General features: G+C 71.6%; 39 protein-coding genes. 13 read left to right on the forward strand and 26 right to left on the reverse strand.

The features are described 5' to 3' along the window. The 4 genes from M4J07_RS21850 to M4J07_RS21865 all read right to left on the reverse strand — a co-directional run. On the reverse strand, positions 1-113 hold a 113-nt coding region (locus M4J07_RS21850; protein WP_255974542.1), incomplete at its 3' end, for a TFIIB-type zinc ribbon-containing protein. A 69-nt stretch (positions 114-182) separates the two neighbouring features. Next, positions 183-1133, reverse strand: coding sequence for a phosphotransferase family protein (locus M4J07_RS21855; protein ID WP_255974472.1), 951 nt, complete (start codon positions 1131-1133; stop codon positions 183-185). 196 nt (positions 1134-1329) lie between these two features. Next, positions 1330-1536 carry a hypothetical protein gene (locus M4J07_RS21860; RefSeq protein WP_255974474.1) on the reverse strand — a complete coding sequence of 69 codons (207 nt, stop codon included), beginning with the start codon at positions 1534-1536 and terminating at the stop codon, positions 1330-1332. A gap of 206 nt (positions 1537-1742) precedes the next feature. After that, positions 1743-2015, reverse strand: a complete 273-nt coding sequence (locus M4J07_RS21865) for a hypothetical protein (protein WP_255974475.1) — start codon at positions 2013-2015, stop codon at positions 1743-1745. Positions 2016-2214: 199 nt separating this feature from the next. Here M4J07_RS21865 and M4J07_RS21870 point away from each other — a divergent pair, with 199 nt between their 5' ends. Further along, positions 2215-3495: a serine/threonine-protein kinase gene (locus tag M4J07_RS21870; protein ID WP_255974544.1), complete on the forward strand. Its 1281-nt coding sequence runs from the start codon at positions 2215-2217 to the stop codon at positions 3493-3495. A gap of 3 nt (positions 3496-3498) precedes the next feature. On the opposite strand, the gene M4J07_RS21875 is transcribed toward M4J07_RS21870, so the two are convergent. From M4J07_RS21875 to M4J07_RS21920, 10 genes are all read right to left on the reverse strand, one after another. Next, the gene (locus tag M4J07_RS21875; RefSeq protein WP_255974477.1) at positions 3499-4326 is read right to left on the reverse strand and encodes a TrmH family RNA methyltransferase; all 828 of its coding nucleotides are present in this window, start codon (positions 4324-4326) and stop codon (positions 3499-3501) included. A gap of 54 nt (positions 4327-4380) precedes the next feature. Further along, entirely contained in the window at positions 4381-5616 is a 1236-nt protein-coding gene (gene cobA, locus M4J07_RS21880; RefSeq protein WP_255974479.1) for a uroporphyrinogen-III C-methyltransferase, read from the reverse strand. 260 nt (positions 5617-5876) lie between these two features. Beyond that, positions 5877-9107: a nicotinate-nucleotide--dimethylbenzimidazole phosphoribosyltransferase gene (gene cobT / locus M4J07_RS21885; RefSeq protein WP_255974481.1), complete on the reverse strand. Its 3231-nt coding sequence runs from the start codon at positions 9105-9107 to the stop codon at positions 5877-5879. A 354-nt stretch (positions 9108-9461) separates the two neighbouring features. Continuing rightward, positions 9462-10676, reverse strand: coding sequence for a precorrin-6y C5,15-methyltransferase (decarboxylating) subunit CbiE (gene cbiE / locus M4J07_RS21890; RefSeq protein WP_255974483.1), 1215 nt, complete (start codon positions 10674-10676; stop codon positions 9462-9464). A gap of 137 nt (positions 10677-10813) precedes the next feature. Beyond that, positions 10814-11452 (reverse strand): GNAT family N-acetyltransferase, encoded by a 639-nt coding sequence (locus tag M4J07_RS21895; RefSeq protein WP_255974485.1) that lies wholly within the window; start codon positions 11450-11452, stop codon positions 10814-10816. Between the two features lie 150 nt (positions 11453-11602). Then, positions 11603-12421 (reverse strand): MetQ/NlpA family ABC transporter substrate-binding protein, encoded by an 819-nt coding sequence (locus tag M4J07_RS21900; protein WP_255974487.1) that lies wholly within the window; start codon positions 12419-12421, stop codon positions 11603-11605. A gap of 17 nt (positions 12422-12438) precedes the next feature. Further along, positions 12439-13269, reverse strand: a complete 831-nt coding sequence (locus M4J07_RS21905; protein WP_255974489.1) for a MetQ/NlpA family ABC transporter substrate-binding protein — start codon at positions 13267-13269, stop codon at positions 12439-12441. 68 nt (positions 13270-13337) lie between these two features. After that, positions 13338-14090, reverse strand: coding sequence for a methionine ABC transporter permease (locus M4J07_RS21910; protein WP_255974491.1), 753 nt, complete (start codon positions 14088-14090; stop codon positions 13338-13340). Then, positions 14087-15133, reverse strand: a complete 1047-nt coding sequence (locus M4J07_RS21915; RefSeq protein WP_255974493.1) for a methionine ABC transporter ATP-binding protein — start codon at positions 15131-15133, stop codon at positions 14087-14089. Before M4J07_RS21915 ends, M4J07_RS21910 begins: the two co-directional genes overlap by 4 nt. Before the next feature lie 434 nt (positions 15134-15567). Next, positions 15568-16218: an HAD family hydrolase gene (locus tag M4J07_RS21920; RefSeq protein ID WP_255974495.1), complete on the reverse strand. Its 651-nt coding sequence runs from the start codon at positions 16216-16218 to the stop codon at positions 15568-15570. A 71-nt stretch (positions 16219-16289) separates the two neighbouring features. On the opposite strand from M4J07_RS21920, the gene M4J07_RS21925 reads away from it, so the two are divergent. Together M4J07_RS21925 and M4J07_RS21930 are read left to right on the forward strand one after the other, a co-directional pair. Next, positions 16290-16649, forward strand: a complete 360-nt coding sequence (locus M4J07_RS21925) for a hypothetical protein (RefSeq protein ID WP_255974497.1) — start codon at positions 16290-16292, stop codon at positions 16647-16649. A gap of 103 nt (positions 16650-16752) precedes the next feature. Beyond that, on the forward strand, positions 16753-17139 hold the full coding sequence (locus tag M4J07_RS21930) for a hypothetical protein (RefSeq protein ID WP_255974546.1): 387 nt from the start codon (positions 16753-16755) through the stop codon (positions 17137-17139). 3 nt (positions 17140-17142) lie between these two features. Here M4J07_RS21930 and M4J07_RS21935 read toward each other — a convergent pair whose 3' ends face one another. The 3 genes from M4J07_RS21935 to M4J07_RS21945 form a co-directional block, all read right to left on the reverse strand. Next, positions 17143-17646, reverse strand: a complete 504-nt coding sequence (locus M4J07_RS21935) for a GNAT family N-acetyltransferase (protein ID WP_255974499.1) — start codon at positions 17644-17646, stop codon at positions 17143-17145. A gap of 39 nt (positions 17647-17685) precedes the next feature. Further along, positions 17686-18225 carry an RNA polymerase sigma factor gene (locus M4J07_RS21940; protein WP_255974501.1) on the reverse strand — a complete coding sequence of 180 codons (540 nt, stop codon included), beginning with the start codon at positions 18223-18225 and terminating at the stop codon, positions 17686-17688. Positions 18226-18299: 74 nt separating this feature from the next. Beyond that, complete coding sequence (locus M4J07_RS21945) at positions 18300-19493, reverse strand: glycerophosphodiester phosphodiesterase (RefSeq protein ID WP_255974503.1); 1194 nt, start codon at positions 19491-19493, stop codon at positions 18300-18302. Between the two features lie 188 nt (positions 19494-19681). On the opposite strand from M4J07_RS21945, the gene M4J07_RS21950 reads away from it, so the two are divergent. Next, complete coding sequence (locus M4J07_RS21950) at positions 19682-20443, forward strand: lysophospholipid acyltransferase family protein (protein WP_374215065.1); 762 nt, start codon at positions 19682-19684, stop codon at positions 20441-20443. Positions 20444-20536: 93 nt separating this feature from the next. Here M4J07_RS21950 and M4J07_RS21955 read toward each other — a convergent pair whose 3' ends face one another. Continuing rightward, positions 20537-22066 carry an MFS transporter gene (locus M4J07_RS21955; RefSeq protein WP_255974505.1) on the reverse strand — a complete coding sequence of 510 codons (1530 nt, stop codon included), beginning with the start codon at positions 22064-22066 and terminating at the stop codon, positions 20537-20539. Next, positions 22063-22614, reverse strand: coding sequence for a TetR/AcrR family transcriptional regulator (locus tag M4J07_RS21960; RefSeq protein WP_255974507.1), 552 nt, complete (start codon positions 22612-22614; stop codon positions 22063-22065). Before M4J07_RS21960 ends, M4J07_RS21955 begins: the two co-directional genes overlap by 4 nt. A 136-nt stretch (positions 22615-22750) precedes the next feature. Here M4J07_RS21960 and M4J07_RS21965 point away from each other — a divergent pair, with 136 nt between their 5' ends. Further along, positions 22751-23020, forward strand: coding sequence for a hypothetical protein (locus M4J07_RS21965; RefSeq protein WP_255974509.1), 270 nt, complete (start codon positions 22751-22753; stop codon positions 23018-23020). Between the two features lie 76 nt (positions 23021-23096). Here the strand turns inward: M4J07_RS21965 and argH are convergent, their stop codons facing one another. After that, a complete protein-coding gene (gene argH, locus M4J07_RS21970; protein WP_255974511.1) occupies positions 23097-24524 on the reverse strand; it encodes an argininosuccinate lyase in 1428 nt (475 codons plus the stop codon). Positions 24525-24669: 145 nt separating this feature from the next. Between argH and M4J07_RS21975 the strand changes: the two genes are divergently transcribed. The 6 genes from M4J07_RS21975 to M4J07_RS22000 all read left to right on the forward strand — a co-directional run bounded on the left by M4J07_RS21975 (position 24670) and on the right by M4J07_RS22000 (position 33052). Next, entirely contained in the window at positions 24670-25257 is a 588-nt protein-coding gene (locus M4J07_RS21975) for a pyridoxamine 5'-phosphate oxidase family protein (protein ID WP_255974513.1), read from the forward strand. 3 nt (positions 25258-25260) lie between these two features. Next, a complete protein-coding gene (locus M4J07_RS21980) occupies positions 25261-25974 on the forward strand; it encodes a L,D-transpeptidase family protein (RefSeq protein ID WP_255974515.1) in 714 nt (237 codons plus the stop codon). 73 nt (positions 25975-26047) lie between these two features. Continuing rightward, positions 26048-30988 (forward strand): caspase family protein, encoded by a 4941-nt coding sequence (locus tag M4J07_RS21985; protein ID WP_255974517.1) that lies wholly within the window; start codon positions 26048-26050, stop codon positions 30986-30988. Then, a complete protein-coding gene (locus tag M4J07_RS21990; protein ID WP_255974519.1) occupies positions 30981-31358 on the forward strand; it encodes a hypothetical protein in 378 nt (125 codons plus the stop codon). The genes M4J07_RS21985 and M4J07_RS21990 overlap by 8 nt, the downstream gene beginning before the upstream one ends. Beyond that, complete coding sequence (locus M4J07_RS21995; RefSeq protein WP_255974521.1) at positions 31355-31960, forward strand: hypothetical protein; 606 nt, start codon at positions 31355-31357, stop codon at positions 31958-31960. The genes M4J07_RS21990 and M4J07_RS21995 overlap by 4 nt, the downstream gene beginning before the upstream one ends. A gap of 99 nt (positions 31961-32059) precedes the next feature. Beyond that, positions 32060-33052, forward strand: a complete 993-nt coding sequence (locus tag M4J07_RS22000) for a bile acid:sodium symporter family protein (protein ID WP_255974523.1) — start codon at positions 32060-32062, stop codon at positions 33050-33052. A gap of 19 nt (positions 33053-33071) precedes the next feature. Here the strand turns inward: M4J07_RS22000 and M4J07_RS22005 are convergent, their stop codons facing one another. The 6 genes from M4J07_RS22005 to M4J07_RS22030 all read right to left on the reverse strand — a co-directional run bounded on the left by M4J07_RS22005 (position 33072) and on the right by M4J07_RS22030 (position 38490). Next, positions 33072-33635 (reverse strand): arginine repressor, encoded by a 564-nt coding sequence (locus tag M4J07_RS22005; RefSeq protein WP_255974525.1) that lies wholly within the window; start codon positions 33633-33635, stop codon positions 33072-33074. A 23-nt stretch (positions 33636-33658) separates the two neighbouring features. After that, entirely contained in the window at positions 33659-34861 is a 1203-nt protein-coding gene (locus M4J07_RS22010) for an acetylornithine transaminase (RefSeq protein WP_255974528.1), read from the reverse strand. Next, positions 34861-35790, reverse strand: coding sequence for an acetylglutamate kinase (gene argB, locus M4J07_RS22015; RefSeq protein ID WP_255974530.1), 930 nt, complete (start codon positions 35788-35790; stop codon positions 34861-34863). Before argB ends, M4J07_RS22010 begins: the two co-directional genes overlap by 1 nt. Next, positions 35787-36938, reverse strand: a complete 1152-nt coding sequence (argJ, locus tag M4J07_RS22020) for a bifunctional glutamate N-acetyltransferase/amino-acid acetyltransferase ArgJ (protein ID WP_255974532.1) — start codon at positions 36936-36938, stop codon at positions 35787-35789. Before argJ ends, argB begins: the two co-directional genes overlap by 4 nt. Beyond that, positions 36935-37963 carry an N-acetyl-gamma-glutamyl-phosphate reductase gene (gene argC, locus M4J07_RS22025; protein WP_255974534.1) on the reverse strand — a complete coding sequence of 343 codons (1029 nt, stop codon included), beginning with the start codon at positions 37961-37963 and terminating at the stop codon, positions 36935-36937. Before argC ends, argJ begins: the two co-directional genes overlap by 4 nt. Positions 37964-38100: 137 nt before the next feature. After that, positions 38101-38490 carry a MerR family transcriptional regulator gene (locus tag M4J07_RS22030; protein WP_255974536.1) on the reverse strand — a complete coding sequence of 130 codons (390 nt, stop codon included), beginning with the start codon at positions 38488-38490 and terminating at the stop codon, positions 38101-38103. Positions 38491-38680: 190 nt separating this feature from the next. Here M4J07_RS22030 and M4J07_RS22035 point away from each other — a divergent pair, with 190 nt between their 5' ends. Both M4J07_RS22035 and M4J07_RS22040 read left to right on the forward strand, forming a co-directional pair. Further along, positions 38681-40186, forward strand: a complete 1506-nt coding sequence (locus M4J07_RS22035) for a SulP family inorganic anion transporter (RefSeq protein WP_255974538.1) — start codon at positions 38681-38683, stop codon at positions 40184-40186. An 83-nt stretch (positions 40187-40269) separates the two neighbouring features. Further along, the coding region (locus M4J07_RS22040; protein WP_255974540.1) for a protein kinase domain-containing protein at positions 40270-41274 on the forward strand (1005 nt) is incomplete at its 3' end.

A 41274-nucleotide genomic window follows, 5' to 3' on the forward strand; every position in this document is an offset into this window, starting at 1 on the left:
GACTCCAGCTCGCCGTAGTCCAGGAATATCCCGCGACAACCGCTGCACTGCTCGATCTGGACGCCATTGCGGTTGTAGGTGTGCATCGGTGCGTGACACTTCGGACACTGCATGCTCGGCTCAACTCCCTGCCGTTCGGTGCTGCTTCGCCGGAACACTTCCCGGCTTCCGTCTCCCGCACCCTACTTGGCGTGGCCGTTCCCCAAGTCGGGTGGGACAAAAGCCATGCGGGCACACGCGTCGACCACCGCCTCCTCGACGTCGTCGAGCGGCCGGCCGGCCTCGGTGGCCTTCGCCACGGCGAGGGCGGCGGTCTGGACGGTCAGGGCGCGGGCCGGGACGTCCAGGGCGGGCCAGGGGTCGTCCACGCTCAGTTCCTTCGCACCGCCCGCGCGTTGGTAGGCGGTGAGGAAGCGGGTCCACTCGTCGGAGGACAGCAGGCCGCAGGCGAACCAGGCCGCCGGGCGGGCCAAGTCCCAGGCCGGGTCGCCGATTCCGAGGTCGTCGACGTCGATCAGGAGCCAGGTCCCGGAGTCGGCCGGGTGGCGGACCAGCTGGCCGAGGTGCAGGTCACCGTGGCAGAGGGCGTGCGCGTGCTCGTACGGGACCTCGCCACGGGCCCACGGCGGCAGGCTCCGCCAGGCGCGGCGGACGGGCGCCGCGGCCGGGTGGCCGGGGGCGCTCGCGTCGAGCCGGGCCAGGGCGCGGGCCGCCTTCTCCGGGCCCCGCATCGGGGGCAGGCCGGGCGGGAGCCGGTGCCCGGGTGTGGTGTGGAGGCGGGCCAGGAGGCCGGCCGCGGCCTCCCACGGGGCGTGCTCGGGGTGGTCGGGGTCGACGGGGGTGCCGTGCGGCCAGAACGTGACGAGCCGGTCCTGCACGGCCGTCGCCGTCGGACGCAGCGGCGGCAGGAGGACCCCGGCGAGGGCGGGCAGGGCGGCAACCGCGAGGCGGCGGTCGAGGTCCGCGCGGTCCGTGTCCGGGGCGTGCGCCTTGGCGACGGTGTCGCCGTGCCGGACGACGGTGCCGTCGGGCCGGTCGGCGAGGGTCGCGCCGCCGCAGACGCACGGAATGCCGGTCGGATGGGCCGCACCCCTGGCCTCGGCCCGGAGCGCGGGGAGCAAGGGCGTGGTCACAGTGTCCCCCGGTCGTGGTGCTCGGTCGGGCAGAGCCTACGGCCCCGGGGCCGCCGCCGTACCGGGGCAAAGCAATGCCGCGTGCAGCTCCCCAGCTGCACGCGGCATTTGTGCCGTCCGCCGCACCCCCGTCCCCACGGGGTTTCATGGCCGGATGTCCCCGCCCGGACCGCTCTTCCGGGCCTGGAGGCGCCGCTCAGCGCCCCAGCATCACGCCCACGGACGACGCTTGTGTGACCACCGCGTCCCAGCCGCCGAAGACGACGACGAGAAGGGCCGCGAGAGGGAGGACCATGGCCGTGGCCACCAGCGGGTGACGGCGGCCGGTGGTGGGGCCGCCGAACATGCCCGCCCTGCCGATCCGTGTGCGGAACGCTGTCGTCCGCGATGCCGTGTCCGCCATGGTCCTCTCCCGGTCGAAATCTTGAGTTCTTGCCTGTAGTGGCAGCGGCGGGTGCCTGACCTCGGGGGACGAGTGCTGCACCCGCCGCTTGACCTCAAATCTATGGGCGGCGGCTCCCCGGGTCGTCATGCCCTCGTACCGATTGCCGGGCCTCCCGGAGGATGAGCGCTCCCACCCCATGTACTCCCCTGGGTGGAGAAGAGGTCCTAGGTCTCGGGGTCTTCCCGGAGGGGACGGCTCTTCTCCGCCGCTTCCGAGGCCTCCTCCCGCGGAACCGGCTGCTCGACGAGGGCGAGGACCCGCGTCGCCATGAAGCGCGCGGTGCGCACCACGGACCCGCTGCGGGTGACTTCGCTCACTTCCACGACTCCCCTGCGGACCGCCGTCTCCACTCTGCGGCCCGCACGGCTCGCCACCACTTCGTACGTACGCGTCGTGTCCCCGGCGTCCACGACTATCTCGACCCGATCGCCCTTCATGGGCTCAATCCCCCTTCTGTGCCAGGCGGTTGGGTGTCCGGGCAGCGTCAAGCCGCCCTGCTCCCGCGCTCCCTGACCACCTTTCAAGTTTCCCACCGGGCACTGACAATCGAATCGGGCGTGAGGGCGCGGCCTCTGCGCGCACTCGGGCGCGGAAACGTAAGCTGTGGCTCGTCAGACGGACCGGGCAGCAGCGGGGATGGACATGGCGATGATGCGCCTGAGGCGCGAGGACCCGCGCGTCGTCGGCTCGTTCAGGCTTCACAGACGGCTCGGGGCCGGTGGGATGGGCGTCGTCTACCTCGGTTCCGACCGGCGTGGGCAGCGGGTCGCGCTCAAGGTGATCCGGCCGGACCTGGCGGAGGACCAGGAGTTCAGGTCGCGGTTCGCGCGCGAGGTGTCCGCCGCGCGGCGGATCCGCGGCGGCTGCACGGCGCGGCTCGTCGCGGCCGACCTGGAGGCGGACCGGCCCTGGTTCGCGACGCAGTACGTGCCCGGTCCCTCGCTGCACGACAAGGTCGCCGAGGAAGGGCCGCTGGCGGCCGCCGACGTGGCGGCCGTGGGCGCCGCGCTGTCGGAGGGCCTCGTCGCCGTCCACGAGGCCGGTGTCGTGCACCGGGACCTCAAGCCGTCGAACATCCTGCTGTCCCCGAAGGGGCCGCGGATCATCGACTTCGGCATCGCCTGGGCGACCGGGGCCTCGACGCTGACGCACGTGGGGACCGCCGTGGGCTCCCCCGGTTTCCTCGCGCCCGAGCAGGTGCGGGGCGCGGCCGTCACGCCCGCCACCGACGTGTTCGCCCTCGGCGCCACGCTCGCCTACTCGGCCATGGGCGACTCGCCCTTCGGGCACGGCAGTTCCGAGGTCATGCTCTACCGCGTGGTGCACGAGGAGGCGCAGCTGCACGGGGTGCCGGACGCGCTGGCCCCCCTGCTGCGCGCGTGTCTCGCGAAGGACCCGGAGGAGCGGCCCAGCACGCTCCAGCTGTCGCTGCGGCTCAAGGAGATCGCGGCCCGCGAGGCACAGGGCCTCGGTGAGGTGCGGCCGCCGGCGCCGCGCGTCGCCGAGCAGGACCGGCCGACGGGGCGGCTCGCCGATCCGCACGCCACGTACGAGCAGCAGCGCACCCAGCGCAGGACGCAGCCGGGGACTCCCGCGCCGCGGCCGAGCAACGGCAGGACCGGGGGCGGTTCGGCGCCGCGCTCCACGTCGTCGCGGTCCGGCAGCAGGCCCGCGCCGCGCAGTGGTGCCGGGCGTCCCGCTCCCCGGACGAACGGCACGGGCGCGGGCAAGAAGCTGCGGCCCGCGAATCCGCGGCTGCTGCGGCAGCGGCTGTTCGTGTTCGTGGTCGTGACGCTGCTCGTGGCGCTCGCCATCGCGGCGGCCCAGGGCTGCCAGGGCCCGTCGCGCGGGCTCGGCGGCGACAGCGGCGGACGGCAGACGGCTGCCGTCCGGGCGCTGCCGCTGCCGGAGAGCTGACCGTCAGAGTTCGGGGCGGCCGGTGGCCACGGCGTAGAACGCGACGGCGGCCGCCGCGCCCACGTTGAGCGAGTCGACGCCGTGGGCCATCGGGATGCGGACCCATTCGTCGGCGGCCATCAGTGCCTTGGTGGACAGGCCGTCGCCCTCCGCGCCGAGCATGAGCGCCACCCGGTCCATCCGGTGCGGGGCCACCTCGTCGAGGGACTTCGCCTGGTCGGCCGGGGTGAGCGCCAGGAGGTTGAAGCCCGCCTCGCGGACCGTCTCCAGGGACTTCGGCCAGGCGTCGAGACGTGCGTACGGAACCGAGAAGACCGCGCCCATGGAGACCTTCACGGAGCGGCGGTAGAGCGGGTCGGCGCAGTCGGGCGAGAGCAGCACCGCGTCCATGCCGAGGGCGGCCGCGGAGCGGAAGATCGCGCCGATGTTCGTGTGGTCGTTGACGGACTCCATGACGACCACGCGGCGTGCGGTGGTGAGGAGTTCGTCGGCGGTGGGCAGCGGCTTGCGCTGCATGGAGGCGAGGGCGCCGCGGTGCACGTGGTAGCCGGTGACCTTCTCCGCGAGGTCGGGGGCGACGGCGTACACCGGGGCGGGGACCTCGTCGATCACGTCGCGCATGACGTCGACCCACTTCGCCGAGAGCAGCATCGAGCGCATCTCGTACCCGGCCTGCTTGGCCCGGCGGATGACCTTCTCGCCCTCGGCGATGAACAGTCCCTCGGCCGGTTCGCGCTTGCGGCGCAGCTCCACGTCGGTCAGGCCCGTGTAGTCGCTCAGGCGGGGGTCGTCGGGGTCGTCGATGGTGATGAGACCTTGGGGATCAGCCACGGGTCGATACTGCCTTGTCCTGGGTGTGGTGCCAACGGCTCGGAACGAGTTGTGTTACCGCTGGTTACGTTCGGGTCCCTCGTGCACCACGCTGCCGATGACGATGACCGCCGGGGGCCTGACCCCTTCGGCGACCACCGTTTCGCCGACCGTGGCGAGGGTCGCGTCGACGCGGCGCTGGGCCGCCGTGGTGCCTTCCTGGACCAGTGCGACGGGGGTGGCCGGGTCCTTGCCGTGCTCGACCAGGGCCGCGGCGATCTTCCCGATCTTGTCGACGCCCATCAGGATCACCAGGGTGCCGGTGAGCTTCGCCATGGCCGACCAGTCGACCAGGGAGCGCTCGTCGTCCGGCGCCACGTGGCCGCTGACCACGGTGAACTCGTGGGCGACGCCGCGGTGCGTGACCGGGATGCCGGCGGCGCCCGGGACCGAGATCGAGCTGGAGATGCCGGGCACGACCGTGACCGGGATGCCTTCGGCGGCCAGGGCCTGGGCCTCCTCCATGCCGCGGCCGAAGACGAACGGGTCGCCGCCCTTGAGCCGGACGACGGCCTTGCCCTGCTTGGCGTGCTCGACGAGGGCCTGGTTGATGGCCTCCTGGACCATCTGGCGGCCGTACGGGATCTTCGCCGCGTCGATCACCTCGACGTGCGGCGGGAGTTCGTCGAGCAGGTCGCGCGGGCCGAGCCGGTCGGCGATGACGACGTCGGCCTCGGCGAGGAGGCGCCGGCCGCGGACCGTGATCAGGTCCGGGTCGCCGGGGCCGCCGCCGACCAGGGCGACGCCGGGCGTGCGGGTCCGCTCGGTGCTGACGGTGCCGTCCCGCAGGGCCTCGACGAGCGCGTCGCGGACGGCGGCGGTGCGGCGCGGGTCGCGGTCGGCGGCCTCGGTGGACAGGACCGCGAGCGTGACGCCCTCGGTGCGGCCGGTGGCCGGGGTCCACGCGGTGGCGGCCTCCGCGTCGTCGGAGCGGACGCACCAGGTGCGGTGGCGCTCCGCCTCGGCCGACGCCAGCTCGTTCGCCGCGCGGTCGGCCGTGGCGACCAGGACGTACCAGGCCTCGGCCAGGTCGCCCTCCTCGTAGCGGCGACGGGTCCAGCTGATCTCGCCCGCGTCCGCCATGGCCTCCACGGAGGGGGTGGCCGACGGGGAGATCAGGGTGATGTCCGCGCCCGCCGCGATCAGGGCGGGCAGCCTGCGCTGGGCGACCTGGCCGCCGCCGATGACGATCGTCTTGCGGCCGGTCAGTCGCAGGCCGACCGGGTATGCGGGGTGCTGAGCGGGGGGCATGTCGTACGGCTCCTGGGACGGCGGGGCTGGCTGGGCTGCGACGGTGGAGCCCTGTGACGTGCGGTTTCCTCTGGCGACAGCTTATGCCTGGCCGGCGGGGGCGGGTACGTGCGGCCGGTCACGGGGGCTGGTCACGGGTTCGCGCCGTGGCTCGGAGCCTCGTGTGCCGGGTGCGGGTGCGTCGTGGCTGGTCGCGCAGTTCCCCACGCCCCTGGGATGTACGGCCTGCGGCCGGCGTCCCAGGGGCGCGAAGGCATCGGCTACTTCTCCGTGACGCCTGCCGAGTCGAACGTCGCGACCTCGTGCATGGCACGCGCCGCGCTCTGCACGATCGGGAGCGCGAGGAGCGCGCCCGTGCCCTCGCCCAGGCGCAGGTCCAGGTCGACCAGCGGGCGCAGGCCCAGCTTGTTGAGCGCGGCGACGTGGCCGGGCTCGGCGCTGCGGTGGCCCGCGATGCAGGCGGCGAGGACCTCGGGGGCGATGGCGCGGGCGACCAGGGCCGCGGCCCCGGCGCTCACGCCGTCCAGGATCACCGGCGTGCGCAGCGAGGCGCCGCCGAGCAGCAGGCCGACCAGCGCCGCGTGCTCCAGGCCGCCGACCGCGGCGAGGACACCGATCGGGTCCGCCGGGTCGGGCTGGTGCACGTCGAGGGCGCGGCGCACGACCTCGATCTTGCGGGCGTGGGTCTCGTCGTTGATCCCGGTGCCGCGGCCGGTGACCTCGGCGGGGTCGACGTCGGTGTAGACCGAGATGAGGGCCGCCGACGCCGTGGTGTTGGCGATGCCCATCTCACCGGTCAGCAGCGCCTTGTTGCCCGCGGCGACCAAGTCGCGGGCCGTCTCGATGCCGACCTCGATGGCGGCCTTGACCTCTTCGCGGGTCAGGGCCGGGCCCGCCGTCATGTCGGCGGTGCCCGCCCGCACCTTGCGGGGCAGCAGACCGGGGGTGGCGGGGAGTTCGGAGGCGACGCCCACGTCGATGACGCAGACCTCGGCGCCGACCTGGTTCGCGAACGCGTTGCAGACCGCGCCGCCGCCCAGGAAGTTCGCCACCATCTGGCCGGTGACCTCCTGCGGCCACGGGGTCACGCCCTGGGCGTGCACGCCGTGGTCGCCCGCGAAGATCGCGACGGCCGCGGGCTCCGGGATCGGCGGCGGGCACATCCGGGACAGCCCGGACAGCTGTGCGGAGATGATCTCCAGCATGCCGAGCGCGCCCGCGGGCTTCGTCATCCGCTTCTGCCGCTCCCACGCCTCGCCGAGCGCCTTGGCGTCCAGCGGGCGGATGTTGGAGACGGTCTCGGCGAGCAGGTCGTGCGGGTCCTCGCCGGGCAGCGCGCGCCGGCCGTACGTCTCCTCGTGCACGACCCACGACAGAGGGCGGCGCTTGGACCAGCCGGCCTGCATCAGCTCGGGCTCGTCCGGGAACTCGTCGACGTAGCCGACGCACAGGTACGCGACCACTTCGAGGTGCTCGGGCAGGCCGAGCGTGCGGACCATCTCGCGCTCGTCGAAGAAGGAGACCCAGCCGACGCCGAGGCCCTCGGCGCGGGCCGCGAGCCACAGGTTCTCGACCGCGAGCGCGGAGGAGTACGGGGCCATCTGCGGCTGCGTGTGACGGCCGAGGGTGTGGCGGCCGCCGCGGGTCGGGTCGGCGGTGACCACGATGTTCACCGGGGTGTCGAGGATGGCCTCGATCTTCAGTTCCTTGAACTGCTTCGCGCGGCCCTTGGGGAGGGACTTGGCGTAGGCGTCCTTCTGGCGCATGGCCAGCTCGTGCATCGTGCGGCGGGTCTCCGCCGAGCGGATGACGACGAAGTCCCAGGGCTGGGAGTGGCCGACGGACGGCGCCGTGTGGGCGGCCTCCAGGACGCGGAGCAGGACCTCGTGCGGGATGGGATCGCTGCGGAAGCCGTTGCGGATGTCCCGGCGCTCGCGCATCACGCGCAGGACGGCCTCGCGCTCGGCGTCGTCGTAGCCGGGAGCGGCGGCGCCGACCGGCTCGGCGAGGGTCTCGGGCAGCTGCTCGGGACCGTCCTCCGGTTCGGCCTCGACGGCCTGGAGGGGTTCCGGCTGCTCCTGCACGGGGGCGACCTCGATGAGCTCCGGCTCCTCGGCCTCCGCCTCGGCCCCGAACTGCTCGGGCGCGGGGCCGGCGGCCGGGCCGCCGTCGCGCGGTGCGGGCACGGTCGCGGGGCCCTCGGCCGGCTCCTCGGCGACGGGCTGCTCAGCGGCCTCGGCCGGGAACTCCTGCGCGGGGGCCTCGGTCACGGGCCCGGCGGGCTGCTCGGCCACCGGAGCGGCGACGGGCTCGGGCTCGACCACGGCTTCCGGCTCCACGACGGCCACGGGCTCGGCGACGACGGGCTCCACGACGACCGGGCTCTCCGGCTCGGCGGCCGGGGCGACGGGCTGCTCGGCGAGCGGCTCGGCGGGCACGGCCGGCTCCTGCGGCTGCTCCTGGAACGGCTCCTGGAACGCCTCCTGAGGAGCCATCGCCACGGCCTCCTGCACCGGCACCTGCTGCTCGTGCTGCTCGGCGACGACGACCGGCTCGGCCTCGGGCGCCGGAACCGGCTCGGCCCCCTGGTCGGGCAGCGGAGGCACGACCATGGCCTGCGGCGGGGTCGGCGCGAGATGCGGCGTCGTGGGCACGGTGCCCTCGACGGGGACGAACTGGCCGAGGAGCTGCTGCTCGGGCGCGGCCACGGGGACCGACTGCTGCGGGTACTCCTGCGGCGGCAGGCCCTCGTGCACGGCGTACTGACCGGACTGACCGGACTGACCGGACAGGTCGGCCTGGCCGACGTACGCGGCGACCGGGGTCGGCTCGGCGACGGGCACGAACTCCGGCGCCGCCTCCGGCGCTTGGAAGTGCGGGGCCGGCTCGGCGTACTGCGCCGGGACGGCCTCAGGGACGACCGTTTCTGCGGGCGCCGGCGGCGGCATCTCGTATCCGCCCTGCTGCTGGGGCTCGGCGAGCTGCTGTGCCTCGGCCGGCTGCCACGGGGCGGCGCCCTGCGGCGGGATGTCGAGGTACTCGGGGCCCGTGGTGGGCGGGCCCGCCTGGCGGACCGGCATCGGGTTCGGCGGCGTCTGCTGCGCCGGGCCCCGGTCGGCGAGCGAGCGCACCGGGCTGCCGCCGGTCTCCGGCACGGCCGGGCCCATGTGCAGGGGGCGGCGGGCGGGGCCCTGGTTCGCGGCGGCCTGGCCGGGCATGTGCATTCCACCCATGTCGTGGTGTCCGCTGTCGCGGCCCGCCATCTCGTGCGGGCCCGGTTCGTGGCCGACGGGGGCCTGCGGCTGCTGCGCGGCCTGCGGCTGGCCCCAGGCGCCCTGGGAACCCGGCATGAGGAGCAGTTCGTCGTCCTCGGCGGTGGCGTCGGAGGGATCGAGGAAGGTGTACGCGCCCGGGGCGGGAACGCCCGGCTGGTCCACCGCTCCTGCGTTCTCCGGCAGCCCCTCGCCCGGAACCTGACCGGTGTCGGTCATGCCTACCCCTCGCCCATCGATGAGAACTTGCCGGCCGCCCCCGGCCGACGGCCGGGTAGGCAACCCCCTTGACCGGAGCGGTGCGTCGTCCGCCCGTCATGAAGAACGAGCACGCACGCCGCGCGGCACGAACCGCCCCGGACTACACGCATTGTCCCGGTCGGATCGCGGCCACGGAACGTAGATCGCCCATGGCCTTCTGTGGACTGCGCCACGTTGCGCGTCCTCCGGTCGGCGCCGTACCACAGGCGCTCCAAGAGTGGTGCGTTTCCCGGACATTGGCTGACGAACTGCCGGACGTCCCGGTGCGGTACAACGATCGGCCAGCCTACCGCGCGCGTTGGGCCGTCAGGGTCACGGGTGGCGGACGGGAAGCCGCCCGGAGAGCAGGAACCCCACGGTCCGCTCCTTCTCCGTCCAGACACGAGTGTCCAGTTCGACGGATTGCAGGAGGGCGCACTCGACGTCGTATCCGTGCTCCGTCAGGTCCCTGCCGATGAGTTCGGCGGCGTCGCGTGTCGCGGCGTGCGTGACGATGCGCGCGGGCCGCCGGTCGGCGACCGCGGAGACGACCGCGGCTCCCCCGCCGCCGACCCGGACGACGTCGGGCTCGGGCAGATCTTCGAGGACGTGCGGTGCGGTGCCGTGCACGATCTGCGCCTGGATCCCGAAGCGACGGGCGGTGGCGAGGGTGCGGGCGCAGGCGTCGGGGTCGCGGTCGACGGCGATGACGGCGGCGCCGAACCGTCCGGCCTCCGCCGTGAAGGCGCCGCTGCCGCAGCCGATGTCCCACACGAGGTCGCCGGTCCGCGGCCCCAGGCGCGCGAGTTGGGCCGCGCGCAGCTGCTCGGTCTCGCCCTCGCCGAAGGGGCCCGTGTACTCGGCGGCGGGCAGCGCCCAGCCGCGCGGGCCCGAGTCCGCGTCGCCGCCGGCGAGCCAGCCGCCGGTGCCGGGGGCGCCGGTGACCGGGCCGCCGATGACGATGACGACGTTCGGGTCGCGCCAGGTGTGGTCGGCGGCCTTGTCGGAGGTGACGACGGTGACCTGTTCGCGGTCCGTGCCGAGTTCCTCGCAGATGACGAAGGTGCGGTGGACCCCTTCGAGGAGCAGGCCCAGCTCGGCGGGGCCGGCGCCCGGGGAGGTGAGAACGGCGACCTTGGTGTGGGCCCGGCATACGTTCACCGCGCGCCTGAGGGTGCGGCGGTGTGCGACGACCACCTGTGCGTCGTCCCAGGGCATGCCCGCACGGGCGAAGGCCTGGGCGACCGAGGAGACAGCGGGGACGACCTCGACCTCCAGGCCGTACTCGGGTGCGCGCAGGGTCCGTACGACACCGAAGAAGCCCGGGTCGCCGTCCGCGAGGACGACGGCGGTGCCGCGGTGGCCGGCGATCCGGCGGGCGGCGAGGGAGACGCTGCCGAGCCGGATGCGCTCGGCGCGCTCCGACACCTCGGGCAGCGCCAGGTGGTGGCCGGCGCCGGCCACCAGGGTGGCCGCTTGGAGCGCGGAGCGGGCCGCCGCGGTCGGCGGAGAGCCGTCCCAGCCGATCACCGTGACCCGGTCGGCCATCGTCGTCAGTCTCCAGAGGTGTGCTCGGTGCGTACGCGGGACTCGGTCCGAGTCCTCAGGTCAGGGGAATGCCGCCGGTGTCGGGCCGGGCGGGGCACCGAGAGCGTACCTGCTGGGTCCGGGAACCGCCTGTGAGGTCAGTTCCAGTCCGAGAAGGCCGTGAAACCCCCGGCCTCGGCGAGCTGCTCGGTGACGCCGTCCAGGTCCTCGGGCAGCAGGCTCCAGACGATGAAGTCGGTGCGGACCTCCGCCAGGGTGCCGTCCTCGGTGCGCGTACGCGCTATGCAGGCGTTGCGCAGCACGCCCTCGCTGATGCAGCCGATCTTCTGGGCGACCTGCTGGGAGGCGGTGTTGTCCGCGGCCGTGCGCAGTTCGATGCGCTCGAAGCCGCGGTCGCGGAAGAGCCACTGGGCCATGGCGAGCGCGGCCTCGGACGCGTAGCCCTCGCCGCGGGCCCAGGGGGCGACGATGTACGACAGTTCGGTGGAGCGAACGTGCCAGTTCGTCTTGGTCAGTTGGACGATGCCGACCAGGCGCTGGGTGAGGAACTCGGTGACGGCGAGGTCGAGTCCGTGTCCGGCCGTGCGCTCCGTGGGGGCGTAGTCGGTGATCCAGCGGCGCGCGCCGTCCTCGGTGAAGGGCTGCGGCACCGACGTCCAGGCGGCGACCAGTTCGTCGTTCATCATCTCGGCCAGGGCGGGGACGTCGTCCTCGTCGAGCGGACGCAGCACCAAGCGCTCCGTGCTGATGGAGATCTCGGGGAAGGTGTTCGTCATGTGCCGCTCCGTAACCTTCGTGGCCGCCTGCGTCCCTCGTGTCGGCCGGGGGTGAGTGCCCAGCATGCAGCATGAAGGCACGTAACTGCACATGGGGGCCGCTCCTGTTGGCAGGAACGACCCCCATGACGAGGTGCGGGCACGGGTGCCTCAGGCAGGCAGGACCGAGCCCTTGTACGTGTCCTCGATGAACTTTTTCACCTCGGGCGACGTCAGCAGCTCGGCGAGCTTCTTCACCCGCGGGTCGTCCTCGTCGCCCTTCTTCACGGCGAGGACGTTGTTGTACGGGTTGCCCTTCACCGACTCCAGGAGAATGGCGTCCTTCCGGGGGCTGAGGCCCGCGTCGAGCGCGAAGTTGTTGTTGACGGCGGCGACGTCGACGTCGCCCAACGAGCGCGGCAGCTGGGCCGCTTCGAGCTCCTTGAACTTCAACTTCTTGGGGTTGTCGGCGACATCGCGCGGCGTCGCGTTCACCCCCGCGCCCTTCTTGAGCCCGATCACGCCCTGGGAGGCGAGGAGGCCGAGCGCCCTGCCTTCGTTGGTGACGTCGTTGGGCAGCGCGACGGTGGCTCCTTCGCGCAGCTTCGTGACGTCCTCGACCTTCTTGGAGTAGAAGCCGAGGGGCGGCAGGTAGACCTCGGTGACCGGGGTCAGGGTGGTGCCCCGGGACTTGTTGAAGTCCTCCAGGTACGGCGTGTGCTGGTAGAGGTTGGCGTCGAGCTCGCCCTGCTGGAGCGCGGTGTTCGGCAGGACGTAGTCCGTGAACTCCTTGACCTCCAGGTCGAGTCCGGCCTTCTTCGCCAGCTTCTGCTGTACGTAGGCGAGGACTTCGCCGGCGGGGGTGGGCGTGGCGCCCACGACGAGCTTGCCGACCCCGTCGGAGCCGTCGGTCTTGTCGGAGCCGCAGGCCGTGACGCCGAGGACGAGTGCCCCGGCGATCACGGCGGCGGGAAGCGTGTACGTACGCATCAGAAAGATCAGAAGGCTCAGAAGGAGGGGAGCACCGAGCCCTTGTACTTGTCCTCGATGAACTTCTTCACCTCGGGCGACGTCAGGAGCTTGGCGAGCTTCTTGACGCGCGGGTCGTCCTCGTTGCCCTCCTTGACGGCGAGGACGTTGTTGTACTTGTTGCCCTTGGCGGATTCGAGCGCGAGGGCGTCCTTGGCCGGGCTGAGGTCGGCACCGATGGCGTAGTTGCCGTTGATCACCGCGCCGTCGACGTCGGGGAGGGAGCGCGGGGTCTGGGCCGCCTCGACCTCCTTGAACGTCAGGTCCTTCGGGTTCTTCTCGATGTCCTGCGGGGTCGCGGTGGCCTCGGAGCCGCTCTTGAGCGTGATGATCCCGTTGGCGGCGAGGAAGCGCAGGGCGCGGCTCTCGTTGTCGGCGTCGTTCGGGACGGCGATGGTGCCGCCCTTCTTGATGTCGTCGAGCTTCTTGGCCTTCTCGGAGTAGAGGCCGAGCGGCTCCAGGTGGACGGTGGCGACCGACGTGAGGTGCGTGCCGTTCTTCTTGTTGAAGTCCTCGAGGTACGGGACGGTCTGGAAGTAGTTGGCGTCGACCGAGCCGTCCTCGGTGGCGTTGTTCGGCTGGACGTAGTCCGTGAACTCCTTGACCTCGAGGTTGAGGCCTTCCTTCTTCGCCAGGTTCTTCTTGATGTAGTCGAGGACCTCGGCGTGCGGGACGGGGGTCGCGGCGACGACGAGCGGGTCGGACGCCTTGGCCTTGGTGTCGGCCTTGTCCGAACCGCAGGCGGTCAGGCCCAGGGTGAGGGCGCCGGTGGCGAGGACAGCTGCGGTGATCTTGGTGGTGTTACGCACGAAAAGTGCCTTTCTCCATGGGTGGTGCAACCCGCCGGGTGGGACGGGGAGTCTGGGGACTGCGGGGGTCAGCGGGTCTTGGCCGGGGTGGCCTCGGCGCTGACGGGACCGGCGGGCAGGAACCCGCCGAACAGACGGAAGCGGAACGGCTCGCCGCCCTTTCCGGCGCGACGGTGCAGGACCCGCGCCGCGCTGTCGCCGGCGAACTGGATGATCGCGATGGCGACCGCGAGGATCGCCACGACGATCCACATCAGGGTCGCCTCGAAGCGCTGATAGCCGTAGCGGATGGCGACGTCGCCGAGGCCGCCCGCGCCGACCGTGCCGGCCATCGCGGAGTAGCCGATGATGGCGACGATCGTGGTCGTGGTCGCGGAGATCAGCGACGGCAGCGACTCGGGCACGAAGACCTTGCGGACGACGGTCCAGGTGTTGCCGCCCATCGACTGCACGGCCTCGACCAGACCGCGGTCCACCTCGCGCACGGACGTCTCGACGAGGCGCGCGAAGAACGGGATGGCGCCGATGGCGAGCGGCACGATGGCGGCCTCGCGGCCGATGCTGGTGCCGACGACCCAGCGGGTGAAGGCCGTCAGCGCGAGCATCAGGACGATGAACGGCATCGAGCGGACGACGTTGACGAGCTGCCCGATGAGTTTGTTCGCCAGGGCGTTCTGCAGCAGCCCGCCCCGGTCCGTGAGCACGAGCAGGACGCCGAGCGGCAGGCCGACGACGACGGCGATCAGCGTGGACCAGCCGACCATGTAGAGGGTGTCCCAACACGCCTGGGACAGCAGCGGCTGCATCTCCGACCAGGTCACTTGGTGACACCTTCCTTCAGCAGTACGGACTGACCGTCCTGGTTGCCCTGTATCTCGACCTGGAGGCCCTGCTCGCGCAGGAACCCGATCGGCACGACGTTGTCCTCGTAGCGGCCGGGCAGTTCGATGCGCATCCGGCCGACCTGCTTGCCGCCGACGGTGTCCATGGCGGCGCCCAGGATCGAGATGTCGATGTTGTAGGTGCGCGACAGCTGCGAGATGACCGGCTGCGTCGCGGACTCACCGTGGAAGGTGACGTCGATGACGGTGCGGTCGGTGCCGGAGGCGTCGCCGCTGACCGGGAAGAGCGCGGCGGCGAGTTCGGAGCCGGGGGTGGCGAGGAGCTCGCTGACGGTGCCGGACTCGACGATCTGCCCGCGCTCCATGAGGGCGGCGGAGTCGCAGACGGTCTTGACGACGTCCATCTCGTGCGTGATGAGCAGGACGGTGAGGCCGAGCTGCTGGTTGAGGTCGCGCAGCAGCTGGAGGATGGAACGGGTGGTCTCCGGGTCGAGGGCGGACGTCGCCTCGTCGGAGAGCAGCACCTTCGGGTCGCCGGCCAGTGCGCGGGCGATGCCGACGCGCTGCTTCTGGCCGCCGGAGAGCTGGGCCGGGTAGGACTTGGCCTTGTCGGCGAGGCCGACGAGGTCGAGCAGTTCCAGCGCCTTGGCGGAACGTTCCTTCCCCGACTTGCCGAGGATTTCGAGCGGCAGCTCGATGTTGTCCTGAACGGTGCGCGAGGACAGCAGGTTGAAGTGCTGGAAGACCATGCCGATGCGGCTGCGCGCCTCGCGCAGCTCCCGGCCGGCCCGCGGTCCGCGGCCGGCGAGGGCGGTGAGGTCCTGGCCGGCCACGGTGACGGTGCCGGACGTGGGGCGTTCCAGCAGGTTCACACAGCGGATCAGCGAGGACTTGCCGGCGCCGGACTGGCCGATGACGCCGTACACCTCGCCTTCGCGCACGTGCAGGTCGACGCCGTCGAGGGCGGTGACCTCGCGGCCGCGCGAGCGGTAGACCTTGGTGAGGCCCTGGGTGGTGATCACGTGGGTTTCCGTAGCTGTCGAGTGCGCGACACGGGTGGCGCCGGGCACGGGGCATTCGTTCGGGAACTTGCGGAGTTTCCGGGCGCGGCAGGCTCTCGCTGATGGCGTGTGCCAGTACTGGATCAGTCGCTGTCAGTACGGAGAAGCTGTGCGCGGGGCAGACCCGGTCACGTAGTCGAGCGGTTTCTCCCTGCGGAGTCACTCCCTACGGACAGGGCGCGCGGGTCTCGCTTCGGGGCGCGAGAACAGGCGTGGCGGGGGCCCTCAGAAGGCGCACATTCGACACATACAACGAGCACCGGGCGTCATCGTCGCCTCGGTCGCAAGGGTGCGGCTGCTCGTCGTGGTCATGCGGGCAAGTAAAGCAGAAGTGAGGTCGCATCCCGCCACCGCTGTCCGAATAGCGGACAGCGCTGGACGGGTGCGGGGGACGGTCAGGGGGTGGCGGTGATCTCGACCCCGGCCTCCGTGGCCAGTGCTGACACGGCCGACAGGTCCTTCACCACGACGTCGGCGGAGAGCTCGTGGGCCTCGTGCGTTGTGGCCAAGGCCACGGTCCGCATGCCGCCGGCCCGGCCCGCGGTGAGACCGGCGGGGGCGTCCTCGAAGACGACGCAGCGCGCGGGGTCCACGCCGAGCTTCGCGGCGGCGAGCAGGAACGGCTCGGGGTCGGGCTTGCCGCGCGTGATGTCGTCGGCGGCGATGAGCAGCGGCGGCTCGATGCCGACGGCGGCGAGCCGGGCCTCGGCGAGGCGGCGGGTGGCGGAGGTGACGACGGCCCAGCGGCCGTCGGGCAGGGAACGGAGCAGGTCGAGCGTGCCGGGCAGGACATGGGTGCCGCCGTTGGGCACGTCGTCGACCTCGAGCTCCTCGATCCGGGCCACGGCCTCGGCGACCTTGTCGGCGGGCAGCAGGTCGGCGGCGATCTCGGCGGCGGGGCGGCCGTGCAGTTCCACGGCGGCGAAGTCCTCGGCGGTGATCCCGTACTCCTGCGCCCAGCGGGTCCAGCAGCGGTAGACGGACTCCATGGACGAGAGCAGGGTTCCGTCGTTGTCGAACAGCAGGGCGTCAGCGTGGATCTTCATGTCTCCCGAGCGTACGGGGCGCCCCGGGGGCGGGCGCACGGGGCCTTTTGGCCCGTAATAGGCTCACGGCCATGCTTGATGTCCTGACCCTGGTGACGGGTCTCGCCGCGCTCGCGCTCGCGGCCTGGTGCGGCTTCGCCGCCTCTCGCGACCAGCCGACCAAGGACTGGCACTTCATCGGCATGGCCGTGGTGTCGGTGCTCGCGCTGGTGCAGCTGGTGGTCGGGATCGTGCAGCTGGCGCGGGGCGAGGAGCCGGACCAGGGCACGACGATCTTCGTGGCGTATCTGATCGGGGCGTTCGCGTGCATTCCGGCGGCGGGCTTCATGTCCCTCGCCGAGCGCACCCGCTGGGGCTCGATCACCGTCGCCGCCGGCGGCGTGGTGCTCGCCGTCCTCGAAGTACGCCTCTATGACATCTGGGGAGGATGAGGTGGCCGTGGCCTCTTCGGAGAAGAACGCCGGACCGGACGACGGACAGGACGCCGGACCGGGCAAGGGCACCGACAGGCGCCGGCTGATCAGCGGTCCCGGCATGCTGCTGGTGTGGCTGTACGGCGTGATGGTGGTCGGCGCCGTGTCGCGGTCGGCCGTGCAGATCTCCACCGAGTTCGACAAGGCGCCGCTCGCGTACTCGCTGTCCGCGATCGCCGGGATCGTCTACGGGTTCATCACGTACTCGCTGGTGCGCGGCGGGGACACGGCGCGGCGGGCCGCGTTCGTGTGCTGTGGGCTGGAGCTGGCGGGCGTGCTGATCGTCGGGACGTGGACGCTGGTGGAGCCGTCGGCGTTCCCGGACGCGACCGTGTGGTCGGACTACGGGATGGGCTATCTGTTCATTCCGGTCCTGCTGCCGCTCACCGCCATGTACTGGCTGCGCAAGGGCGTGCTGCGGCAGCAGCAGCCGGACGTCGCCGCCTGAGCCTCAGGCGCTCGCCGCGAACGCGTTCGCCTCGGTGTCCTTGGCCAGGGTCACCAGGGTGAGCCGCTCGTCGACCCGCTTCGTCGACACCTGCGCGTAGCCGTGCTTCCGGTAGAGCCGCAGGTTGTGCTCGCTGCGGTGGCCGGTGAAGAGCTGGAAGCGCTTCGTCGCGCCGGTCGTTCCGAGGTCGGCCTCTATGGCCGACAGGAGCCGGCCGCCCAGGCCGTGGCGCTGCATGCGCGGGTGCACGATCAGCTTGTTGATCCGGGCCGTGCCGTCGGCGTCGACCGTGCCGCGCACGGACGCCACCACTTCGTCGCCGAGCCGGGCCACCAGGACCTTTCCGCCCGCGAGTTCGGCCCTCACCGAGTCGAGGGACTGTGTGAGCGGCTCGATCGAGTAGTCCCCGTAGAGCTGTGCCTCGCTCTGGTAGCAGAGGTACTGCAACTTCAGGATCTGCTCGGCATCCGCTTCGGTCGCCGCAGAGATGGTCACGCTCATGCCCATGTGTGCATGCCTCCCGCTCACCTGTCCGCCGGTTGTCCCTCACCCTTTTCCCCGACCGGACGTCGGCGCAACCTCGGAAACCATGATTCTGCGCAGGCATCCCAGACATCTGGAACGTTCCGGCCCAAGGCTGCCCTGTGAGATACCCAACTCGCCTGCGATTTCACGGTAAGTGAGATCTTTCGGGGACAGCAGCGCACCGATGAGGCGGGGGCAGCGGCCGGGCAGCCGGCGGACCGCGGCGTGCAGCGCGCCGGCCCGTTCCCGGGCGATGGCGCGGCGTTCGGGGTCCGACTCGGCGGTGTCGGCGGCGGGCTCGGTGACGTACGGGAGCTCGCGGAAGGTCGTACGGCGCTGGCGGCGGGCCTCCGAGCGGACCGTGGCGGTGAGCCAGGCGGCGGGGTCGGTGGGCGGGCCATCGGTGCCGAGGTGCTCCAGCAGGCGGACCCAGACGGCCTGTTCGAGGTCGTGCGGCTCGGCGGCCGCGGGGAGTTCGGCCCGGACCTCCGCCGCGAGGAGGGGGCGCAGGGTCTCGATGACCAGGTCGTGCGTCGGTGCGTGCGTGTCCGGTGCGTTCATGTCCGGCGGGACGCGGCCGCCTCGGCTCGTGGTTGCCGGGGCGGCCGCGGGTCACTCCAACCGGGGCCGGGCGGTCAGCCGTTGACGAAGTCCTCGCGGGCCAGCAGGGCGGTGTCGCAGTTGTCGGAGAAGATGCCGTCGATCCCGGTGGCGAAGTACGCCTGGAAGGCACCGAAGGCGTCCCCGTACGCGTTCGGGTCCGTGCCCTTCTTGAAGTCGGCGGGCAGGAAGGTGTTCTCGTTGCGCATCGTGTACGGGTGCAGGATCAGCCCGGCGGCGTGCGCGTCCTTGACGAGCGTGGTGGGCTGGAGCAGCTTGCCGCTCGCGTCCTTCGGGATGACCAGGTCGAGGGTCGGGCCGATGCCCTGCGCGTACGTCGCGATCTCCGCGAGGCCCTTGGGCGTGATCAGGTCGGCGACGGTGCGCGGGTCCCCGATCTCGACGAAGTCCGCCGGGCGGGAGTTCGCCGTGGACAGCAGGACGACGAGCGGGTTGTCGACCAGCTTGTTCAGGCGCTGGATGCTCGTCGGCTCGAAGGACTGCAGGAACGCCGGGGAGTTCTTCTTGTGCAGACCGTACGCGCGCAGCAGCTTGGCGAGGCGCTCCTCCAGGCCGAGGCCGAGCTTGCGGAAGTAGGTGGGGTGCTTGGTCTCGACGTGGATCCACACCTCGCGGCCGCGCTTGCGGCTCTGCTCGGCGCGCCACTTGAGGACCTCTTCGAAGGTGGGGATCTCCCAGCGGCCGTCGTAGAGGGTGTTGCGCTGGCGCGTCGCCGGGATGCGCTCCTTGGCGCGCAGCGTCTTCAGCTCGGCGAGCGTGAAGTCCTCGGTGAACCAGCCGGTCGTGGAGACCCCGTCGATCACCTTCGTGGTCTTGCGGGACGCGAACTCGGTGTGGGCCGAGACGTCGGTGGTGCCGCCGATTTCCGGCTCGTGACGGCATACGAGGTGGCCGTCCTTGGTCGGGACGATGTCACCGGCCTCGATGACGTGCGCGCCCATGTCGAGCGCCAACTGGTAGGAGCCGAGCGTGTGCTCGGGCCGGTAACCGCTGGTGCCGCGGTGCGCGACGATCGTCGGGACGGGCAGGCTCTTGTAGCCCTGGCCCGAGTGATTCCCACCACTGTCGCGGTCGGCGGCTCTTGCCGTGCCGGGCACGGCGAGGGCGGCCGCGCCCGCGCCGAGCACGGCAGCGCCGAGCAGCGAACGACGTCCCACCGTGCCGCCGGCCTGCGCCTCGTGTGCCGCCTGTGCCTTCTCGTTCCCCATGGAGCGCTCCTCCCACCAAGTACTGCCTTGCACCTGTCAAAGCGGGACCGATGGTAGGTGGACAGGAGTGACGAACGGGAGACCCCGTGCGGAACGGCGGGGTGCGGCGAGGTGACTCCTGGGCGTCACCCGCACATCAACGGGAGGCAAACGAGGGTCAACTCTGCGTATCCAGTCCGTGAACCCCGATGTGCGCCGGGTACCCGGCCGCGAGTATCGTCCTCACCTGCACAGACCCACGTACGTTCCCAGTCCATTCCCTGACACAGGAGGGCCCGTTGTCCCGCTTCGCGCTCATCAAGGCAGTGCTCGGACCGATCATGCGCCTGATGTTCCGCCCACGGGTGGAAGGCGCCGAGAACATCCCGGGGAACGGTCCCGTCATTCTGGCGGGCAACCACCTGACCTTCATCGACTCGATGATCCTGCCGCTCGTCTGCGACCGGCAGGTGTGCTTCATCGGTAAGGACGAGTACGTCACCGGCAAGTCCCTCAAGGGCCGCCTCATGGCGTGGTTCTTCACCGGGGTCGGCATGATCCCGGTCGACCGGGACGGTGCCAACGGTGGTGTGGCGGCGCTGATGACCGGCCGCCGCATCCTGGAGGAGGGCAACATCTTCGGGATCTACCCGGAGGGCACCCGCTCCCCCGACGGCCGGCTGTACCGCGGCCGGACCGGCATCGCGCGACTGACCCTGATGACGGGGGCGCCCGTCGTCCCCTTCGCCATGATCGGCACGGACAAGCTGCAGCCGGGCGGGGCGGGGATGCCGCGGCCCGGGCGGGTGACCGTGCGGTTCGGCGAGCCGATGGAGTTCTCCCGGTACGACGGGATGGGGCGCGACCGGTACGTGCTGCGGGCCGTGACCGATTCCGTGATGGCCGAGGTCATGCGGCTGTCGGGTCAGGAGTACGTCGACATGTACGCCACGAAGGCGAAGGCCGCGTAAGCGTTCCTACGGTGACGTGGGCCCGGCCCACCGGTTGATTCCGGTGGGCCGGGCCTTCTGCTGTTCCGGGGCGGGGGCCCGGGGCGGGATCGGTCAGGACTCCAGGGACTGGCCCCGGAGCATGAACCAGGCCGCCACCGCCGTCGTCAGGAGGACCGCCGCGCCGACGCCCGCGGCGACCTGGAGGCCGTCCACGAAGGCCGTCTGGGCCGAGGTCAGCAGTTCCTGGGCCTGTGCGGCCGGGAGGCCCGACGCCGATTCGACCGCGCCGCCCAGCGATTCGTGGGCAGCCGCCGCGACGTCCGCCGGGGTGCCCGGCGGAGCCGTGAAGCCCGCGTAGACGCCCGTGACGATCGAGCCGAGCAGGGCGATGCCGAGGGCCGCGCCGAGTTCGTACGCCGTCTCGGAGACCGCCGAGGCGGCGCCCGCCTGCTCCTTGGGCACGCTGGACAGGATCACGTCCGCCGTGACCGTGAACGAGAGGCCCGCGCCCACGCCGACGACCAGCAGCACCGCGCCGAGCAGCGGGTAGCCGGTCGACTGGCTCAGCGTGGTGAGGGCCGCGAGGGCCAGGCCGACGGCCGCGAGGCCGCCCGCCACCACGGCGCGCACCGAGAAGCGGCGCGCCACGACACCGGCGACCAGACCGGCCGCCACCGCCCCCACGGCGGCGGGCAGTTCGGCGAGGCCCGCCTCGAACGGCTGCCGCCCCTGGACCAGTTGGAGGAACTGGGACAGGAAGAAGATCAGGCCCGCGAGTCCGAGGATCGTCAGGAGGTCGGCCAGGACGGCGCCGGAGAAGCCGCGGTTGCGGAACAGGCGCATGTCCAGCAGGGGCGACTTCAGGGTGAGTTGGCGCCGGACGAAGGCGACGAGGGCCGCCACGCCGATGACCGCGGACACCGCCACGTCCCAGCGGAAGCCGTGCGCCGCCGCTTCCTTGATGGCGTAGACGACGCCGATCATGCCGACCAGGGAGAGCACGACGCTCGCCAGGTCCCAGGGGCCCGGCACCGGGTTCTTCGACTCGGGGATGAGCTTGATGCCGACGACGACCAGGATCGCCATCACGGGCAGGTTGATCAGGAAGACCGAGCCCCACCAGAAGTGTTCGAGCAGGAATCCGCCGACGACCGGCCCGACCGCCGCACCGGCGGACGCCATGGCGCCCCAGATGCCGACGGCGAGCGAGCGCTCGCGCGGGTCGTGGAAGATGTTGCGGATCAGCGCCAGGGTGGACGGCATCAGCGTCGCGCCGGCGACACCCAGCAGGGCGCGCGCCAGGATCATCAACTCCGGTGTGGTGGCGTAGGAGTTGAGCACCGAGACCGCGCCGAAGGCGACGGCACCGATCAGCAGCAGCTTCTTGCGGCCGATGCGGTCGCCGAGGCTGCCCATGGAGACCAGCAGACCGGCGATGACGAACGAGTAGACGTCACCGATCCACAGCAGCTGGGTGCCGGAGGGCTTGAGGTCCTCGCTGATGTACGGGGTCGCGAGGCCGAGGACCGTCGCGTCCACGGCGACGAGCAGCACGGCCAGCACGAGGACGGAGAGGGCGAGCCACCGGCCGGGGCGCGCCACCACCTCCGCCGCGGGGGTGCGCTGTTGTGTGCCGGTCATGGTTCCACGCTCCGTCGTGCGCCGCCGAGCAGCAGCTCGGCGATCATGTATGAGAAGTCCTTCGCCGCCACACGGCCGTCCATCACGGCCCAGGCGCCGCCGCTGACGAGGCCGTACAGCGCCTCGGTCAGCCAGGCGGGTGTCAGGTCGATGCGGAACTCCCCCGCCTCCTGGCCGCGCCGGAACAGCGCGGCGATGAGGGCGTCCAGGTGGGCCCAGCCCGCGTGCTGCTCGTCGCCCTCGAAGAGCTGGTTCTCCGTGACGAGGAAGGCGAGCAGGGGTGCGCAGGGTTCGATCTCGCCGATGAGCCGGCGCAGCGCGTCCTCGGCGCGGCCCTCGTCGAGACGGGCCCGGTCGAGCGCCGCCTCGCACTCCTGGATGCCCAGCTCCTCCAGGGCGCGGACGAGGGCGTCGCGGCCCGCGAAGTGCCGGTGCAGGGTGGCGCGGCTGATGCCCGCGGAGCGGGCGACCTCGTCCATCGTGGCCGTGGACTTGCGGGTGAGCAGGGCCGCGGCGCTGCGCAGGACCTGTTCGCGATCGACTGACATGAGACAAGAGTAGACCAGATGAGACGTGAATGTCTCATCCATTGTCCGCCGCCCCTTGTCCCGCCACTCCGCTGGCCCGCCCGGTCACCCGGTGTTACGACTGACGGGACGGTGAGGTCTCTCAGGAGGTACCGGCATGGGGTGCTGCATCTTCGCCGCGATGGCGGCCATCGGACCGCGGGTCGCCCTGGTGATCACCTGGCTGTTCACGAACCTGGTGGACCGGGCCTTCAGCGGTGTCCTGCTGCCGCTCGCCGGCCTGATCCTGCTGCCCTGGACGACGCTCGGGTACGTGTTCGCGTACGCGCCGGTCACCGGGGTGCGCGGCATCGGCTGGGTCGTGGTGCTGTTCGGCCTGCTGCTCGACCTGTCGAGCTACGGGAGCGGGGCGCGGGCCCGCCGCTGATCCCCGCCCCTGCACGACGCAGGGCCCGGCCCGTCCACGAATGGACGAACCGGGCCCTGCGTACGGCCTCGGGGGGCTACTTCTTGGCGTCGGCCCAGGCGCGCTGCACCGTGAGGTCCTGCTTGACCTCGGCGAGCTGGACGGCGACCGCGCTGGGCGCGGTGCCGCCGCGGCCGGAGCGGGAGGCGAGGGCACCCGGCACGTTCAGGACCGTGCGGACCTCGGGCGTGAGGTGCTCGGAGATCTTGCCGAACTGCTCGTCGGTGAGCTCGTCCAGCTCCTTGCCCTCGGCCTCGGCGACCTTGACGCACTCGCCGGCGACCTCGTGGGCGACACGGAACGGCACGCCCTGCTTCACCAGCCACTCAGCGATGTCGGTGGCGAGCGAGAAGCCGGCCGGGGCAAGCTCCTCCATCCGCTCCCGGTTGACCGTGAGCGTGGCCATCATGCCGGTGAACGCGGGGAGCAGGACCTCCAGCTGGTCGCAGGAGTCGAAGACCGGCTCCTTGTCCTCCTGGAGGTCGCGGTTGTACGCGAGCGGCAGCGCCTTGAGCGTGGCCATCAGGCCCGTCAGATTGCCGATGAGGCGGCCGGACTTGCCGCGCGCCAGCTCGGCGATGTCCGGGTTCTTCTTCTGCGGCATGATCGACGAGCCGGTGGAGAAGGCGTCGTGGAGGGTGACGAAGGAGAACTCCTTCGTGTTCCAGATGATGATCTCCTCCGCGATGCGGGAGAGGTTCACCCCGATCATCGCGGTGATGAAGGCGAACTCGGCGACGAAGTCACGGGAGGCCGTGCCGTCGATGGAGTTGGCGACGGAGCCGTGCTCGAAGCCGAGGTCCTGCGCCACGGCCTCCGGGTCGAGGCCGAGGCTGCTGCCGGCCAGCGCGCCGGACCCGTACGGCGAGACGGCCGTCCGCTCGTCCCACTGCCGCAGCCGCTCGGCGTCCCGGGACAGCGGCTGGACGTGCGCCAGCATCTGGTGGGCGAAGAGCACCGGCTGGGCGTGCTGGAGGTGCGTCCGGCCCGGCATGGCGACGTCGGCGTGCGCCTCGGCGAGGCCGACGAGGGCCTCCTGGAGGTCGGTGATCAGACCGCCGATGACGCGGGCGTGGTCCCGCAGGTACATCCGGAAGAGCGTCGCCACCTGGTCGTTGCGGGAGCGTCCCGCGCGCAGCTTGCCGCCGAGGTCCGGGCCGAGGCGCTCCAGCAGGCCGCGCTCCAGGGCGGTGTGCACGTCCTCGTCGGCGATGGTGCCGACGAAGGAGCCGTCCGCGACATCGGACTCCAGCTGGTCGAGCCCGGCGATCATGCGGGTCAGCTCGTCCTCGGTGAGCAGTCCCGCCTTGTGGAGCACGCGCGCGTGGGCGCGGGAGCCCGCGATGTCGTACGGGGCGAGGCGCCAGTCGAAGTGGACGGAGGCGGAGAGTTTCGCCAGGGCCTCGGCGGGGCCGTCGGCGAACCGGCCACCCCAGAGGCGGACATCGCCGGTGTTGCTGCTCACGTGCTCTGCTCCTCAAGCCGGTGGGTGTCATGCATGAGTATGCAGAACTCTGCATGATTCGTCAATCGGCGCGGAAGGGCGGACCGCCGGGGACGTCCGTACGATCCGCACGATTCGCGCCCTCCGCAGCGCTCATACTTCCCGCATGGGAAAGAGCTACGAACGCATAGACGGCCGGCTGCGCAGCTTCATCGAGGAGCAGCCGGTCTTCTTCACGGCGACCGCGCCGCTGTCCGGCGACGGCACGGTCAACCTGTCCCCCAAGGGTCTCAAGGGCTCCTTCGCCGTCGTCGACGAACACACCGTCGCCTACCTGGACTTCGCCGGGTCGAACGCGGAGACCATCGCCCACCTCCGCGAGAACGGCCGGATCACGCTCATGTGGTGCGCGTTCCAGGGGCCGCCGAACATCGTCCGGGTGCACGGCCGCGGCGAGCCCGTCTTCCGCGACGACCCGCGGTTCACGGAGCTGCTCGGTCACTTCGAGGGCGTCGACGTGACCCGCAGCGGCCTGCGCGCGATCATCGTCGTGCACGCCGAACACGTCCGGGACACCTGCGGATTCGCCGTGCCCTTCATGACGTACGACGAGGAGCGCACGCTCCACGGGGACTACTTCGCCCGCAAGGACGACGAGGCGCTCGACGCGTACTTCCAGAAGAAGGAGTACATCGGGCGGAGCATGGACGGACTTCCGGGGCTGCCCCTGCCCTTGCCACCCGCTACGTTCTGAACCATGCGCCCTTTGCGAGCAGGTATCGCCGCCTTCGTCGTGTCCGTCGCCGCGCTCGGTGCCGCCCCGCCGAGCGGCGCCGCGTCCGCCCCGCTGCCCGCCCGGATGGCGGACACCGGCGGCGGCAGTCAGCTCGTCACCGCCGAGGCGCCCCGCGCGTCCGCCACCACCGGCACCGTCACCTGGTGGGACCGCCGGGCGAACGGCCGCTGGGTGAAGGCGGGTTCGGCGCCCGCGCGGTTCGGCGCGAAGGGGCTCGTCGAGGGCACGCGCCGCAAGCAGGGCACGAACACCACGCCGGCCGGCCTGTACGACCTGCCGTTCGCGTTCGGCACCGTGGCGGCGCCGGGCGGCACGACGGTGGCGTACCGGCGGGTCCAGGGCTCCTCGTGGTGGTGCCAGGACAACGACTCCCGCTCCTACAACCGCTGGACCCAGCCCCGCCCCGCCGACTGCCGGGCCGCCGAGTCCGAGCACCTCGCCGACTACGGCACGCAGTACGCGCACGCGCTCGTCATCGGCTTCAACTACCACCGCCCGGTGCGCGGCCGCGGCGCGGGCATCTTCCTGCACGTCAACGGGCGCGCGGCGACGGCCGGTTGCGTCTCGGTGCCGAAGGCGGACATGCGGCGGATCCTGACCTGGGCGAAGCCGGGGCGGGCGCCCCACATGGCGATCGGGACGGCCGGCGGGGCCACGGCGATCACCCGGTACTGACCCCTGGTCCGGTGGAACCTCGCGGCGCTGTCGGCCCCGGGTGCCATCATGTTCCTCTGCTGGTGGGAGGGACATGAACGAGGCACGCAGGGCACTGCTGTTGGGAGTCGGGCGGGCATCCGGCCCGGCCGCGGGTCTGGAACCGCTCGACGAAGTGATCGACGCCGATCTCCGTCGCATGGAGTCGGCGCTGGTCCCCGCCGGATACCACGTGGAGATCGAACGGGACGCCCACCGCAGCACGTTGAAGAAGCGCATCTATGAGTTCGCGCGCGACGTCCCACCCGGTGGCACCGTTCTCCTGTACTTCACCGGCCACGGCATCACCGTCGGCGGCAAGGACTATCTGGTGCCGGCCGACGCGGTCTGGCCCAGCGACGGCGTCTGGCAGGAGCTGTACACCGAGTCCCTGCTGCCCGCCGGGATCAGCTCCCTCCTGAAGGACTGCAAGGCCGAAACCGTCCTTTGGGTGATCGACGCGTGCCGTAGCGACGACGTGCGCGACGGCGTCCCGTTCGGCAGCAGCATCGACAGCGGGCCGCCGAGCGGCGACTACGCCGTGCTCACCGGGTGTGCGCGCGGTGAGCGCAGCGGCTACGGCCCCGAGGGCAGCTTCTTCACCCAGGGGCTCGCCGAGGCACTGGGCCCGCTCAGCCCCGCCCGTACGGTCACCGAGGTGTTCGCCGCCGCCCGCGCGGCCACGACGAGAGCCGCCCGCGGCAGCGGTCTCGCCCAGACGCCCGCGATCAAGTACGTGACCCAGGACGAGGCACGCGCGCGGGACACGGAGATCTGCTCCGGCCGTTCCCTGATGGAGGACTGGCTGGCGGCAGCGCTCGACACTCCCCTGTGGTCCAGGGTGGAGGACGCACAGCAGGAGGACGCGAAGCGCTTCAAGAAGTGCCTGGCCACATTCGTCGAGCAGTGCGCGCGCACCCTGCACCTCGCCCAGGGCCGCCTGCCGCACACGGATCCGTGGGCCGACGACACCTTCGTCGTACGGCTGTTGCGCGAGCGGCTTCCGCAACTGCTGCCCGCACCGGCCGCGTTGTCCGCGATCGAGGTGGCGGCGCTGGTGGCCGCCACGTTCCTGCACGAGGTCACCTGGGCCGAGTGGCTGAGTCAGGCAGCCGAGGCAGACCCCTACACGCTGGGCCGGCGGACCGGCACCGATGCCCTCCGCCGGCACTACGAGCAGATCTGCGAACAGCACCGGCCGGTCGCGCGCAGGGCGGCCGATTGCCAGGCGCGCGGCCGCGAGCGGGACGCCACGGCGGTGACGATGTGGTTGGTGCACCGATGGATCGCCGACCGCTTCGAGACGGACGACGAGCCCGTCACCCAGGTGCTCGCCAAGGATCTCCTCGTGGCCATGGGCATCTCCGCCGACCGTGCGCAGGAACCGGCCGAAGGGCTGTGCACGATGGCGGCGCAGTTGGGCGTGGAGGAGCCGGACCGACTCGCATCGGCGGCGACGCCCGAGCGCGTACTCGTCTCGGGCGGTCATCAGGCTCTGCGGATACGCCCGTTGACCTTGCTGCTGCGGCTGGCCGCCGTACTCGCCGTGGACGTGCGCCGGTTCCCCGACGTGGTGGCCGAGCACTTCGGTGTCACCGACCCGGTCCTGCCCGAGCAGGTGATCGGCGTCGCCCGTGAACTCGGCTGGGTCTGGGAGAACGGTGTACTGCATCTGGACGCGCCCTGCCCGCACCAGGCAGTGCACGCCGCGCTGAGCGACGTCGTGGACCGGGCCGACGAACTGGTCGCCGAGATCGCTGAGCTCGCCGCCGACCTGCCCGCGCAGGAGGAGGCACTTCTCGTACGCCTGCCGCGCCGCGTCACCGACCGCGATCTGCGCCCGAACCGGAGTGCGGGGCAGCCGTCGTACGACGTGCCGCTGCTCCGCTTCCACCTGGCCCAGACGGAGGTGCGCGAGCTTCTGATGGGCGAGCAGCTCTACGGCGGCGAACCGAACCTGGCACTGCGCGAGCTGTACCAGAACTCCATGGACGCGTGCCGCTACCGGGCGATGCGCTGGAGGTATCTGCGCAGCCGGGGCACCGTCACGGACGACTGGACGGGCGAGATCTCGATCACGGAGGGCGAGGACGAGCGGGGACGCTACGTCCAGTGCCAGGACAACGGGGTCGGGATGAGCGCCGAACAGCTCAAGCACACGTTCACTCGCGCGGGCAGCCGCTTCGAGCGTTCGAAGTCCTTCCGGCGCGAACAGGCCCGCTGGCTCCGGCACGACCCCGCGCTGCGCCTCTACCCGAACAGCCGTTTCGGCATCGGGGTGTTCAGCTACTTCATGCTGGCCGAGGAGATGACGATCTTCACCCGTCAGGTCAGCCCCGAGGGCATTCCCGCGGAGCACGCGCTGCGCGTCGACATCCCCAGCAGCGGCAGCCTGTTCCGTATCCAGCAGCACACCGGCCCCGGCGACGGTCTGGCGGGCGGAGGCACGCGGATCCGGCTGTATCTGCGGGACGGCGCGCTGTCGGACGGCGCGTCGTGCGTCTCCGTGCTGCGCGAGCTGGTCAGGGTCAGCGAGTTCGACCTCACGGCGTCCGACGCGGACGGCCGCGCCCACCGGTGGCGGCCGGGTGTCCTGCAGCCGTCCCTCGACGCCGGCGAGGAATCGCTGGAGGCCGTGCCGGGCACGCTGTGGTGGGTGAAGGGCCAGGGCGCCATGCTGTGCGATGGCATCGTGACCGATCAGAAGCCATTCGGGTGTGTACTCAATCTGACCGGGGAGCACGCCGGTGTCCTCAGCGTGAGCCGCAAGGAGCTGCAGGACTACGACCGCGAGTGGGCCGCGGAGCAGTGGCGCCTGGGCGCGACCGCGCTGTCGTCATGGCCGAGGCTGACCATGGAATGGCTGTGGGACGTGGACGAGCGGAACCCCGACGCGGCCGTGGTCCTGGGGCGGGAGTGGCGCGGCCTCGGTCTCAGCGTCGCCCAGGAGTCCGGCGAGCAGCATGATCTGGATGTCGTGGGGTGGTTCTCACTGGACGCCGAGATCGTCAACGCCCGCCCGAACAACGGCACGGAGGCTGTTCGCTTGGCGGGCTGGCGCCAGGCGGTCCTTCGTGCGGTGAGGCGAACGCGTCAGTCGCCCATCCGCCCACAGCGGCTCGACGGCTACCCCCGGCCGGAACCGGGTGACGCCGCGCTGGCCTCCATGCCTGCGCGCTTCTGGCCGCTCATGGTCCAGAAGGCGGCCGCACGAAGGATTCCCCTGTCCGAAGTGGTGCGCAGGCAGCGCAGGCTGCTCATCGCGGCCTCGTGCTGGATCCCGCCGCTGGACCCCGCCCGGCCGCACGGCCTCGACTTCGTGCCCGACGACGAGCAGGCGGCGTTCGCCGGCCTGCTCGAGGGGAGTTTCGACTCGGCGATCTATCTGCGCGAGAGATGGGTGCCCACCGCTCCGCACGACCTCCCCCGGATCTCGGCGAAACTCCTGCTGCCGCTCGGCACGCTGGCCGCGCAACTGACGCCCTTCGAGAAGCTGGGGGCCCCTGGACTCCCGGACGTTCCCGAACGACACCTCCATCACGTCTGCGACGGCGGGGAACTCAACCGACTGTTCGTGAAGCAGAACTACCACTCCGAGATGGCGCGCCTTGTGTCCACGCCGGCGCAGGTGCGCGCTGTCTGCGAGGAGACCGGGGACTCCCCCGCCGCCGTGCTCGAAGTCCTCCGGGAGCACGCTTGGTTGGGCTGGACCGTACCAGCTCTCGATGAGGTCCTCCGCTGGATGGATCTCTCCTCACAGGACTTCGCGCTCCTGTCCCGGTCCGTCACCCCACGGGACGGCCTCGGGCCGATGCTGTCCTGGAACGCGACCGTCACCCTGGCCGAAGACCGCGGGATGACGCTGGGGGAAGCGGAGGACACGCTGGCATCGCTCGCGGCGACTCTCGATCTGCGGTACACCCGCCGGTACTCCTCCGAGGGACACCCCGCCCGCCAGATCCGCCCTACGCCCGAAACCAGCTTCTTCGCCAGGAGGTCCGACAGGTTCGTCGGCGCCATCCCGGTCGAGGCGCCGCTCTCCTTCCTCAAGGGTTTCTCCGACGAGACCCTGGACCAGCTTCGCCTCATGGGAGTGTGCATCCCCGAGGCCTATCGCGTGGCTCAGTTGTGGGACGACCTTCCGCTCCATCTCCAGTACGCGCTCGGTGGCAAGGAGTACCCCCTCAGCGATGACTCCGACTTTCCGGCCAACCGGTTCACGTCAGCCACGTTGTTCAACGCCGCCGCGCTGCTGCAGGAGCCTCTGCACCGGGTCGACGCGTTGTTCCGGGAGCGGGACGACCTCGGCCTGGAGATTCCCGACATCCCCCAGGAACTCCGCACGTATCAGCCCTCTCGCGAGGACTGCACGACCCTGCTCGGTTATGTCGACGAGTCCGGCGACTGGAGCGACGAAGCGGGCGAGGCGGTCTGGATTCCTCTGACACCACCCCTGCTCGCCCACAGAGCGAGCCGGATGGGAACCGATCCGGCCACCGCCTACCGGTCGTTGGAGCACCTGCGCCCCTTGGGAGCGCTGATCGCCGAACTCTCCCCGGCCGCACTGTCCGCGCTGGACCGTGGCATTCCGGATGAATACGACCTGCATGTGCTGCAGCGGCTCTGGCCCGACACCGACGACGGTTCGGCCTTCATCGCACCCCTGAAACTCGTACGCACGGCGGCCCGTATCGGCGAGTCCCCGGCCAGGACGGCATCCCGGATCGAGCCCTATCTCCCCCTCTGCGACCCGCGCCTGACCTCGCTCCCCGACCTGTCCGCCGCACCCGACGTCATCCCCCTCTGGCAGGACCTGATCATCCTCACCCGGCACCTGGACGGTCGGACCCCCGCCGTCGAAGGCTCCCTCACGGCCGCGGACCTGGCACGCGCTGCCGATGCCGTCGGGGAGAGCACGCACTGGGTCGCGGAGCGACTGAGCCACTACGCCGATCTGTTCGGCCTGCACATCACCGAGGAGCCCACGGATGCCTGACGCATCTAGCACACCGCACGCGTTCGGCACCGCGTACGCGGAAGGGGATCTGGGCACGACGACCGCGCCGTTCCGCGGCAGGCCCACCGCGGACGGACTCGGCATCGCCCTTGAGGGCAACTGTCCGCGCTGTCACGGCCGTACACGGACCGAGTACCGGCACGGTGTCCCCGGATCGGGCACCAAGGGGGTGCTGTCCTGGCTGAGAGGCGAGCAGGCGCCTCCGGGGCTCTCCGCCGACGTGGCGGCCCTGCTCGAGGAGTCGCACTACTGCGAGTGCGGGCATCCCCATCCGCAGATACCGGGGGACGCCGCCTTCGTGGGCTGCGGGGCGAGTTGGCGCGTGTCGGCCGTGGACACCGCGCCGTGAGTGCCACCGACCGCCGCTGGTCGGCGCTCGCCCGCGAGCAGGAGTTCCAGCAGCTGCCCGAGCTGCAGCGCCGAGCGGAGGGGTGGCGGAACGGGCTGACCGGCCTGGCAACGCTGCTCGCCGTGCTCGTCACGCTCAAGGGCCGCGACGACCTGGCTCAACTCCCGGAGCGCGCGCGGTACTTCGCGTCGGGCCTCGTCGCGGCGGCGTTCCTGCTACTGGTGGCCGGATCGGTGCTGGCCGTGCGGGCAGCTCACGGCCGTCCGGGGAGCCGGGTCCTGCTGGCCGGTCAGGCGTTGCGGCGCTGGACGGAGGGCGAGATCGTCCGGGTGACCCGTGCTGTGCGCTGGGCCTCGGTGTGCTGTGTCGCCGGTATCGCCCTCGCGGCCGCGGGAGTGACGCTCGCCTGGTTCACCACGGAGTCCGCCCCCGACGCCCTGGTCCGGGTGACCACGACCACCGGTGAGCAATGCGGGGAGTTCCTCGGGGCTGGGCGCGACGGGGTGCGGCTGCGCATCGAAGAGGACGGCGGCAAGGAGGAGAAGGTCACGCTGGGAACGGCGGTGGTCGTCGCGATCACGCCGGTCGGCCAGTGCGGCTGAGCCTCGCGCAGGACCGATTTCGGCAAAACGTGCGGGATACACGTACCGAATGCCGAGACAGGGTTGCGTGCCCCCGGCACGGAGACGTTGCATCGCCCGGTGCACAGCGAAACCGAACACACGACCCCATCCGCCACCGACGCCACCGGGACCGCGACCGCCGACCGGGCGGCCCGGCTCGCGGTCACCGTCTTTCCCGTCCTCGTGCTCCTCGCGGGCGCCTGGGGCCTCGCCGCCCCCGGCACCTTCGCCGGCTGGGGGACGAACGTGCCGTATCTGCTCGGCACGGTGATGTTCTGCATGGGTCTCACCATGTCGCTCGACGACTTCCGGGGCGTCGCCCGGCGCCCCTGGGCCGTGGGGCTCGGCCTCGTCGCGCACTACGTGATCATGCCGGGGCTCGGCTGGCTGATCGCCCACGCACTGGGCCTGTCACCGCAGTTGGCGGCCGGTGTGATCCTCGTCGGCTGCGCGCCCAGCGGTACGGCGTCGAACGTCGTCACGTATCTCGCGCGCGGTGACGTGGCCCTGTCGGTGTCCGTCGCGACGGTCTCCACCGTCCTCGCGCCGCTGATCACCCCGCCGCTGACGCTGCTGCTCGCGGGCGAGTACCTGCCGGTGGACGCCGGGTCGATGATGACGGACATCCTCAAGACCGTGCTGCTGCCGGTCGTCGCGGGCGTCGTGGTGCGGCTGCTGCTCGGCCGGTTCGTGGACCGGGTGCTGCCGGTGCTGCCGTGGCTGTCGGCGCTCACCGTCGCCGTGATCGTGGCCGTGGTGGTGGCGGGCAGCGCCGACGCGATCAAGTCGGCGGCCGCCCTGGTGCTGCTGGCCGTGGTCCTGCACAACGGTCTCGGCCTGGCCCTCGGGTACGGCGCGGGGAAGGTGGCGCGGCTCGGGAAGCCGGCGTCGCGGGCGATGGCCTTCGAGGTCGGCATGCAGAACTCGGGCCTCGCGGCGTCCCTGGCCACGGCCCACTTCAGCCCGCTGGCGGCCCTGCCCGCGGCCGTCTTCTCGGTCTGGCACAACGTGTCGGGCGCGCTGGTCGCGGCCTGGATGTCCTACCGGGCGCGAGCCGCGGCCGAGGACTGAGGCCCCGGCCGCGTCCGCGTCAGTGCTCGTTCTGCGCCAGCCGCAGCATGTGGTCCGCCAGCGCCTGACCGCCCGCCGGGTCCCGGCTGATCAGCATCAGCGTGTCGTCACCGGCGATCGTGCCGAGGATGACGTGCAGCTCGGCCTGGTCGATGGCAGAGGCGAGGAACTGGGCCGCGCCCGGCGGCGTGCGGAGCACCACCAGGTTCGCCGACGCCTCGGCGGAGATGAGCAGTTCACCGGCGAGGCGGCGCATGCGCTCCTCCTTCGCCGACTCGCCGAGCGGGGCCTGCGGGGTACGGAAGCCGCCCTCGCTGGGCACGGCGTAGATCAGCTCGCCGCCGGTGTTGCGGATCTTGACCGCGCCGAGCTCGTCCAGGTCACGGGAGAGTGTGGCCTGGGTGACGCTCAGCCCGTCGTCGGACAGCAGTTTCGCCAGCTGGCTCTGCGAGCGCACCGGCTGCCGGTTGAGGATGTCCACGATCCGGCGGTGACGCGCGGTGCGTGTCTGCGGTACGGCGGGGCCGTGAGCCAGCGCCGCGTTCGACGCGGCCTGCAGGTCTCTCTCCGCTTTGCTGCTCATCGTCGTCGTCCCATTCCTCAGGATCATCCTTCCCCGTCGGCCGCTGCCGCGTCCAGGACGGCGGGCAGCGCCGTGAGGAACGCGTCCGCCTCGGCGTCGGTCAGGTTCAGCGGGGGCATCAGCCGGACGACGTCGGGTGCGGGCGCGTTCACCAGGAAGCCCGCGTCCTGGGCCGCCTGCTGCACCGCAGGTGCGCGCGGCCCCGTGAGCACGATACCCAGCAGCAGCCCGGCGCCCCTGACATGGCTGATCAGCGGGTGGCCAAGGGATTCGATTCCGGCCGTCAGCCGCTCGCCGACGCCCTTGGTGTTCTCCAGGAGGCCCTCGCCCGCGATCGTGTCGAGGACGGCCAGACCGGCGGCGCAGGCGACGGGGTTGCCGCCGAACGTCGTGCCGTGCTGTCCGGGCTTGAGGAGGTGTGCCGCGTCGCCGAACGCGATGGTCGCGCCGAGCGGCAGCCCGCCGCCGAGGCCCTTGGCGAGCGTCACGACGTCCGGCTCGATGCCCTCGTCCGCCTGGTAGGCGAACCAGTGCCCGGTCCGGCCGACACCGGTCTGCACCTCGTCGAGGACGAGCAGTGTGCCGGTGGCGCGGGTGATCTCACGGGCGGCCTTGAGGTAGCCCGCGGGCGGCACGACCACGCCGTTCTCGCCCTGGATGGGCTCGATGATGACGAAGGCCGTCTCCTCGGTGACGGCCGCCCTGAGCGCGTCCACGTCTCCGTACGGGACGTGCGTGACGTCGCCCGGGAGCGGGGTGAAACCATCCTGCTTGCCGGGCTGGCCGGTCAGGGCGAGGGCGCCCATGGTCCGGCCGTGGAAGCCGCCGGTGGTGGCGACCATGTGGCGCCGGCCGGTGAGTCGGCCGATCTTGAACGCGCCCTCGTTGGCCTCGGCGCCCGAGTTGCAGAAGTAGACCGCGCCGTCCCGGCCGAAGAGCTGCAGGAGCCGCTCGGCGAGGGCGACGGGCGGCTCGGCGATGAAGAGGTTCGAGACGTGGCCGAGGGAGCCGATCTGAGTGGCGACGGCCTCGACGACCGCGGGGTGGGCGTGGCCCAGCGCGTTGACCGCGATGCCGCCGACGAAGTCCAGGTACTCCTTGCCGTCGGCGTCCCACAGCCGGGCGCCCGCGCCCTTGACGAGGGGCAGCCGGGGCGTGCCGTAGTTGTTCATCAGCGCGCCCTGCCAGCGCGTCGTCAACTCCGCGTTCTTTGCGGTGCCGCCCATCAGTCCGTCTCCCCCTCCGCGTCGGCCACGACCATCGTGCCGATGCCTTCGTCCGTGAAGATCTCCAGCAGGATCGAGTGCTGGACCCGGCCGTCGATGACGCGGGCCGTGTGCACGCCGTTGCGCACGGCGTGCAGGCAGCCCTCCATCTTCGGGACCATGCCGCTCGCCAGGTCCGGGAGCAGCTTTTCGAGCTCGGTGGCGGTGAGCCGGCTGATGACCTCGTCGGAGTGGGGCCAGTCCTCGTAGAGGCCCTCGACGTCGGTCAGCACCATCAGCGTCTCGGCGTCCAGCGCAGCAGCGAGTGCCGCAGCCGCCGTATCAGCATTGACGTTGTAGACATGGTGGTCGTCCTGGGAGCGGGCGATCGAGGAGACGACCGGGATGCGGCCGTCGGCGAGCAGGGCCTCGATGGCGCCGGTGTCGATCTCGGTGATCTCGCCGACGCGGCCGATGTCGACCAGCTCGCCCTCGATGCGGGGCCGGTGCTTGGTGGCGGTGATGGTGTGCGCGTCCTCGCCGGTGAGGCCGACGGCGAGCGGGCCGTGCTGGTTGAGCAGGCCGACGAGCTCGCGCTGGACCTGTCCGGCGAGCACCATCCGGACGACGTCCATGGCGTCCTCGGTGGTGACGCGCAGGCCCGCCTTGAACTCGCTGACGATGCCGTGCCGGTCCAGGGCCTTGCTGATCTGCGGGCCGCCGCCGTGCACCACGACCGGCTTGAGACCGGCGTGGTGCAGGAAGACGACGTCCTGCGCGAACGCGGCCTTCAACTCCTCGTCGATCATGGCGTTTCCGCCGAACTTGATGACGACGGTCTTGCCGTGGTGCCGGGTCAGCCAGGGCAGCGCCTCGATGAGGGTCTGCGCCTTGGGTAGCGCGGTGTGCTTCCGCGCGCCGGGCTGCACTGTCTTGTCGGTCTCGCTCATGACGAGTACGCGCTGTTCTCGTGGACGTAGTCCGCGGTCAGGTCGTTGGTCCAGATCGTCGCGGTCTCGGTGCCCGCGGCGAGGTCGGCGGTGACGACGACCTCCCGGTAGCGCATGTCGACCTTGTCGCGGTCCTCGCCCACTCCGCCGTTCTTGCAGACCCACACGCCGTTGATCGCGACGTTCAGTTCGTCCGGCTCGAAGGCGGCCTTCGTGGTGCCGATCGCGGAGAGGACCCGGCCCCAGTTGGGGTCCTCGCCGTGGATGGCGCACTTGAGGAGGTTGTTCCGCGCGATGGAGCGGCCCACCTCGACGGCGTCCTCCTCGCTCGCGGCGTTGATCACCTCGACCTTGATGTCCTTGCTGGCGCCCTCGGCGTCGCCGATGAGCTGGCGCCCGAGGTCGTCGCAGACCGCGCGGACGGCCTCGGCGAACTCCGCGTACTCCGGGGTGACTTCGGCCGCGCCGGAGGCGAGCAGCAGCACCGTGTCGTTCGTCGACATGCAGCCGTCGGAGTCGACCCGGTCGAAGGTGAGGCGGGTGGCGTCGCGCAGCGCCCTGTCGAGCACCTCGCTGTCGAGGTCGGCGTCGGTGGTGAGGACGACGAGCATGGTGGCGAGGCCGGGGGCCAGCATGCCGGCGCCCTTCGCCATGCCGCCGACGGTCCAGCCGTCGCCCTGGAACACCGCGGTCTTGTGCACGGAGTCGGTGGTCTTGATGGCGATGGCGGCCTTCTCGCCGCCGTGCTCGGAGAGCTGTCCCGCGGCGGTCTCGACGCCCGGCAGCAGCTTGTCCATCGGCAGCAGGACACCGATGAGCCCGGTGGAGGCGACGGCGACCTCCCCCGCGTTCAGATCGAGGACGTCCGCGACCTTCTCGGCGGTGGCGTGCGTGTCCTGGAAGCCCTTGGGGCCCGTGCAGGCGTTGGCTCCACCGGAGTTGAGGACGACGGCGGAGACGAGTCCGCCCTTGAGGACCTGCTCGGACCAGAGGACCGGGGCGGCCTTCACGCGGTTCGAGGTGAAGACGCCCGCGGCCGCCAGGCGGGGCCCTCGGTTGACCACGAGGGCCAGGTCCGGGTTGCCGCTCTCCTTGATTCCGGCGGCGATGCCCGCGGCCTGGAATCCCTTGGCTGCCGTCACACTCACGGCGCGACTCCGATCGTCGAGAGCCCGGTGGTCTCGTCGAGACCGAGGGCGATGTTCATGGACTGGACGGCACCGCCGGCGGTGCCCTTGGTGAGGTTGTCGATGGCGCTGATCACGATGACGCGGCCGGCCGCCTCGTCGTACGCGACCTGGACCTGCACCGCGTTCGACCCGTACACCGCGGCCGTGGCGGGCCACTGGCCCTCGGGCAGCAGGTGCACGAACGGCTCGTCGCCGTACGCCTTCTCGTACGCGGCGCGCACGGACTCGGCGGTGACGCCGTCCTTGGCCTTGGCGCTGCAGGTGGCGAGGATGCCGCGCGGCATCGGTGCGAGGGTCGGCGTGAAGGAGACGGAGACCGGGTGGCCCGCGGCCGCGCCGAGGTTCTGGATCATCTCGGGGGTGTGCCGGTGGCCGCCGCCCACGCCGTACGGCGACATGCTGCCCATGACCTCGCTGCCGAGCAGGTGCGGCTTGGCCGCCTTGCCCGCGCCGGAGGTGCCGGAGGCGGCGACGATCACGGCCTCGTCCTCGACGAGCCCCGCCCCGTACGCCGGGACGAGCGCGAGCGAGACCGCCGTCGGGTAGCAACCGGGCACCGCGATGCGCTTGGACCCCTCCAGCGCGGCGCGGCCGCCCGGCAGTTCGGGAAGGCCGTACGGCCAGGTGCCCGCGTGCGGGCTGCCGTAGAACTTCTCCCAGTCGGCGGCGTCCTTCAGCCGGAAGTCGGCGCCCATGTCGACGACGAGGACGTCGGGACCCAGCTGCTCGGCGACGGCCGCGGACTGCCCGTGCGGCAGCGCCAGGAACACGACGTCGTGGCCGGCGAGGACCTCGGCGGTGGTCTCCTGGAGGACGCGGTCGGCGAGCGGGAACAGGTGGGGCTGGAGCGCGCCCAGGCGCTGCCCCGCGTTCGAGTTGCCCGTCAGGGCGCCGATCTCCACCTCGGGGTGGGCGAGCAGCAGACGCAGCACTTCTCCGCCCGCGTATCCACTCGCACCGGCCACCGCCGCACGTACCACCATGGAACCCTCCTCCTCGATGGCATGACTATACGTCTCGCTGCACGTTTATGCAATCGAGTGATCGAGGTGCGGACGGCCGGAAGCCCGTGGACCCGGCCGGCTCGTCGGGAGTTCTCGTCGGGAGTTCTCGTCGGGAGTTACGGGAGGCGGCGGCGCAGCGTCGCGGCGAATTCCTCGGCGCGGGCCAGCTGGGTGCGCAGATCGGCGACCCGGCGCTGCGCCGCCTGCTCGAAGTCCCGCACGCGGTCGAGGAGCCGCGCGCGCTCGTCGTCGGGCAGCCGGTCCCCGGAGTCGAGGCGGTCGGTGGCCGCGAGCAGGTCGCGCATCTCGTCGAGGCTGAAGCCGAGCGGCTTCATGCGGCGGACGACCATGAGGCGGGCGACGTCGGCCTCCGTGTAGAGGCGGAAGCCGCCCTGGGAGCGGGCCGAGGGGATGACGAGGCCGGAGTCCTCGTAGTGCCGGATGGTGCGCAGGGACAGCTCCGTCCGCGCGGCGACCTCACCGATCTGCATGTGCACGCCGCTCACGCGCCCGCCTTCCACGCCGTCCGCACGTCCCGGCCGGAACGGCCGCGATCTCTACCCTAACGTTAGGGTAGAGTCTCCGCCGCGCCAGGGCCGACACGGTCCTTCTGCAACCTCCCGCACGCATGCCACGCCCCTCACACCCCTATCTGGTGGCCGGGCCCGCCTCCGATCACGACAGGTACCGCTTCTCTTGTCTGCCCCTGCGCTCTCCCCCACCGCGCTGCTGCGCGGCCTCCGGCCCGACTGGATCTCCGACCCGAAGGTGTGGCGCACGGAGGTCCTCGCCGGACTCGTCGTCGCGCTCGCCCTGATCCCCGAGGCGATCTCGTTCTCGGTCATCGCGGGGGTCGATCCGGCGATCGGGCTGTTCGCGTCCTTCACCATGGCCGTGACGATCTCGGTCGTCGGCGGGCGGCGCGCGATGATCTCCGCGGCGACCGGTGCCGTCGCCCTCGTCATCGCCCCGCTCAACCGGGAGCACGGCTTCGGGTACCTGGTCGCCTGCGTGATCCTGGCGGGCGTCTTCCAGATCGTCCTCGGCGCGCTCGGGGTGGCCAGGCTGATGCGGTTCGTGCCGCGCAGCGTGATGGTCGGCTTCGTCAACTCCCTCGCCGTGCTGATCTTCATGGCGCAGCTGCCGGAGATGACCGACGTGCCGTGGCCCGTCTATCCGCTCATCGCGGCCGGGCTCGCCCTCATGGTGTTCTTCCCCAAGGTCACCAAAGTGGTCCCGGCGCCGCTGGTCTCCATCGTGGTCCTGACCGTCGTCACGGTCGGCGCGGCGATCGCGGTGCCGACGGTCGGCGACAAGGGCGAGCTGCCGTCGGCGCTGCCGGTGCCAGGGCTGCCCGACGTGCCGTTCACCCTCGACACGCTCACCACCGTCGCCCCGTACGCGCTCGCCATGGCCCTGGTCGGCCTGATGGAGTCGTTGATGACGGCGAAGCTGGTGGACGACATCACCGACACCAGATCCGACAAGACCCGCGAGTCCGTCGGACAGGGCATCGCCAACATCGTGACCGGCTTCTTCGGCGGCATGGGCGGCTGCGCCATGATCGGCCAGACCATGATCAACGTACGGGTGTCGGGTGCCAGGACCCGGCTGTCGACGTTCCTCGCGGGCGCCTTCCTGATGGTGCTGTGCATCGTCTTCGGGCCGGTCGTCTCCGACATCCCGATGGCCGCGCTGGTCGCCGTGATGGTGATGGTGTCGTTCGCGACGTTCGACTGGCACTCGATCGCCCCGCGGACGCTCCGGCGGATGCCGGCCGGGGAGATCACGGTCATGCTGCTCACCGTCGCCGTCGTGGTCGCCACCCACAACCTCGCCATCGGCGTCGTCGTCGGCACCGTCACCGCGATGGTGGTCTTCGCCAGGCGGGTCGCCCACCTCGCCGAGGTCACCGCGGTCGTCGATCCCGACGGCGGACAGGTCGTGTACCGGGTGTCCGGGGAGCTGTTCTTCGCCTCCTCGAACGACCTGGTGACGCAGTTCGCCTACGCCACGGACCCCGCGAAGGTCGTCATCGACCTGTCCGGCACGCACGTCTGGGACGCGTCGTCCGTCGCCGCCCTCGACGCGATCGAGACGAAGTACGCGCAGCGCGGCAAGCAGGTCGAGATCATCGGCCTGAACGGGCCCAGCGCGCACCTGCACCGCCGCCTCAGCGGCGAACTCGCCGTCGGCGACTGACGGTTCGCCCCTCCGGCCCCGGCCGTTGTCCGCCCCGCCCATTACGCTCGACGGCACTGCACGGTCTGCGGAGGGGGAACGGGGTGCGTGGGCGTCGGCTCAACGGGCGGTACGAGCTGGTCGAAGTCATCGGGTCCGGCGGGATGGGCGAGGTGTGGCGGGCCCGCGACCACGAGCTGGGGCGGGACGTCGCCGTCAAGGTGCTGCGCGCCGGGCCGTCCGGCAGCGGGGCGGGCGGGGACGCCGAGGCCGACGAGGCGCTGGCGCGGTTCCGCCGGGAGGCGCGGGTCGCCGCCGCGATCGACAGCCCGCACGTGGTCGCGGTGCACGACCACGGCACCGACGGGGCGCATCCGTACCTCGTCATGGCGCTGGTGGACGGGCGGACGCTCCAGGAGATCCTCCGGGACGACGTGCGGGTGCCCGTGGCGGACGCGCTGCGGTGGACCGCCGACGTGTGCCGGGGGCTCGTCGTCGCACACGCGGCGGGCGTCGTGCACCGCGACATCAAACCGGCCAACATCATGGTGTCCGTGGAGGGCGACGCCTCGCGGGCCCGCATCGTGGACTTCGGTATCGCGCGCTACGTGGCGTACCGCGCCGCCGACCCGCGGCTGACGCACACCGGCCAGCTCCCGTTCGGCAGCGTGCAGTACATGGCGCCGGAGCGGTTCAGGGACGGTGCGGGGGACGCCAGGACCGATCTGTACGCCGTGGGGTGCGTGCTGTACGAACTGCTCGTCGGGCGGCCGCCGTTCATGGGGGACGCGGCGGGCGTGATGTTCAACCACCTGCACGACGTGCCGTTGCGGCCGAGCCGGGCGCGGTCCGGGGTGGGGCCCGCCGTGGACCGGCTGGTGCTCGACCTGATGGCGAAGGAGCCGGACGAGCGGCCCGCCGACGCGCGGGCCGCCCTGGAACGGGTGCTGGCCGTCTCGGCCCCGGCGGACGCTCCGTCGACGCCTCCGTCGACGCCTCCGTCGACATCTTCGTCCGCACCTCTGTCGACGGACGTGTCGAAGGACGTGTCGAAGGCGCCGGGACCACAGGAGTCGTCGGAACCACAGGAGCCGTCGGGACCGGAAGCC

The organism is Streptomyces longispororuber (assembly GCF_024448165.1).
In the GTDB taxonomy this organism is placed as follows: Bacteria; Actinomycetota; Actinomycetes; order Streptomycetales; family Streptomycetaceae; genus Streptomyces; species Streptomyces longispororuber_A.

Coding starts and splice junctions, on each gene's coding strand:
- M4J07_RS21860 (WP_255974474.1), bottom strand. CDS start 1,536: ATGGCGGACACGGCATCGCGGACGACAGCGTTCCGCACACGGATCGGC.
- M4J07_RS21925 (WP_255974497.1), top strand. CDS start 16,290: ATGCTTGATGTCCTGACCCTGGTGACGGGTCTCGCCGCGCTCGCGCTC.
- M4J07_RS21955 (WP_255974505.1), bottom strand. CDS start 22,066: ATGACCGGCACACAACAGCGCACCCCCGCGGCGGAGGTGGTGGCGCGC.
- argB (WP_255974530.1), bottom strand. CDS start 35,790: ATGAGCGAGACCGACAAGACAGTGCAGCCCGGCGCGCGGAAGCACACC.
- M4J07_RS21900 (WP_255974487.1), bottom strand. CDS start 12,421: ATGCGTACGTACACGCTTCCCGCCGCCGTGATCGCCGGGGCACTCGTC.
- cobA (WP_255974479.1), bottom strand. CDS start 5,616: ATGCCCCCCGCTCAGCACCCCGCATACCCGGTCGGCCTGCGACTGACC.
- M4J07_RS21950 (WP_374215065.1), top strand. CDS start 19,682: ATGTGCGCCGGGTACCCGGCCGCGAGTATCGTCCTCACCTGCACAGAC.
- M4J07_RS21945 (WP_255974503.1), bottom strand. CDS start 19,493: ATGGGGAACGAGAAGGCACAGGCGGCACACGAGGCGCAGGCCGGCGGC.
- M4J07_RS21985 (WP_255974517.1), top strand. CDS start 26,048: ATGAACGAGGCACGCAGGGCACTGCTGTTGGGAGTCGGGCGGGCATCC.
- M4J07_RS21870 (WP_255974544.1), top strand. CDS start 2,215: ATGGACATGGCGATGATGCGCCTGAGGCGCGAGGACCCGCGCGTCGTC.
- M4J07_RS21865 (WP_255974475.1), bottom strand. CDS start 2,015: ATGAAGGGCGATCGGGTCGAGATAGTCGTGGACGCCGGGGACACGACG.
- M4J07_RS21960 (WP_255974507.1), bottom strand. CDS start 22,614: ATGTCAGTCGATCGCGAACAGGTCCTGCGCAGCGCCGCGGCCCTGCTC.
- argC (WP_255974534.1), bottom strand. CDS start 37,963: ATGGTGGTACGTGCGGCGGTGGCCGGTGCGAGTGGATACGCGGGCGGA.
- cobT (WP_255974481.1), bottom strand. CDS start 9,107: ATGACCGACACCGGTCAGGTTCCGGGCGAGGGGCTGCCGGAGAACGCA.
- M4J07_RS21895 (WP_255974485.1), bottom strand. CDS start 11,452: ATGACGAACACCTTCCCCGAGATCTCCATCAGCACGGAGCGCTTGGTG.
- M4J07_RS21980 (WP_255974515.1), top strand. CDS start 25,261: ATGCGCCCTTTGCGAGCAGGTATCGCCGCCTTCGTCGTGTCCGTCGCC.
- M4J07_RS21940 (WP_255974501.1), bottom strand. CDS start 18,225: ATGAACGCACCGGACACGCACGCACCGACGCACGACCTGGTCATCGAG.
- M4J07_RS22010 (WP_255974528.1), bottom strand. CDS start 34,861: ATGGGCGGCACCGCAAAGAACGCGGAGTTGACGACGCGCTGGCAGGGC.
- M4J07_RS22005 (WP_255974525.1), bottom strand. CDS start 33,635: ATGAGCAGCAAAGCGGAGAGAGACCTGCAGGCCGCGTCGAACGCGGCG.
- M4J07_RS21965 (WP_255974509.1), top strand. CDS start 22,751: ATGGGGTGCTGCATCTTCGCCGCGATGGCGGCCATCGGACCGCGGGTC.
- M4J07_RS21930 (WP_255974546.1), top strand. CDS start 16,753: ATGCTGCTGGTGTGGCTGTACGGCGTGATGGTGGTCGGCGCCGTGTCG.
- M4J07_RS21935 (WP_255974499.1), bottom strand. CDS start 17,646: ATGGGCATGAGCGTGACCATCTCTGCGGCGACCGAAGCGGATGCCGAG.
- M4J07_RS21990 (WP_255974519.1), top strand. CDS start 30,981: ATGCCTGACGCATCTAGCACACCGCACGCGTTCGGCACCGCGTACGCG.
- M4J07_RS21920 (WP_255974495.1), bottom strand. CDS start 16,218: ATGAAGATCCACGCTGACGCCCTGCTGTTCGACAACGACGGAACCCTG.
- M4J07_RS21975 (WP_255974513.1), top strand. CDS start 24,670: ATGGGAAAGAGCTACGAACGCATAGACGGCCGGCTGCGCAGCTTCATC.
- cbiE (WP_255974483.1), bottom strand. CDS start 10,676: ATGGCCGACCGGGTCACGGTGATCGGCTGGGACGGCTCTCCGCCGACC.